The organism is Cyanobacterium sp. T60_A2020_053 (assembly GCA_015272165.1).
Taxonomy (GTDB): domain Bacteria; phylum Cyanobacteriota; class Cyanobacteriia; order Cyanobacteriales; family Cyanobacteriaceae; genus Cyanobacterium.
Genome location: JACYMF010000079.1, coordinates 1 through 41,730 on the forward strand (window position 1 = coordinate 1; position 41,730 = coordinate 41,730).

Annotated in this window: 33 protein-coding genes, 1 tRNA gene and 1 pseudogene; 16 read left to right on the forward strand and 19 right to left on the reverse strand. The window is 38.0% G+C overall.

Annotated features, from left to right (window positions below):
• Positions 1-93: 93 nt before the first annotated feature.
• The gene (locus IGQ45_10875) at positions 94-405 is read left to right on the forward strand and encodes a hypothetical protein (protein ID MBF2057693.1); all 312 of its coding nucleotides are present in this window, start codon (positions 94-96) and stop codon (positions 403-405) included.
• Between the two features lie 395 nt (positions 406-800).
• Here the strand turns inward: IGQ45_10875 and IGQ45_10880 are convergent, their stop codons facing one another.
• Positions 801-1,934 (reverse strand): M23 family metallopeptidase, encoded by a 1,134-nt coding sequence (locus IGQ45_10880; protein MBF2057694.1) that lies wholly within the window; start codon positions 1,932-1,934, stop codon positions 801-803.
• Between the two features lie 464 nt (positions 1,935-2,398).
• Between IGQ45_10880 and IGQ45_10885 the strand changes: the two genes are divergently transcribed.
• From IGQ45_10885 to IGQ45_10895, 3 genes are all read left to right on the forward strand, one after another.
• Entirely contained in the window at positions 2,399-2,767 is a 369-nt protein-coding gene (locus IGQ45_10885; GenBank protein MBF2057695.1) for a 2Fe-2S iron-sulfur cluster binding domain-containing protein, read from the forward strand.
• A gap of 336 nt (positions 2,768-3,103) precedes the next feature.
• A complete protein-coding gene (locus tag IGQ45_10890) occupies positions 3,104-3,562 on the forward strand; it encodes a thermonuclease family protein (protein ID MBF2057696.1) in 459 nt (152 codons plus the stop codon).
• Between the two features lie 517 nt (positions 3,563-4,079).
• Positions 4,080-4,271: a hypothetical protein gene (locus IGQ45_10895; protein MBF2057697.1), complete on the forward strand. Its 192-nt coding sequence runs from the start codon at positions 4,080-4,082 to the stop codon at positions 4,269-4,271.
• A 209-nt stretch (positions 4,272-4,480) separates the two neighbouring features.
• Here IGQ45_10895 and IGQ45_10900 read toward each other — a convergent pair.
• From IGQ45_10900 to carB, 4 genes and pseudogenes are all read right to left on the reverse strand, one after another.
• Positions 4,481-5,020: pseudogene (locus IGQ45_10900) on the reverse strand (class I SAM-dependent DNA methyltransferase).
• Between the two features lie 57 nt (positions 5,021-5,077).
• Positions 5,078-8,953 (reverse strand): response regulator, encoded by a 3,876-nt coding sequence (locus IGQ45_10905; GenBank protein ID MBF2057698.1) that lies wholly within the window; start codon positions 8,951-8,953, stop codon positions 5,078-5,080.
• A 545-nt stretch (positions 8,954-9,498) separates the two neighbouring features.
• Complete coding sequence (locus tag IGQ45_10910; GenBank protein ID MBF2057699.1) at positions 9,499-10,041, reverse strand: transposase; 543 nt, start codon at positions 10,039-10,041, stop codon at positions 9,499-9,501.
• Between the two features lie 148 nt (positions 10,042-10,189).
• Positions 10,190-13,438: a carbamoyl-phosphate synthase large subunit gene (gene carB, locus IGQ45_10915; protein MBF2057700.1), complete on the reverse strand. Its 3,249-nt coding sequence runs from the start codon at positions 13,436-13,438 to the stop codon at positions 10,190-10,192.
• A 182-nt stretch (positions 13,439-13,620) separates the two neighbouring features.
• On the opposite strand from carB, the gene IGQ45_10920 reads away from it, so the two are divergent.
• Positions 13,621-13,896: a hypothetical protein gene (locus IGQ45_10920; GenBank protein MBF2057701.1), complete on the forward strand. Its 276-nt coding sequence runs from the start codon at positions 13,621-13,623 to the stop codon at positions 13,894-13,896.
• A 113-nt stretch (positions 13,897-14,009) separates the two neighbouring features.
• Here IGQ45_10920 and IGQ45_10925 read toward each other — a convergent pair whose 3' ends face one another.
• Positions 14,010-14,828: a copper resistance protein NlpE N-terminal domain-containing protein gene (locus IGQ45_10925; protein MBF2057702.1), complete on the reverse strand. Its 819-nt coding sequence runs from the start codon at positions 14,826-14,828 to the stop codon at positions 14,010-14,012.
• A 235-nt stretch (positions 14,829-15,063) separates the two neighbouring features.
• Here IGQ45_10925 and rsmA point away from each other — a divergent pair, with 235 nt between their 5' ends.
• The 3 genes from rsmA (at position 15,064) to IGQ45_10940 (ending at position 19,348) form a co-directional block, all read left to right on the forward strand.
• A complete protein-coding gene (gene rsmA, locus IGQ45_10930; GenBank protein MBF2057703.1) occupies positions 15,064-15,909 on the forward strand; it encodes a 16S rRNA (adenine(1518)-N(6)/adenine(1519)-N(6))-dimethyltransferase RsmA in 846 nt (281 codons plus the stop codon).
• 114 nt (positions 15,910-16,023) lie between these two features.
• The gene (locus tag IGQ45_10935; protein ID MBF2057704.1) at positions 16,024-16,599 is read left to right on the forward strand and encodes a TerD family protein; all 576 of its coding nucleotides are present in this window, start codon (positions 16,024-16,026) and stop codon (positions 16,597-16,599) included.
• A 460-nt stretch (positions 16,600-17,059) separates the two neighbouring features.
• Entirely contained in the window at positions 17,060-19,348 is a 2,289-nt protein-coding gene (locus IGQ45_10940) for a ribonucleoside-diphosphate reductase subunit alpha (GenBank protein ID MBF2057705.1), read from the forward strand.
• A gap of 95 nt (positions 19,349-19,443) precedes the next feature.
• Here the strand turns inward: IGQ45_10940 and IGQ45_10945 are convergent, their stop codons facing one another.
• Positions 19,444-19,905 carry a DUF29 domain-containing protein gene (locus IGQ45_10945; GenBank protein MBF2057706.1) on the reverse strand — a complete coding sequence of 154 codons (462 nt, stop codon included), beginning with the start codon at positions 19,903-19,905 and terminating at the stop codon, positions 19,444-19,446.
• 665 nt (positions 19,906-20,570) lie between these two features.
• On the opposite strand from IGQ45_10945, the gene IGQ45_10950 reads away from it, so the two are divergent.
• On the forward strand, positions 20,571-20,720 hold the full coding sequence (locus IGQ45_10950; protein ID MBF2057707.1) for a hypothetical protein: 150 nt from the start codon (positions 20,571-20,573) through the stop codon (positions 20,718-20,720).
• Between the two features lie 222 nt (positions 20,721-20,942).
• Here the strand turns inward: IGQ45_10950 and IGQ45_10955 are convergent, their stop codons facing one another.
• From IGQ45_10955 to IGQ45_10965, 3 genes are all read right to left on the reverse strand, one after another.
• Positions 20,943-21,410, reverse strand: coding sequence for a DUF29 domain-containing protein (locus tag IGQ45_10955; GenBank protein MBF2057708.1), 468 nt, complete (start codon positions 21,408-21,410; stop codon positions 20,943-20,945).
• 362 nt (positions 21,411-21,772) lie between these two features.
• On the reverse strand, positions 21,773-22,318 hold the full coding sequence (locus tag IGQ45_10960) for a Uma2 family endonuclease (protein MBF2057709.1): 546 nt from the start codon (positions 22,316-22,318) through the stop codon (positions 21,773-21,775).
• 136 nt (positions 22,319-22,454) lie between these two features.
• Complete coding sequence (locus IGQ45_10965) at positions 22,455-23,894, reverse strand: sodium:glutamate symporter (protein ID MBF2057710.1); 1,440 nt, start codon at positions 23,892-23,894, stop codon at positions 22,455-22,457.
• A 203-nt stretch (positions 23,895-24,097) separates the two neighbouring features.
• Between IGQ45_10965 and dnaK the strand changes: the two genes are divergently transcribed.
• Complete coding sequence (gene dnaK, locus IGQ45_10970; protein ID MBF2057711.1) at positions 24,098-26,236, forward strand: molecular chaperone DnaK; 2,139 nt, start codon at positions 24,098-24,100, stop codon at positions 26,234-26,236.
• Here dnaK and IGQ45_10975 read toward each other — a convergent pair.
• A complete protein-coding gene (locus tag IGQ45_10975) occupies positions 26,233-26,385 on the reverse strand; it encodes a hypothetical protein (GenBank protein MBF2057712.1) in 153 nt (50 codons plus the stop codon). The genes dnaK and IGQ45_10975 overlap by 4 nt on opposite strands.
• A gap of 10 nt (positions 26,386-26,395) precedes the next feature.
• On the opposite strand from IGQ45_10975, the gene IGQ45_10980 reads away from it, so the two are divergent.
• The 3 genes from IGQ45_10980 to IGQ45_10990 all read left to right on the forward strand — a co-directional run bounded on the left by IGQ45_10980 (position 26,396) and on the right by IGQ45_10990 (position 30,032).
• Positions 26,396-28,438 (forward strand): type II/IV secretion system protein, encoded by a 2,043-nt coding sequence (locus IGQ45_10980; GenBank protein ID MBF2057713.1) that lies wholly within the window; start codon positions 26,396-26,398, stop codon positions 28,436-28,438.
• A gap of 122 nt (positions 28,439-28,560) precedes the next feature.
• On the forward strand, positions 28,561-29,142 hold the full coding sequence (locus tag IGQ45_10985; GenBank protein MBF2057714.1) for a Uma2 family endonuclease: 582 nt from the start codon (positions 28,561-28,563) through the stop codon (positions 29,140-29,142).
• 557 nt (positions 29,143-29,699) lie between these two features.
• The gene (locus IGQ45_10990) at positions 29,700-30,032 is read left to right on the forward strand and encodes a Mo-dependent nitrogenase C-terminal domain-containing protein (GenBank protein ID MBF2057715.1); all 333 of its coding nucleotides are present in this window, start codon (positions 29,700-29,702) and stop codon (positions 30,030-30,032) included.
• A gap of 205 nt (positions 30,033-30,237) precedes the next feature.
• Here the strand turns inward: IGQ45_10990 and IGQ45_10995 are convergent, their stop codons facing one another.
• From IGQ45_10995 to IGQ45_11015, 5 genes are all read right to left on the reverse strand, one after another.
• Positions 30,238-31,011 carry a transporter substrate-binding domain-containing protein gene (locus tag IGQ45_10995; GenBank protein MBF2057716.1) on the reverse strand — a complete coding sequence of 258 codons (774 nt, stop codon included), beginning with the start codon at positions 31,009-31,011 and terminating at the stop codon, positions 30,238-30,240.
• Complete coding sequence (locus tag IGQ45_11000; protein ID MBF2057717.1) at positions 31,008-31,487, reverse strand: acyl-CoA thioesterase; 480 nt, start codon at positions 31,485-31,487, stop codon at positions 31,008-31,010. Before IGQ45_11000 ends, IGQ45_10995 begins: the two co-directional genes overlap by 4 nt.
• Before the next feature lie 481 nt (positions 31,488-31,968).
• Positions 31,969-33,081, reverse strand: coding sequence for a glutamate 5-kinase (gene proB / locus IGQ45_11005; protein ID MBF2057718.1), 1,113 nt, complete (start codon positions 33,079-33,081; stop codon positions 31,969-31,971).
• A gap of 6 nt (positions 33,082-33,087) precedes the next feature.
• Positions 33,088-33,429 (reverse strand): hypothetical protein, encoded by a 342-nt coding sequence (locus IGQ45_11010; GenBank protein MBF2057719.1) that lies wholly within the window; start codon positions 33,427-33,429, stop codon positions 33,088-33,090.
• 190 nt (positions 33,430-33,619) lie between these two features.
• A complete protein-coding gene (locus tag IGQ45_11015) occupies positions 33,620-34,876 on the reverse strand; it encodes a dihydroorotase (GenBank protein MBF2057720.1) in 1,257 nt (418 codons plus the stop codon).
• A 380-nt stretch (positions 34,877-35,256) separates the two neighbouring features.
• Here IGQ45_11015 and IGQ45_11020 point away from each other — a divergent pair, with 380 nt between their 5' ends.
• Positions 35,257-35,457, forward strand: a complete 201-nt coding sequence (locus IGQ45_11020) for a hypothetical protein (GenBank protein ID MBF2057721.1) — start codon at positions 35,257-35,259, stop codon at positions 35,455-35,457.
• A gap of 101 nt (positions 35,458-35,558) precedes the next feature.
• On the opposite strand, the gene IGQ45_11025 is transcribed toward IGQ45_11020, so the two are convergent.
• Positions 35,559-35,648: transfer RNA gene (locus IGQ45_11025), tRNA-Ser, on the reverse strand.
• Between the two features lie 128 nt (positions 35,649-35,776).
• Between IGQ45_11025 and IGQ45_11030 the strand changes: the two genes are divergently transcribed.
• Positions 35,777-36,667, forward strand: coding sequence for an ABC transporter ATP-binding protein (locus tag IGQ45_11030; protein ID MBF2057722.1), 891 nt, complete (start codon positions 35,777-35,779; stop codon positions 36,665-36,667).
• A 362-nt stretch (positions 36,668-37,029) separates the two neighbouring features.
• Here IGQ45_11030 and IGQ45_11035 read toward each other — a convergent pair whose 3' ends face one another.
• Positions 37,030-38,325, reverse strand: a complete 1,296-nt coding sequence (locus tag IGQ45_11035) for an adenylosuccinate lyase (GenBank protein ID MBF2057723.1) — start codon at positions 38,323-38,325, stop codon at positions 37,030-37,032.
• Between the two features lie 101 nt (positions 38,326-38,426).
• Entirely contained in the window at positions 38,427-40,562 is a 2,136-nt protein-coding gene (locus tag IGQ45_11040; protein MBF2057724.1) for a DUF4101 domain-containing protein, read from the reverse strand.
• 136 nt (positions 40,563-40,698) lie between these two features.
• Between IGQ45_11040 and IGQ45_11045 the strand changes: the two genes are divergently transcribed.
• On the forward strand, positions 40,699-41,478 hold the full coding sequence (locus IGQ45_11045) for a photosystem II S4 domain protein (protein ID MBF2057725.1): 780 nt from the start codon (positions 40,699-40,701) through the stop codon (positions 41,476-41,478).
• Positions 41,479-41,730: the final 252 nt, after the last annotated feature.

The following is a 41,730-nucleotide window of genomic DNA, read 5'->3' on the forward strand; positions in this document are numbered from 1 at the left end:
GTGAACCAAGAATCCCCCACTATAACCCGTAGGGTTTAGTGGTGGGAGTGTCAAAGTTAAAGCTATTTAGGTGATGAAACAAAGTCAAATTTAATGGAAAATCAACAGTACGAACAAGAAAGTATCCATAATAAATTAAAACCTCTCACTGAAGAAATTTTGGCTTTAGCGGAAAATTCTCAGGATAATTGTTTAGAGTTGATCCATATTTTACGAGAAATTGAGTTTTTACATCGTAATATTGTTAATGATTTTTTAAGTGCTTCTTTACCAGAAACCCGTCATCATCTTTACATTTTATTGCGTCACATTGAGGAAGAGGGCGGATGGCCTTATATTCCCCGTTTTCGCATCAAAAATTTATGTGAAAAGTTATTGATGGAAGAAGAAACTACTAAGTTGTAATAATTAGGGGTTGCTGAAAAAGTGCAATGGTGAGGTGAAGGGCAAAGGGCAACGGGCAAAGGTTTCAATGCTTATAAATCAAAGACTTTAGCAAAGTGGTTAGTTTTCCTAAATTGCTCATTTGTGTCAATTTTTTTTGATTATAGAGATCAGAAATACAGATTTTTTTGGCTAAAAAAGATTATTTTTTGCACTTTTTTTTATGTAAATTACGCTAAAAACCCTTGTTTAACAAAGGTTTTGATTTATTCAGAAAACCCTAATTATTGTTGGGTTGCGCTAATGCTTAACCCAACCTACAGATTATTGAATAATACAGATTATTGAATAATAAAGAATTTAAAACTCCATTTTTTAAGACGTGAACAAATTTAACCTTTGCCCTTTGAAAAAGATTATCTTCGGGGGAGGAAAACCATCGGGTCTTTGGCTTTGCCGTCTCGGTGAATTTCAAAATGGAGATGAGGACCTGTACTAAATCCTGTACTACCCATGTCAGAGATGTGTTGCCCTTGTCTAACTTGTTGCCCACGGCGCACTCTCAGGCGTTGATTATGAGCATAAAGAGTAATTGAACCGTCAGGATGTTTGATTTTAACGAGGTTGCCAAAACCGCCAGAGTTCCAACCTGCGGTAATTACTTCGCCATCGGCAGCCGCCACTACGGGAGTGCCTACGGGGGCAGCTACGTCAATGCCACGGTGCATTCTACCCCAGCGCCAACCGTAACCAGAGGTAAAAGTGCCTTTAGCGGGCCAAATATAGCCATTGAAAGGTTTTTCTGCGTCAGGGAGATATTGTTCAGGGGAATTAAATTGGTTGGGAAAATCTGGGGAGGTAATTTCAATGGAGGGGGGCATACTACTGGGGTTATAAAAGTCCACTTGTATGGGTATGGAAGCCATTACTTCTTGACTGTTGCTAATATTTTTAGGGCTAATATTTTTATTGGCAACGTCAGCAGAGAAGTTTATTTCTTCCGGATTGGTAATTAATCTCGGCTCGTCTGGAGTGCTGTTGACGGGGTCATTTTCTTGAAAACTAACGGTGGTGGGCGCTGGGGAAACGGTTAAAGGAATGCTTGGCGCTGGAGAGTTTACAGGAATGGTAATACTAGGGGCTTCTCTTTCTTGATATTGGATAGGAATGGGGATGGGGGTATTATCAGCAATGGTTATGACTGGTTGAGGGGCGCTGGGGTTAATATTCGTTAAATTATGGAGTGTTTTATCGGGGATTGAGTCAAGGTTAATTAAGGATGCAAGTTGAGGTTTTTCATTGGCACTAACCAGATTGTGCAAACGGCGGTTACTGGCAATGGTTAATTCTTGCGGTGCGAGGTTGTGTAGATTGGTGCTGAGGGCTTCAACGTTTATCGCCCCTGTAGCAGACATGGGATTATCGGGGGGAATAGATAAATCAATATCTCTAACCACTGTAGCTTGGGCAGTAGTGGGATTAATAATTAAGCCGAGGGCTAAAACGCATATCCCTGCAGATAGGTTTTGATGGTTATTAAAAAGTTTCATAATTTTTGTTCCTGTTGCTAAGTTATAGTTAAATAGTCGGACAGAAAACCACAGATACAATATTTACTGTGAAATCACTATCGTCATGGTAAAAAGTAATGTTTGATAAAGTCACAACTAAATGTTAACTCAATTTATCAGTTAATGTGCATCTTTGATCACAAAAAGAGGATTAGATTGCAAGGTATTTATCTTTTCATAAGTTGCTCAATATCTTGTTAAATCTAAGATTAGAATATCCCAGCGCCCTCCCCACTATATTTGATTAAAATTTCTTATCAATCAACCGAATTACTTATAATATATCTGTCCTTCCCTTTGATTCCATTGCCATTGAAACAAATTTAACCGTTTATTTGTGCATGATTATTCTTTTCATCTTTATTGCTATTGTTACAAGGAATACTTAAATATTTTTCGATATAATTAAGAAAAAAATAAGTTATTGTTGTTGTATTTTTATCATGACTCGAACCTATCAAGTTACTATTCATAATCGGCAGGAAAACACTGTCAAAACTATTACTGTTCCTGAAAATCAATACATTTTAACTACCGCAGAGGATCAGAGTGTTAAACCGCCTTTTTCCTGTCGAAATGGTGCTTGTACTACTTGTGCAGTAAGGGTAATGGAAGGGGAGATATATCAACCAGAAGCCATGGGTTTATCTCCGGATTTGCAACGGCGTGGTTATGCTTTATTATGTGTTAGCTATCCTCGCTCTGATTTGGTGGTGGAGACTCAAGATGAAGATGAGGTTTATGAGTTGCAATTCGGGCGCTATTTTGGTAGGGGTAGAGTGCGCTTTGGTTTTCCCATCGAAGAAGACTAAGTAAAAAGGGCAAGGGGCAAAGGAAATTATTATTTCATAATTCATAATTTGGGTCTGCTGAATAAATCAAAACCCCTGTCTAATAAAGGTTTTAAGCACAATAAAACTCAAAAAAAGTGCCAAAAATAATCTTTTTTCGCCAAAAAATCTGTATTTCTGATACCCTAATCAAAAATTATTGATACAAATGAGCAATTTATGAAAAATAACTATTTGGCTTAACTCTTTAATTGATAAGCATTTCACCTGAAACCTGACACCCGACACCTGACACCTCCCCTCACTAAAATACTTTTTCAGCACCCCCTAATTTATTGTCTCCCTACGCTTTTCTTCATGAAAAAAATTATCCCTTTAATTGTGTGCCTGATGTTAACCCTCAGCGCCTGTCGCCCTAATCCTGAAGGCATAGAAGCAACCATGAGAGAAATAGTCAGCGCCCACACCCTCAGCGTTATCGTCAATAATCAAGGCTATACTTTGCGTTTAATGGGTTTAGATGTGAAAAAGGAAGAGGACACTCAAATTATTACTGACATCAAAAATTTTTTAACTAACAATGGTGAGAAATCTTTACCATCGGTTAAAGTAATTGTGGCTAGTGATTTAGGCAAAAAAGATCGTTTTGGGCGCATTTCTGGTTATGTCTGGTGTCAGCAAGGATTTCTTAACCAATTCCTATTGCAACGGGGAAGGGCGCTGGTTAATTTAGATTATACTGACGGCAAATATGACCAACAGTTACTTGATGCTCAAACCTATGCTAGAGTAATGAAAATCGGTATCTGGCAATAAGACGGAAAGAGCTAGTTTTACTAGACTTTGGATAAATAAAAAACGATCGCAGGTGAAGCAAATATACTTGATGACAGGTGATAAGAAAGATTTAATAAATCTGAAAAAATTTAACAATGTTGCTATTCTTACAGCTAAAGATGCAGTGGAAATAATTGATATTAGATTTTAGTTATTGTTAAATTCCATCGCATCTTCTCCCCCTCTACCCTATCACCAAAACCAGCGCCCTTCACCGTAGTAGAAAATATCCTATAATGTCTGTTATCTGTTCTGGTTTCTACTTTAAAATAATCATTTTAAATTAAAATATGAATAATTTATTATGGAGGCTAATTGAATTTTGTAACCGCTGAACAGGCAATTAAATCTGTGCAAATTTGCCAAAATCTTTCTGATTTTTATCAAGATATAATCTTATTTCGTTTTGATGAATTAAAAGGAGAGATTTACATTTTAGCAGGGGAAAATATTGAAATTATTATATATTCAGATGGAAATTAGGAGTTTTTGCCAAATGAAAACTAATTTTGAAATCATGACAAAAGCCGAATTGGGAGCCTATGTATTAAGCCATAAAGATGATGATGAAGCATTAAGGATTTTGATGAGTCGCTGTAGTGGTATTAAATATAAATTTGAAAATACAGAAGAAGGTAAGCAACAAATTAAAAATTTAATACAACTGAAAATAGAAGGTAAATTATAATTTGATTACATTCTCTTAACTTTTCACCACCCCACCTAAAATGATTAAAAAAGAGTTTAATTTATTAAACGGAATACTGTTAGCCGTGTAATGAATTACACGGTGGGTTATGATACCAAATCAATACTCATTAGCTTAAAACTAGCGCCCTTCACCCCACCCCAAAATCTCTTACTCCCCTCTCCTGCGGGAGAGGAGAGTTTTGTTAATCTGTCTTGGAGGATTTGGAATAACTCCCCTAATCGGCGCCCGGCTTTTTCGGTAACTTCAACTTGGTTATTATTGAAGATAGATTTAACATCCCCTGCCTTCATGAAATTGAAAGCCGAAGCGCGGGAAGCTAAATCCTCAAGATTAACAATATCAACAGGTTCATCTAATTGTAAATTAAAATCAAATATCCAAAACTGATCAAAATTACAAAGTATTACATAACGAGGACGATTAGGCACAAGTCTTGACCAATACTCGAAGGCTTGGGCATAATGTTTACTAAGGTCTTCCCCTCGTTTTTTCATCTCAATGAGTAGTTTAGGTTTCCAGACTAAATCAGCAAAACCCGTATTTTTTTTCAGACTACCTTTTTTTATCGCTTCCTCGTATGTTGCCCCAGCTTCCAGCGCCCCTCCATAACCAAAGGCTTGAAAGAATCGATCAATAAAAATTTGAGCTTCTTTTCTTTCTTGCCCTGTGATGTGTTGCTGACAAAAATTGATAAAATTTTCGAGACTATCTTGCTGATTCATCATTGAAGATTGTTTTTCACATTTCAGTAGAGACGTTGCAGACAACATCTCTAAAATAAACTAGCTTAATAATACTTGTCCCTTAATGAGTTTTTGCGCCGCTTCCAATAACTCATCTTCTAAATAGGGTTTAGTAAAATATGCCTTAGCTCCCAAATCCGCAGCAATACGGCGGTGTTTTTCAGCGCCCCTCGACGTTACCATAGCCACTGGTAATTTAGATAACTCCTCATCTTGTTGCATCCGCGCCAACAACTCCAAACCATTCATGCGAGGCATTTCAATGTCACACAAGAGCAAATCATAGGGAGAACCAGCGGAAATTTTATCCCAAGCATCCTGTCCATCCCTAGCTTGTTCCACCTCATAACCGGCTTTTTTGAAGGTCATAGACAACATTTCCCGTACCACCACCGAATCATCAATTACCAAGACGAGGGGCGCTGAACTGGTTCTTCTTTTACTTGAATTAGTTTCCTTCTCCAGATTTTCCGTTATTTTACTTACCTTCAGAGTAGGAACTCTGGTACTATTGGCCAATAACACTTCACCATTAACCATTCTCTGTGCCGAATCAATTAAATCCTTATCCACACAAGGCTTAATTAAGTAGGCGGAAGCCCCCAATTCCGCCGCAATTTTTTGATGTCTTTGTGCCCCACGGGAAGACAAAATCGCCACTGGAATCCTTGCTAACTCCTCATCTTCTTGGATATGTTGTAACAACTCCAAACCATTCATGCGAGGCATTTCAATGTCAGAGAAAATTAAATCACAAGGCAAACCAGATTTGAGCTTCTGCCACGCTTCCTGACCATCTCTCGCCTGTTCTACCCGATAACCAGATTTGGAGAAAGTCATGGATAACATCTCTCTCACCGTGATAGAGTCATCCACAATCAAGACAAAAGGCTGATTACTACTAGGTGAATCAAACATAGTCGCTTGATTACCACGATTATCAGGGAACATTTCCGACTTAACTTTATTACTGAGGTTGCCTTGGGCAATTTCGATCAACTCAATAACATCCCCAATAGCCATGACAATCCCATCACTGCGCACCGTCGCCCCGGCAATACCCTTAGGTTTCGGTAAAGGTCCAGAGATTTGTTTAATAACGATTTCTTCTTGCCCTAACACCTCATCCACCTGAATAGCTAACAGGTTGTTACCACCTCGTAAAATGACCACTGGAATAGTTTCATCATCTCCACTGCTGGTGGTATAAACAATACTACGGGTAATTTGACGATTGTAAGTCAAAAGGGAACTAAGGGAACGTAAAGGCAACAAGCCATCTTCCCAAGGAATACATTTTTCCCCTTTACTGTTAACTTTAAGATCGCTGATGGCAAAATCTTGGGTATCTTCAATTCCATCAATGGGAAAGGCGATGCGCGCATTATCATTCAAACAACAAAGCGCTTTACCGATGCTCAAAGTTAGAGGCAGACGGATGGTGAAAGTTGTACCTTGTCCGGGGGTAGAGTCGATGAATACCGATCCCCTAATTTCATTGAGAGAGTTGCGCACAATATCCAAGCCTACCCCTCTTCCTGCATGGCTATCGGCTTTATCTTTGGTGGTGAAACCAGCGTTGAACAAAAACTCGTAAACTTCTTGATCTTTCAAGTTTTGAGCTTGGGCTGGGGTAATTAATTTTTGTTGAATTGCCTTTTGTTTGACTTTGTGAGCATCAATACCTGCCCCGTCATCAGAAATGGAAATTACCGTTTGAGGTCCTTGTAAAAAGGCTCTCACCGTAATGGTTCCCATAGGGGCTTTGCCGTTAGCTTGTCTTTCTTCGGGCTGTTCGATGCCGTGAGTGACGGAGTTTTTGACGATTTGTAAAAGTGGATCCCAAAGGTGTTCAAGGATCATTTTATCGATTAATACGTCTCTTCCTTCTACTTTAAGCTGTACTTGTTTGTTGTAACTTTGAGCGATTTTGCGAATGGGTAGGGGCAAACGGTCGGCATTCTGAGCAAATGGCACCATTCTTGACTTGTTGATTTGCTCTTGTAGTTGAGTGGTAATTTGCCGTAAATTTCGCCCTAATTGATCTGTTTCATCCACTAGGAATTGAATATCTGAGGTGGATTCCCTTACCCTGACGATTAATTCGATAATTTCTTGAGAGAGGAGGTGAAATCCCGTAAAGCGATCTAATTCTAATTCGTCTAATTCAAGGGGATTAGGAGAAGTGGGTTCGTTACTGATAAAACCTGTGGTAGGCACTACGGTATTATTTTTATTTTCTGCCCTCGCCAGTTGCTCTTTAACGATGGATTGGTTACGTTTTCTACTGTCAATGAGAGCGCCTTCCAGTAAGCTCCTTTCGTACATATCTTGCATACGGGCGCCCACATCACTTAATCCTTGTACATGGGAGAGGAGATTATCAAGGAATTGTCTTAATTTATCTTGGTCTTCTTCCAGTCTATTTCTTCTTACCACCATTTCCCCAACTAAGTTATTGAGGTTATCTAGTTGTTTGACTGGTACTCTCATACTTTGTTCAAATACTTGAGCTTTGGCGGTGGAGGGCGCTGGGGTTTTGTTAAGTCGGGCTTTGGGGGCGCCACTTTTCTCGGCTTGGGCGAGAAGTCGGTCTAAATCGCTTAATTCTGCTTCCAAATTTTCACTTTCGGGATACACTGTAGCGCCCGTCATCGTCATTTTGGCATTGGCTAATAAGTTATCAGCAATCATCAGTTCTAATTCTTGCCAATTAACTTGCTCTTGTGCTAGATCATGGGTATTAACCAATTTTTCTAATTCATTGAAGTTATCATAATAGGTAATGGCTAGGCGCGATATTGGAAAATCAATGGTGAGGGTTTTATATTTATGCTCATTTTCTCCCACAATGACTTTATCCAACTCTTCAAAGTTGTTGTAAATTAGTGGTAAGGCATTTGCCACGGTGAGGGGCGCTGTGATGTCTTCCCAGTCTTCAGCAACTTCTGCTAATGGATCATCTACTATGACTGTACCTCGACTATTATTATCCGTGGGAATTTCAATGGTGCTTTCTACTCCAAAATCGATGCCTTCCCCTAAATCATCCAACAAGTCACCTAAACTGCCTGATAAATCTTCTTCCTCTACAAAACCAGCGCCCATCACCATTTCACTTTCATCGTCATCGAGGAAATCCCAATCTTCGTCTAATTCCTCCGTCTCGACTTCTGCTTTATTACTCCATTGATCTGGCTCTACTTTGCCACTCTCATCCTCATCATCTAATTCGGCAAATAAATCATCAAAATCATCCCCTGAATTGGTGCTAGTATCTTTGCTGGTAAGAAAAATAGAACTAATCATGGGGTTTTCTGAACCAAAAGAATCCTCATCTAACCAATCGTCCAGATTCGTGTTAGTTTTGTCATTAATAGTATCGAGAAAATCATCATTAAAACTATCATTGTCAGAATCTTTGCTTAATTCTTGTTCTGGATCAATTTCAGGGGTAGTAAATAAGGTTTCTCGCCATAAATCTCTTTCCAAAGTACCCCTAGAAACAGCCTGTTTTTGTTCTTCAGCCGTTTGAGGTTGAGCGTAAATGGTTTCTACATCCATAAATCTAGCTTTGGCGGAGGGCGCTAGATTGAGAAGTTGATCACTCATGGCAATGGAATTTATTTCTCCCTTAATTAAATGCTCTCCGGCTTCTTTAATCTCTTTAATAATTAATTTAGTGGTAGAACTATAGTTATGCTGTGGTTTAGCAATAGCAGCTTTCGCCGTTTCCATCAACTCCACCCAACCAAATAAATTTTGTTTTCTGCCCTCTAGGGATAAATAATCGCAGAAACTCTGAATCTTCTCCCGATTTTGTGGACTATCTCCCTGTTTTAACAGCTTCAACATTGAACCTAGACGCATCAAAGTTTGCTTATATAATTCTTGGGTTTGACTGGGGTTACTCATGATCTTCTTTTAGGTGGAAACACAGAGGGCAAGTTAAGGATAACAAACTAGGGAACAGTGTGACTAAAATCTAGTCATCTTAAACTATGATTACATATTAGCTAGATCTGATTCCCTCAAATGGAGTTGAGGTTGTACTTACTCAGCGCTACTGATTCTTAATATAACAATCTTAGGACTTTTTCTCGGTTAATGAAAAAATATTTTTGGCTCTTTTATTTTCAGTATGTAAATTGTTAGTTGAGGTAGGCAATAAGCAAAAGGGAATTATTAAATAATAGTTTATAACTTTTAACTTCTATTTTGCTATGATTACTATTCAGCAACAGTTATCAGAATTATTTTTTATTAATCTATCATACTAATTAGAGAAGAGGCATATTTTTTCTTTACCATGGTTTCAACTAAGGTGAAGGGCGCTGATCTGAAAGCAAAATTAATTGTACCTTGGAAAAGATGTTAAAAACAAAAAAACTGGTCAGTTACCTTTTTCCCACTTTAATTAGTTTAATTGCCCCTTTTTACAGTATCCAATCCAGCTACGGTCAAATAGGTGTATCACCTCTAGTCATCCAAGAAAACGCCCAGAGACCCCAATCCATATCATATATATTTTCATTTACATATCGGTGAAAACTCGAATACTGCCAATATTTTACGGCTTTGACTAATCCATGATGAACAGGATTGTAATGGATGTAATTAACATGATTAATAAAATCTTGCTCATCCCTGATCAAATGTTCCCAAAATCTTTTTTGCCATATTGCTTTTTCCTGTTTTTTCTGTCGAAATATGGAAATTTTCCCCTGATATTTTTCATCACACTTACGGCTAAAATAACCTTTGATTAATCGCCAACGAGTAGAAAAATTGGCGTCTGCTTCTGGTAATGTCCAAATACAATGAAGATGATCTGGTAAAATTACGATGGCATCAATCACAAAAGGATGTCTTTTCATGACATAAGCAAAGGCTTCTCTTAATAGTTGAATATTCTCTGGATAACATAAAATAGGGTTTCGATTGTAAGTGACTAGGGTAAAAAAATAAGTCCCTCCTTGAATTTTTGCTCTGCGATATTGCATAAAAACATAAATTTTAAAATGGGGTGTTGGGTTGCACTTCGTTTAACCCAACCTACAAATATTTTGAATTGTGAATAACATTACCATACAACTCTATTAAACCGTAGGTTGGGTTGAGGCACGAAACCCAACACCAACACAATAAGAATTAATTAAAATAATCCTGAAGCGCCCTCACCTGTAGAGGTTCAGACTGGATAGAACGAATAGCCTCCACCGTAGCCTTAGCGCCCGCAATCGTAGTAATAATCGGTAACTTATAATCTAAAGCAGAACGGCGAATTTTGCGCCCGTCAGCCTGAGCAAAATCCTCAGCGCTGGGAGTATTGATAATGAATTGGATACGATTATTTTTGATCCAATCCACCACATGAGGGCGACCTTCGTGCAGTTTTAACACCAACTCCACATCTTCCAAACCGTGTTCTAACAAGGTTTGACGAGTGCCAGAAGTAGCGACAATTTTGAACCCCAAACTAATCAAATCCTTCGCCACAGGCACAATAGCTTCTTTCTCACGGTCACTCATGGAAATAAACACCGTTCCAGAAGTATGAATAGCAACCCCAGCGCCCATCTCCGCTTTTGCAAATGCCTTACCAAAGTCCACATCAATACCCATAACTTCCCCCGTACTACGCATTTCTGGACCGAGCAAAGTATCAGTACCTACAAACTTATTAAAGGGTAATACCGCCTCTTTGACTGCCACATGACGGGGGATAATTTCCTCCGTGGCGCCCAACTCTACCAACGTTTTACCCGACATCACCAGAGAAGCAATTTTAGCTAAAGGTCTGCCAATAGCCTTCGATACATAAGGCACAGTACGAGAAGCGCGAGGATTAGCCTCAAGGATATAACAAGTATCTCCCTGTACCGCATACTGAATATTCATCAAACCGCGCACTTCCAAAGATCGAGCCAGTTTGACAGTCCAATCTCTCAAGGTAGCCAAAACCTCATCAGACAAGGAAATATAAGGGATAGAACAAGCAGAATCCCCCGAATGCACCCCAGCTTCCTCAATATGTTCCATAATACTACCGATCAAAACCTGACCCGTATGGTCACAAATGGCATCCACATCCACTTCAATGGCATTTTGTAAAAACTTATCGACTAAAATAGGGTGATCCGGTTCGATATGTACCGCATATTTCATATATTGTTCCAACTCCGTCTCGTTGTAAACAATACTCATACCCCGACCTCCCAAAACATAGGACGGGCGTACTACCACAGGATAACTGATTCTTTTTGCCACTACTAAAGATTCTTCAAAACTGCGCGCGATACCGTTGGCGGGTTGTTTAATATCCAAATCGTTGAGAATCGCCTCAAATTTTTCCCGATCTTCCGCCGTATCAATGGAATCAGGAGAAGTACCCCAAATTTTAGTGGTAACTGGTACGTTTGGACTAGCTAAATAATTTTTGAGGGGTACAGCTAATTTTAAAGGAGTTTGCCCACCAAATTGAATAATAATCCCTTCAGGGTTTTCCGCTTCGATGATATTCAAAACATCTTCTTTGGTGAGAGGTTCAAAATATAACCTATCGCTGGTGTCGTAGTCGGTGGAAACGGTTTCAGGGTTAGAGTTAACCATAATGGTTTCAAAACCTGCATCCTGCAAAGAGAAGGAAGCATGACAACAACAGTAATCAAACTCAATACCTTGCCCAATGCGATTTGGACCACCGCCCAAAATCATTACTTTGCGTCTATCGGTGGGGTTATGTTCGCTTTCCCCTGATTCGTAGGTAGAGTAATAATAAGGTGTGAAGGCTTCAAACTCGGCGGCGCAGGTATCCACCAATTTATAAACAGGTAAAACGCCCAAGCCTTTACGATATGCCCTTACTTCGTCTTCGGTGGTTTTGGTGGCGAAACCAATTTGATGATCGCTGAATCCCTGTTGTTTAATTAAGCGCATTTCAGCGGTGGTAATTTTGGTTAAGGGAGTGCGCTTGAGGAATTTTTCTACTTCCACAATTTCCGCCATTTTATCTAAAAACCAAGGATCAATGGCGCTGAGTTCGTGAATTTCTTCGGTAGTCATACCCAATCTAAAGCCGTGATAGACGCTGAAAATACGTTCAGGGGTGGGTGTACGGAGGAGGGCGCTGATTTGCGATAAAGTAGGTAAAGTTTCTTTTTTGTCACAACCGAAGCCATAGCGCCCGATCTCCAGTGATCTCAACGCTTTTTGGAAGGACTCGTTAAACGTGCGCCCGATTGCCATGGCTTCCCCAACGGATTTCATTTGGGTGGTGAGGGTAGAAGATGAGCCGGGGAATTTTTCAAAGGCAAAACGAGGAATTTTCGTCACCACATAATCGATGGTAGGCTCAAAGGATGCTGGAGTTTTCTGGGTGATGTCGTTAGAAATTTCGTCTAAACTGTAACCAACGGCTAATTTAGCGGCAAATTTAGCAATGGGAAACCCTGTGGCTTTGGATGCTAATGCAGATGAACGAGATACCCTCGGATTCATCTCAATGACGATAACATCGCCATTGGTGGGGTTAACGGAAAACTGAATATTTGATCCCCCTGTTTCCACGCCAATTTCTCGGATAATAGCTTTGGAATAATCTCTTAACCGTTGATATTCTTTATCCGTGAGGGTTTGGGCGGGCGCTACTGTGATAGAATCTCCCGTATGAACTCCCATGGGATCAATATTTTCGATAGAACAGACAATTACTACGTTATCCGCCATGTCGCGCATCACTTCCAACTCGTATTCTTTCCAACCGATGAGAGATTTTTCCACCAAGATTTGTGACATGGGAGAGGCATCAATGCCAAATTTAGCCATCTCCTCATATTCTTCTTGGTTGTAAGCGATACCGCCTCCAGTTCCCCCCATGGTAAAGGCTGGGCGGATAATTAAGGGATAAGTGCCGATTTCTTCAGCAACGGCTTTGGCTTCTTCCCAGTTACTGGCAATACCTGAAGGGCAAACGGGAACGCCGATGCGCGCCATGGCTTCTTTAAAGAGTTCCCGATCTTCTGCCATTTTGATTGCTGGTAATTTCGCGCCAATCAATTCCACACCGTATTTATTCAGCGCCCCTGACTCTGCCAGAGATACGGCGGTGTTGAGGGCAGTTTGTCCTCCCATGGTGGGTAAAAGGGCATCGGGTCTTTCTTTGGCGATGACTTTTTCTACCATTTCTGGGGTGATCGGCTCGATGTAGGTGCGCTCGGCTGTGTCGGGATCGGTCATAATGGTAGCTGGGTTGGAGTTCACCAATACGACTTGGTAACCTTCTTCTCGTAGGGCTTTACAGGCTTGTGTACCAGAGTAGTCGAACTCACAGGCTTGACCGATGACAATAGGACCTGATCCTAAAATAAGAATTTTGTTTATATCTTCACGACGTGGCATAAATCTTTACCGCCTTAACTCTTTAGTTTATCTTAATCTCAATTATTCTAATGCTTTCGGTTCTTTATTTTTGTTTTAGTTTGTCTATGTTTTCTGACATTCCCTTGGTAATATTGGATTTTTTTAGCTTTTTAGATTTATGCTAAAATTAGAATGCTATTTAAAAATAAGTTTTAAAAACCGTGAGCGACGAAGAACTTAGACAATTAATCGCCTTTAATGCTAAAGCTATTGAAGCATTGAGTCGCAGTTTCAGTAAGTCTCAAAAGGAATGGCAGAAAGATCGAGAGGAATGGCGAAAAGATCGTAAACAGATGTATGAATGGATGGCTAGATTATCGACTTCTCAGGCGAATTTTTGGGAAATTCAAGCTGATTATTACCGCCGTTTAGAGGATGTGGAAGACAGACAAGCAAAAATGTTAGAAATTCTCGATAGAGTTACCGATAAGTCTTAACTAACAATGGATAATTGACAATTAACTCTTCATCTGTCACCCATTAATTATTAATTAATTATTACTTCCTCTGCTTCCCTTTCTCCCTCTGCTTCCCTTTCTCCCTTTTGATATTATTTCACTAAATAAACAGCTTCAAAAACGGCGAGGGGCGCCATTCTAGCACGATTTAATATTAAAGTATTACCAGTCAAATTATAATTATCGACCATTCTTAAGACTTGAAAAAGTCCAGATTCTTTCTCCATATCTTCACAAGCCATTTGAGTGGATGCTATCTGCACAAAATTTAGGCGATTACCTTCTTTTAGTTCATAACTACCGATTAAGTTATTACAACCACCAAAACCCTGTACTCGCTGATTATCTTTGAGCATAATATAAATGTCTCTGGGTGCATCTTCTATTTTCTTCCCGTTTAATTCTGTTAATTTCCAATAGGTTTCCGTTAAAGTAGCGTTATTTTTTGCCATTTCCCCAGTTTCACTAACTTTCCCCAAAATATATTTATCAGCCAAATCTCCCACAATTATATTGCCTTCCATATCCAATTGAAATAGTCTATTCTCACCCACTAGATAGCGAGTTGGTTCATTTTCCAAACCTTCAAGGGTGATAATATTACCTTGGGTATTCCAAGTAAAATTACCAGTAGTTTCAAAGAAATTCTCGTTTTTGCCTAAGTATTGACGGCGTAAACGATAGGTTAAGTCAGGGTTGAGGAGAATTTCGGTTTTGATTCCGGCACAACTGCCACAAGGCAAAATACCTAAATATTCTCCATTCCAATCGAGTGCGTTTTCACTGGTGCTTCCATCGATTATGGGGGCATTTTCTTGGGCTGATGTTGCTGTCATGGGATTGAAGTTACTGATAGATAGTGTGCCGATTAACAGCAAGGATACGGACAAGGCTATAGTGTTAGTTTTCATTTATTGTATGTTGTAAGTTAGTATTAACAGTCTAACTATATATTACAGTTTTGATTTTAGGATAAACCTTACTGTTAAGATGTTCTAGTAAGCTAATTTGTTCCTTGTAGTTATTATTTGTTTTGGCGTGAGGACATGGAGAGAAAGTAAAAAGGAAGAAGTTTTCATACTCAGTTATGTAGTTATTGGTGCATCAATTATCAATTATTCATTATTTATTATTTATTATTTATCGATGGCTATTAGAGCAAAAAAACAGTTTGGGCAACATTGGTTAAAAAGCGAAACAGCTTTAAGTAATATTATTCAATCAGCCGATTTAACAACGATGAAGGGCGCTGATACAGTATTAGAAATTGGACCGGGTACAGGTGTTCTCACCTCTCGTCTTTTACCTTACGTCAAAAATTTATTAGCAATAGAAATTGATCGAGATTTATGTAAGAAATTAGTACAAAAATATAAAAATGTTGATAATTTTTTACTCTTAGAAGGAGATTTTTTAGGGTTAGATTTAGATTCTACATTAGTTAATTTTCCTCAGTTTAGAAATTTTAATAAAGTAGTTGCTAATATTCCTTATAATATTACTGGTCCGATTATTGAGAAACTTTTAGGCACGATCTCAAATCCAGCGCCCTCCACCTTAGACTCTATCGTTTTATTAGTACAAAAAGAAGTAGGAGAAAGATTAGTTGCTCAACCAAACAACAAAGTTTATGGCGCGTTAACTGTCAGAGTTCAATATTTAGCAGAATGTGAGATTGTTTGTGATGTAAGTGCTGAGGACTTTTCGCCCCGTCCGAAAGTAGATTCAGTAGTGGTAAAAATCACCCCTCGTTCGATTAGTAAACCTACTCAAAAGCCTAAATTTTTAGAAACTATAATTAGGTTAGGTTTTGCTAGTAGAAGAAAAATGCTAAAAAACAATTTAAAATCTCTTATAGAAATAGAAACTTTAAGTAAAGTTTTACAAGATTTAAACATCAACGACCAAGCCAGAGCAGAAAATCTTGCCTTAGAAGATTGGATCAACCTAAGTGATGAACTAGCGCCGATCGTCACAGAAAATCAATCTTAATACCTATAAAAACATAGCATATTTTAGCAGATAAATCAAGGAAAAAAAAAAGTTTATTTTCTCAAAATAGTCCTATGATAATAAGAGGTAGTAACGAAAAAGATGTAGAATCTCATGGCAATATCACTACAAAAAGGGCAGAGAGTGTCCCTAAATAAAGTCGCTCCCGGTTTAACCGCTGGTTTTATCGGTTTGGGGTGGGATACCAATGTAACGGATACAGGGGTTGATTTTGACCTTGATGCCTCTGTGTTTTTACTTAATGCTAAAGAAAAATTAATTTCCGATCAGCACTTTATCTTTTACAATAATCTTACCAGTCCAGACCCGGATAAGTCTGTCAGACACATGGGAGATAATCTCACGGGTGAAGGGGAAGGAGATGACGAAGTCATTATCGTTGATTTGCGAAAAGTTCCGGCTGATGTCCAAAGAATTGTTATCACTGTCACTATTCATGAAGCAGATAAAAGAGGGCAAAATTTTGGACAGGTGAGAAATGCCTTTGTGCGTCTAGTGGATGTCGCCACCAAAGAGGAAGTTTTGCGTTATGACTTAGAAGAAGATTTCTCCATCGAAACCGCTATCATCATGGCGGAGTTGTATCGCAAAGACGGAGAATGGCGTATGAATGCGGTGGGCGCTGGTTATCAGGGCGGTTTACAATCCCTTCTCAATCGCTATCAATAAATTTTCATTTCCCTCACATTAATACAAATCAATCAGAGTATTTTCTTTCTAGTTAATTTCTGGTGGAAATGTTGTCGTCAATTTTTGGCAAAATAACCAAAATATCTCTATGGGTGGAGGGCGCTGGGTTTATTCATTATCTTCCCCTTTTTTGAGCAGGGCGTTTTCAAAGTAAAAGTAAGAGGCACGAGTTAGCTATAATTTTTAGCCTATGAGTATCACAAAGTTTTTGGTTATTGACATTTTAGTTATTATTTAAAAATTTTCAGAAAATCTTTTTTCATCAAAAACAGTCAAAACTTATTACTTTTTACTTCTTACTCATTACTTTGCCCAAGCTAAAAATTTTAAAATTAAACAACTTTGCCCTTCGCCCGTCACATTTTCATCGCTATTTGTGTTTTACACTTGTAGTACATTGTAAACATTATAATTATAAATTTTAAGGTAAACCACAGCAATGCCATTCGAGACTCAGGAACAAACATTAACAATATCAGTCAATGACAAGGACAATTCTAGCCATGATGAAAAGCCTACCGTAATTAAGGTAATCAAAAGAAATGGCAGTTTAGCAGATTTAGACATCGGCAAAATTCGCAAGGTAGTAAATTGGGCTTGTAATGGTTTAGATGTCAATAGCATTGCTTTGGAAGCAGGGATGAAAACCCGTCTGCGTTACGGTATTTCCACTAGGGAAATTCAAGATAATCTAGTTAACTGCGCGCTGGAGATGTGTAGTATTGATGAACCAGATTGGCGTTATGTCGCTGGTAGATTAGCGATGTGGAGTTTATGGAAAGAAATATTAGTTAGGCGGGGTTACAATTATGGTGACTATGCGCAGACTGTTAAGGATTTCTTGGCAGAGGGTAAATATGATGAGAGATTGTCTGCTTACTCAACGGAAGAATTAGAAACAGCGAATCAATGGATTAACCCTGACTATGATTTAGAATATGATTATGCTGGTACAGTTTTACTAACTAGCCGTTATTTATTGCCTGATGAGTTGCCACAGGAAGCTTTTTTAACTTGTGCTTTATTGTTAGCAATGAATGAGAAAAAATCAGAAAGATTAGTTTATGCTAAGGCATTTTATGAAGCTATTGCCCAAAGAAAAATATCTTTAGCTACGCCTATTTTAGCTAATTTACGAGTGCCAAATGGTTCTTTAACCAGTTGTTTTATCATCGCTATGGATGATAACCTCGAAAGTATTTATCGGGAAATTACTAACACAGCAAGAATTTCTAAAAATGGCGGTGGTGTGGGTGTCAATGTCTCTCGTATTCGTGCCACTGGTAGCAGTGTGATGGGAAAAGCTAATTCATCTGGGGGAGTAATTCCTTGGATTAAATTACTCAATGATACTGCTATTGCGGTAAATCAAGGGGGGAGGCGTGCTGGTGCGGTGACTGTAGGTTTGGATATTTGGCATTTGGATGTGCCAGAATTTTTGGAAATGCAAACGGAAAATGGCGATCAAAGACGCAAGGCTTATGATGTTTTCCCTCAGTTGATTATTCCTGATGAGTTTATGCGCCGAGTGGAAGCGAAAACGGATTGGACTATTTTTGATCCTTATGAGGTGAAGGAAAAACTTGGCTATGATTTGGCTAGTTTGTGGGGCGCTGATTTTGATCAGGCATATCAACACATAGAGAATAGTCTTGATTCTGTTATTAGACTATACAAGAAAGTCAATGCTAGGGAGTTATTCAAACATATTATGCGCGCTCAGGTGGAAACGGGGATGCCTTACCTTGCGTTCAAAGATACTATTAATCGTGCGAACCCTAATAAGCATGATGGTTATATTCCTCAAACTAATCTTTGTTGTGAGTCTTATAGTAACGTTACCAGTGGTAATTATGCGCACTGTTGCAACCTTGTTTCTCTTAACCTTGCTAATCTTGAGAGAGAAGAATTTAAGGATGTTTGTAGTATTGCGGTGAGAATTTTAGATAATACTATTGATATTACTAATCCTCCTTTTGCTGATGCTAAAAACCATAATAACCGTTATCGCACTATTGGGGTGGGCGCTATGGGTTTGGCGGATTGGTTGGCTAAACACGAGTTACGCTACAGTAATTTAAAGGAAATTAGCGATTTGTTTGAGGATATGGGCTATTTTTGCACTCTGGCATCCATGGAGTTGGCAAAGACTAGGGGAAGTTTTGACGGTTATAACGGTAGTGATTGGCAAAAGGGTTTGTTGATTGGTTCTAAACCTGTACAATGGTTTAGGGATAATGCTTATGATGGTGGGCGCTGGGAAAAGTTAGCTGACGATATTCAAACTTTTGGCATCCGCAATTCACATATTACTGCTATTGCGCCTAATACTTCTTCTAGTTTGGTGCAGGGTTGCACGGCTAGTATTTTACCTGTTTATAGTCGTTTCTTTTATGATAAGTGGGCTAAAGGCACTGTGCCTATTGCACCGCCTTATATTAAGGATGGTTACTGGTATTATCAGGAAAATAAAAATCTTGACCAAAATAGTGTAGTACGAGCAGTTAGTGTAATACAACAATGGATTGATACGGGGATTTCGATGGAGTTACTTTTTAATCTTAATGAGGGGGTTTATTATCCTGATGAACCGGGAAGGGCGCTGAAAGCTAAGGATATTTTTGATACGCTGATGTTAGCTTGGCAATCTGGTTGTAAGGCTGTGTATTATATTCGTATTGTGCAGAAAGACAACTTTAAGGAAGAGTGTTTGGGGTGCGCTAATTAGTTTTGTGATGTGATTGGGGTAAATTGTGTGTGAGGGTTGAATGATATTCAACCCCTACGATTGTTTGAAGGGTGGAGGGCGCCCTTCGCCGTGAATTAAGGAAGCCAGTTTTCATCTAAAATTTGTTCTAAATTAGCGATGGGATTTTCAGGGAAGGTAATGAGAGGTAGTCCAGACTTTTGGGATGCTATTTTGCGACTATCTTCATAGCACTGACTATATATTTGTGCTAAATAAGGTTTTAAACTAGGACTATCTTCCAATTCATATTGAATTTGCTGACGAAAATTAGTTATTTCTCCTCGCCAATGCTTTTTATTTCTCTCCATTTCCCCTTCCCAATATTTAAGTTTTAATAAATGTTCGCATAATCTTTTTAGTAAATTTTGTAGTTTTCTTTTATCTCTTTTACTCAAATCTAATACCTCTTCAATTAAATTTTCCCAATCAAGGGAATCTAAATCTCTTTTTTCTAGTTTTTCAATAGTTTCTAGTACCCAAAGATGATAGTCAGTATCATATAAATTTTTCTCTTCTTTAATTAATTGTTGTACCATGTTTTTATCTCTCTATATATTTTCATTAATAAAACTATTATAGTTTTTATTATTCAGTGAAGGGCGCTGGTTTACTTCCAGCCACCAAACAAATTTTCCCAAAAATTTTCCCAAAATTGCGTCCAAGCATTTACATAAAGTTCCATACCCACCACATTCCAAAACAATCGCCAATTAGTAAAAGAATAACAAGGAAGAATAAAAATAGTCCTGTAAAGAATGTTAATTTATTGTAAATAAATTTAAATAATTTTTTATATGTTAGGGACAAAGCACCATAGAATATACCTACAAAAATCATATATTTATAACTTATATCCAATGAAATATTCCAAGGCAAAGGAGCTTTTAAGATTATGTCATTTACGTTGCTTAAGATATATTCTTGGTGATAAAACATAGCTACAAAAAGAGGAATGATATAAATTCCACAAAAAGCCAAATAGATAATATATGTTGTTCGTCTGTCTCCTTTTTTTTGAATACATGTTGCATTTTATTGAAAATTGTATAGTGCAATTCTATCAATGCTTTATACAGTTTGCAACAACTAATGAGATAATTGATTAAGTCACCGCAAAAATAAAATAAATTTTATTGTGAGATACTAATTTTAGCCCGTAATAAAGTATAGTAATTAAAAGTTTTCCAAACTAATTGATTTTATGAATTTAATAGAATTAGAAAATCAAGTATTAAAATTACCCCTACAAGAAAAATGGCACTTGGTGCAATCATTACTCAATTCTATTCAAAAAGAAACTCATTTTACCTTGTCTGAAAATGAGACTACAGGAGAAACTTTGGACTATTAGACCAACAGTTTAATCGGCGTTATTTCATGTGAAAACAGTCTGTCTCAAGAATCTTATGTTAATTATTTGGAGAAAAAATATCGTTGAAAAAAGTATTATTTGATACTGATGTAATTATTGACGTGATGACAAATCGTCAGCCTTTTGTTATTCACTCTGCACATGCTATTAACATGGTAGCAACATCTCAGCTAGAAGGTTATATTCCAAGTCATGGGGTAACTAATCTTTTTTTTGAGGATACCATTCATCGTTAATTAATTTATCTAGGGAATAAGGACAATTATTAGGAAATAGCTTTTGATTTAGTCCTGTTTTTTGAATGACAATTTTCCTTGATACATTATAAATAGTTTCTAATTCTTGAGTTAATTTATTTTTTAATGTTGTGGTTAAACTATTGTTTAAATCATCTCGGAAAGCGATAATTTCTCCGCGCCAATGACGATAATTTCTTTCATATTCTCGATCCCAATATTCTAGTAATAAAATATGAACAATAATCTGTCTTAATAGGCTTCGGACTTTATTAAAATCACTTTTACCCAAACTTTCTAACTCCTCAATTAAGTTTGCTAAATCTAATTTATCCCAATTTTTTGTTTTTAATAGTTCAACCGTTTCTATTGTCCAAAGATAATAGTCAATGTCATATAAATTAGTTTGGTTCTTGATTAATTCAGCTACCATTATAACTACCTCTAATTGTTAATTTCATTATAATTTATTGTGTTGTAGGGGGGAGGGCGCTGAGGGTTTACCCTCACCCCCAACCCCTCTCCCACAGCAGGGTGTTTTCAAAGTCAGGATCAAAATTGATTTGTTTTTGACAAGAAGACAATATAAGGATGATCCCCCCCAACCCCCCTTAAAAAGGGGGGAGATTCAGGGAGACAGGAGGATTTTTTACTATTAATTGATTTATTAGTAGTTAAAAACCTCTGAATTTCAGATTATTGGCTAGTTTGAGAAACTAACATTTTTGAGAATGAAAACGCCCTGCTCCCACAGGAGAGGGGAGTAAGAAATGGTGGAGGGCGCTTGGAGTAAAGTTACCATTTAAATAACTGATTAATGTTTAATTCTAAATCGGGGAAGGATTGAATTTTTATTACACCTTCTCTAATAACTTTTTGTGTTTGGTAATCTTCATTTTCAGGATTTAAAAATATATTGATTTGCTGGTTTTTAATATCTACTACCCAATACTCTTTGATGCCTTCTTTGGCATATACTTTTCTCTTATCATTAAGATCATAATTCAAGGTTTTATTAGAAATTTCAATTAATAAAAAAATGTCTTCTGATGATGGATGTTGATATTTATATTCGTGAGAATGTGGTTTGACTATGGCTATATCTGGTTCTGGTTCAGAGTTTGTTAGAGTGATGGGGTGCGCTTCTCTGATTACACCAGCGCCCTTCAATCTTTCTCGAAGATAGTTAGAACCAGTTACGGTAACATGAGTATGCAGTGGGCTTTCTGGAGGCATTTCGATTAATTCCCCTTCTAATAATTCAACATTTTTTCTTGCTAAGAGTCCATTGTCAATAAGGCTATGATATTCTTCGAGTGACCATTTCATTAAGGTTTTCATAATAGTTTATCTCTCCTATCTCACTGCTTTTAATTAATTATAATTTATTTGGTTTTGGGGTGAAGGGCGCTGGGTTTTATTTGCAACCCAATAATCATCAAGTAATTTCCTCATTATGTAATGTATTACTCAACTACTAAATAACTTTTTTAGCAAATAATGTAAAGCCAATTATTAACCAAAAAGTGGTTAAAATTCCTGTTAAAATTAAGACACTAATCGAGCCAAATTGGGCTATTAAGACGGGCGCTGTGGCTGTGAAAAGTCCTCCTCCTACAATAGGTTCAAAAAATAATTGTTTATAAGCAAAACTTTCAAAAGCGCCCGATTTGTTCTTAGGATCAACCATTCTTAATAATAAAATACCCGTAGCTGTTACCCCCATAGATTGACCCATATCACAAATACCACGCTCAAACCAAAAAGTAGGAATTAAGCGAGGAGCGAGATATACAAAGCCAAAAATATTCCACACAATACCCGTTATACTTAATAATAAAAATGGAATAAAATTTGTACCTAATACTTGTAATGAAATGGAAGCAAGAGCTGTTATGACCACAATATCAAGGGCTAATCCGGAAACATTTTTCATTAAACTAGGAATAATTAATTCTGGTAAATTTAGTTTTTCTAAAATAATTTGTACAATTATTCCTCCGATTAAAGCCATGGGAAAAAGAGGAATGTAGGTCATAATTTTTAACCCAGTAACTCCCCAAGTAAGAGATTCAATTAACTTTAAACCTTCCAAAATTAACCAGCCAATGCCAATGGCTAAACCGACAAAACCAAAATTAAGAGAAAGAGGATCGATCAATAAATTTTCGGTTAATTGTATTCTTTTTAGTCTTAAATTTTCTTCTTTTTCTTTGTTCACTGTAATTTCTTGGGGTGATATTCCATCATACTCATTAAAAATTTGTACTTCTTTTTGTAATGATTGAATATGACCTTTTTTTCTGCCCCAATTTGCTAAATAAGTTCCCGAAATAATACCCGAAACAATACCCACAGTGGCTAAACCAAGAGCTAAATCTTTCCCTTCAGGAAAATTCAAATCAATAAAAGTTTGTTCCATTCCTGCGGCTGTACCATGACCTCCTTCAAAGGCAATTTCGATTAAACTACCAGCAAGGGGATTCATGTCGAAAAATGGTACTAAAATTAGTAAAGTTAGGGTTATACCAACCACATATTGCCCCCACGCAAGGGTTTGCCCAAATACCACTTGAGGGGCGACGGCGCGCCAAATATCTTGAGGTTTTGGTATTGATTCTCCTAAAAACAGGGCAGCAAAGACGACGTTAATAAATACACTGGGGGATTGTTTCCAGACGTTGAGGATAGATTCATTAAATAAACCTTGACTGAGGGGCGCGTTTTCGCCAAAAATAGCAGAAATTCCAGCGCCCACCACCTCACTACCCAATATCAGGGCTAAAAATCCAGCCACAACGGATTCAGGGAGATATAATTCTTGAATCCAACGAATTTTTTGTTTAATTAATCTACCAATAAGGATCAATAAACCGACAATTACAAAAGCAAATAAAACATTTTTGAGATCAAACATAATATTTAGGGTATGTTAAAAGGGCAAAGAGCAAAGGGCAAGAGTAGATTTAGATTATAACGACAGCTTAGACTATGATTAAGATAGCTCTTCATACTTTGTAAGCATATATAATCTCAATATTCCAAATTTTGATAAAGTATTATAATAAATGCCGTTAACGGGCGCAGAAGCGATAATCACAACTGGAGCAAAAATCAACCATGGGAAGAGTCGTTGGTATAGACTTAGGTACAACCAATTCAGTAGTAGCTGTCATGGAAGGAGGTAAACCCCTTGTAATTCCTAACTCGGAAGGTAGTCGCACCACCCCCTCAGTGGTGGGTTTTAACAAAGATGGTGAGTTAGTAGTAGGGCAAATGGCACGCCGTCAAGCGGTATTAAACCCCCAAAACACCTATTATGGCATCAAACGCTTTATGGGGCGCACTTACGGTGAATTAACAGAACAATCAAAACGTGTACCTTATACCATTCGCAGAGATGAAGTTGATAATATCAAAATTCGTTGCCCTCGTATTAAGAAAGAATTTGCCCCCGAAGAAGTATCGGCAATGATTTTACGCAAATTAGCGGAAGAAGCGGAGAGATATTTAGGGGAAGAGGTGACGGGCGCCGTCATTACTGTACCTGCTTATTTTAATGATGCTCAACGTCAAGCCACCAAAAATGCCGGAAAAATCGCTGGTTTAGATGTACTAAGGATTGTTAATGAACCAACGGCGGCATCCCTTGCCTATGGCTTAGAGAAACAACGCAACCAGAAAATTTTAGTTTTTGACTTGGGAGGAGGTACTTTTGATGTATCTATTTTAGAAGTGGGTGACGGAGTTTTGGAGGTAAAATCCACCAGCGGTGATACCCAGTTGGGGGGAAATGATTTTGATAATAAAATTGTTAATTACCTTGCAGAACAATTTTTAGAAGCGGAAGGTATTGATTTAAGAAGAGATCGCACTTCTTTACAGCGTCTGTCGGAGGCTGCAGAAAAAGCTAAAATTGAGTTATCAGGGGTGAGTAATACGGAAATTAATTTACCTTTTATTACTGCCACGGAAGAAGGTCCAAAACATATTGAAACTAGCCTCAATCGTGCCAAATTTGAGGAAATTTGCGGGGAATTAGTCTCCCGTTTACGGCGCCCGATTCAACGCGCTTTAAAAGACGCTGGTTTAAGCCCGGCTCAAATTGATGAGGTAGTATTGGTGGGCGGTTCAACCCGTATTCCTATGGTACAGGAATTGGTTCGCAGTTTTATTGACATAGAACCTAATCAAAATGTAAACCCTGATGAGGTTGTGGCGGTGGGCGCTGCGGTTCAAGCAGGAATTTTGGGGGGAGAGGTCAAAGATTTATTACTGCTCGATGTGACCCCTTTAAGTATCGGTGTGGAAACCATTGGCGGTGTCACTAAAAAGTTATTACCTCGTAATACCACCATACCCGTGCGCCGTTCGGATGTTTTTTCGACTTCAGAGAATAATCAAACTTCGGTAGAAATTCATGTGGTACAAGGAGAAAGGGAAATGGCTGAGGATAATAAATCCTTGGGGCGGTTTAAGTTGACAGGGATTCCCCCAGCGCCCCGGGGCGTTCCTCAAATCCAAGTCGCCTTCGATATTGACACTAATGGTATTTTACAGGTGATGGCGAGGGATAAAAGCACAGGGAGAGAGCAAAGCGTGGTTATTCAAGGAGCTTCTACCCTTTCTCAAATGGAAGTAACACGCATGATGGCAGAAGCCAATGAATTTGCCATGGAAGACCGATCTCGGCGAGAAAAAGTGGAAAAACGCAATCAGGCAAGGGCGCTGACGGATCAAGCCCAAAGACGCTTGAGGGAAATTACCCTTGATTTTGGTAGTCAATTTACCAATCCTTATCGGCGTGATATTGAGTCTTTATGTCGTGCCATTTTAGAGAGTTTAGAAAAAAATGATGATCGTCAAATCGACCGTAATCAAGCAGATTTACAAGATGTATTGTATGAGCTAAATCGAGAGGTGAGGTTACAATATAAGGATGAAGAAGAGGGCTTTTTTGAATCTATCAAGAAAACCTTTGTGGGAGATGATGACGATGATTATAATGTGAGAGATCGTCGTAACGTTTACCGAGATAGTAGCCCTTATGGAGGTAGAGGAGGGGCGCCGAGGGAAAATCAAGGGAGTTATAGTGGTAGTAGTGTGAGGAATTACCAAGAAGGAGGAGGATTATCTTCCCCCCAGCGCCCGTCACCCCGTCGCAATTATGATAACTACCCAGAAGAACGAGGTTATAATGCAGGTAAAAAGCGTAATATACCCTCTCAGAATGATTGGGATGATGATGATTGGTTTTAAATTAATGAATCAAAAGGGCAAGGGGCAAAGGGCAAAGGGCAAAGGTAGAATGAATTATTAATTATAATCTCCCCTTCTCCCTCTGCTTCCCCTTCTCCCTCTGCTTCCCCTTCTCCCTCTGCTTCCCTTTCCACCCTTAATACTGCCATAGATAGAAAGATGACACAAACTCCCCTCTCCAGCCAACAAAGAAAAGAGAAACTAAACACTGCCCTAGTTAGTCCAGACTACTTCAACCCCTTCGGCAATAAGTTAATTCAATCAGGGTATATCGACAAAGAGCAGTTAAAAAATGCTCTAGTGGAAGTGCGCAAAACTAAACAGCCCTTGGTTAAAGTATTAGAAGGTATTACCAGTAGAGCTTTATCCCCTGAGTTAGTTCGGCAGTATAAAAAACATCATCTTTTTGAACTAAAAATTCTTTATGGGGTGGATTGTGTCGATCCTGAATCAGAGGAAATTGCCTCTGAACAAATGACCGAATTAATCGAGTCAATTATCCCCATTACTGTTTGTCGTCGTCTCAAATTATTACCTTTACGTCGTTTAAATCAAGACCCCCCAGTCTTGGTGATCGCCATGGTTGATCCTGATGATTTGAGGGCGCTGGATGAAGTGAAAAAATTAGTGCGCACAAAAGGTTTAGAGCTACAAAGAATCGTTATTACCGAAGAAGATTACGAAAAATTATTAGTAATTTACTATAAAGAAGAGCAAGAAAGGCAAAAACAACGGGAGGCAAAGAAAAAACAGAAAGAAATGGAGAAGATGGCAGACATGGGAGATGTCATCGATGATTTAGATGCGGACTTAGATGAAGCTGATGATGAGGGTGATGACGCTGATTTAGGATCAAATGAAGCAAACCAAGCCCCGATTATCAAATTAGTGAATAAAATTCTTATTAAAGGACTACAAGAGAGTGTTTCTGATATTCACGTTGAACCCCAAGAGAAAATGCTGCGGGTGAGAATGCGTAAAGATGGAGTATTACAAGAGTTTTTCCGCTTACCAAAACATATCACCCCTGCTGTGGTGGCAAGATTTAAAATTATGTCAGAGTTAGACATTTCCGAACGCCGTTTACCTCAAGATGGCAAAATCAGAAGGGTATTTCAAGGGCGCAATGTGGATTTTCGGGTTAATAGTCTGCCCAGTCGTTATGGGGAAAAGGTCTGTTTAAGGATTCTCGATAACTCTGCCACTCAATTAGGTTTAGACTTTTTGATTAGTGATGAAGAAACCCTTTTAAAGGTCAGGGATATTGCCAGTCGTCCTTTTGGTCTAATTTTAGTAACAGGACCTACTGGATCAGGTAAATCCACAACTTTATACTCCGTGTTAGCGGAAAGAAACGAACCGGGCGTTAACATTAACACAGCGGAAGACCCTATTGAATATGCCTTAGAAGGGATTACGCAAGTACAGGTAATCAGGGAAAAGGGTATGAACTTTGCTTCTATTCTACGCGCTTTTATGCGTCAAGACCCTGATGTTATTCTGGTAGGGGAAACTAGAGATGCTGAAACGGCAAAAACAGCTATTGAGGCTGCTTTGACAGGTCACTTAGTTTTAACTACTCTACATACTAATGATGCTCCCGGTGCTATTGCCCGTTTGGATGAGATGGGGGTAGAACCTTTTATGATTTCAGGGGCTTTGTTGGGGGTGTTGGCACAAAGGCTGATGCGCCGAGTTTGTTCGGAATGTAGAGAAGCCTATACACCCACGAAAGAACAATTAAATCGTTTTGGCATGATGGCTTCTAACGAGCAGTCAGTCACTTTTTACAAGGCTCGAACTTTAAAAGGGGAAGATTTACAACAGGCTGTTAGTCATGGTACGATATGCCCTAAATGTGGGGGTAGTGGGTATAAAGGACGTGCTGGGGTTTATGAATTCATGATTATTACCGAAAGGCTACAAAAATTAATTAACGAAGGAGCTACTACTGACAGGATTAAGGAGGCGGCAGTAGAGGAAGGCATGACCACAATTTTAGCGTATAGTTTAAATCTCGTGCGCCAAGGGGTGACAACTCTGGAGGAAGTGGAAAGGGTGACTTTTACCGATTCTGGCTTAGAGTCGGAGTTAAAGGCGAAGCGTAAAAGTTCTTTGACTTGCCATAATTGTGAGGCGGAATTGCAACAAGATTGGCTGGATTGTCCTTATTGTATGACTCCTCGTTTTGCTGATAATTAGGTTAGAGTTAAACAAGGAATTGTAAAAATTGTTTTTTAGTAAGGGCTAAAGCCCTTAAAATCTGAAATATATTAACACTCAAGTCCTAATTCGAGAAAAATATTTGTAAAAAGAGGTTAAATATGGTAACCACGATTGCTAAACCTATCACAGTTTCAGAGTATCTCGCACAAGAGGAAACAAGTCAGGAAAAACATGAATTTATCGAGAGGGAGATTGTTAAGGTGGCGGGCGCTAGTGCTAATCATAATCGTTTGGCTGTTAATTTCAGCCGTCTATTACCTTTAGAAATGAATGATCAAAGTTATGAGATTTTTATTAGTGATATGAGGTTATCTTTACCTGATTCTGATAATTACTTTTATCCTGATGTAATGGTAGTTAAAGGTGTGCCTTGTTTTACCAATGAGAAAGAAACCGCAGTGACAAATCCTTGCTTAATTGCTGAAATTTTATCTGCTTCTACAGAGGGATTTGACAAGAACCAAAAATTTGCTTTTTATCGTACTATTCCAGAATTACAAGAGTATATTTTGATTGATCAAGAAGATTATCGAGTGGAGTTGTATCGCAAAGTTGGTAATCGTCAATGGTTGTTAACAGAGTTAGTCAGTCAAGAAGATGTGTTAATTTTAGAATCAGTTAAGGTAGAAATTAGTTTAACCGATTTGTATAAACGGGTTAAATGTACAAAATTAGGATAGTAAGACTTGATAACTGTCAATTAAGTTCTCGTCCAAAATTAATTGTATATAGGCAAGGGGTAATATCAAGTTCGGATAATTAGTTATAAATAGGGTCTGCTGAATAAGTCAAAACCCTTTTAAAACAAAGGTTTTAAGTACAATAAAATCTTAAGAAAGTGCCAAAAACAGCCTTTTTTCTCACAAAATGCCCTCTTTTCTCTACCCTAATCAAAAACGATTGTTGCAAAATAGCAATTTATGAAAACTAACCAAGTTGCTAAAGTCTTTGGTCTATAATATCAAGTTCGGATAATCACTTATAAAACAAAGTCTGTATTTTGAGTCTTCAGCAGATATTTAATTGTAACTGTTTAAGCGAACCTGATATAAGTATTTGAGACTTTTCCCTCTCCCCTCTTCTCTTTTCCCTACCTCAATGACACCACTTTTTCAGCAACCCCTATTTATTTTTCTTATCTTTCATAAAGATAATTAATATTGAATACATCTTGTCATCTGCTTAACTTATAGTTAAACTTGATACAGTTAAGCAAAATAAATAAGTGGTGAATACTATGATAACTACAAATTATATTAATCCAGCGATAAAAATAGCTTCAGCGCCCTTCACCATAATCAAAAAAGGATTGAATAAATCTTTAATAGGAATGAAAGAAAAATTAAATAATTGGGAAATTAGAGAGAAACAAATTGCCAAAAGAATAGTTAATTTGATACCCAGTCAATGTCCTTTTGCTAGAGATATTTATATCTTTAATCAACACTTATTAACCATTCCTCCTCTGTGCAAAATCAATCCTTTTTATGAAGATTTGATGATGTTGCGTTTTCGTGCTTTATGCTTTCTGAGCGATATTGGCGAAGATATTACCCCTTATTGTCAATAATTTAGACTCTGCTGAGTTATGAATTATGAGTTATGAATTATGAGTTATGAATTATGAGTTATCGGTGGGTAAATACTAAATTATCCATTATTAATTATCGAAGAATAAAGAGTTTAAAACCTCGTTTTTAAACTGTGAGCAAAGAAACACGATAGTCCAAGCTATCTTTAAATTTACCTTTGCCCTTTGCCCTTTGCCCTTTTTATCAATTATCTATTAATTGCCATTTTTGTGCTTGATTCTCCAACCATTTTTCATCTTCTAGCTGTCGAATAATACGATTCACCTCATCTCTGAGGGATTGATATTTTAAACCCTTCGGCATTACTATTGCTAAAGGATAAACACCGTAATTTGAATCTAATAACCGATATGGGGGGTTTTCTTTCAGCCATCCCGTTAAAATTGTATTATCCCCAGCAAAACCTTGTACTTTCTTTTGTTGCAATAACTGCAAACCCTCTTGATAGGAAGCAACACCCACTAAACGATTATTTGGTAAATGGTAACGGAGATGAGGAATTGCCCTTGATCCTTGTATCACCGCTAAACTATCATTATCTTTTAAAGTGCCGTGATTTTGGTGAGTAATAATGGCGGTGTGCGCTAAATAATAAGGTAAACTAAAATTAACCACTCTTAAACGAGAAGGAGTGATGGTAACTCCTGCAATGGCTAAATCAACCTTATCATCAATCACCCCTTGCAAGCGCCCTTCATTGCTCAATTCCACAAATTGCACACCCAGCGCCCCTCCTCTCATTTCTGCCACTAATCTTTTGATTATCTCTATTTCTAAACCTTGTAACTCTCCCGTATTATCTCTGAAAGTTAACGGACGCTGGTGAGGATTAACACCAACGATAACATAACCTCGTTTTTCGATGTCGGGGAGGGGGAGGGCGCTGGATTCTGAGTTAGTTAATCCTGAGATTAAAAAGATTAGCGCCCCTAACACAGGCATTTTCCATGTCATCATAATTTAATTAAAGCATCTTGCAACACAGGTGGAAGAGAGCGCATAATTTTGCCTTTACTACTATCAATAGCCACCAAAGTAACTCTACCACTTACACACAGTTTGTGACAGGAAAGGCTAACAATTTCATAATCCCAATGTATCCTTACCCCCTTTGTTTTACACATTTTCACCCTCACAAAAGCACTTTCTCCCATCTGCAAAGATTGATGGTAACGTAAATTTAACTCCACCACCGGCAACTCACAACCAGCTTTCACCAAGTCAATATAATCAATACCAATAGTGTTTAAATATTCGATTCTCGCCTCTTCCATCCATTGGATATAGTTACCATGCCAGACAATTCCAGCATAATCGGTATGATGAGGATGAACTTTAATGGCATACTCAAACCATTTCTCAGTAGTTGCCCTTAAACTAGGATCAATTTCTATATCCGTTACTGGAGGTAGATTTTTTTGCTCTCTTGACATAGCCCATTTGTTGCTATAGCAATCCTATATGAATTGTGAGAATAACACTATATTACCAGAAAATAGGTCAAAAGGACAAAGGATAAGGAACGAAACCTGTATTTCGTTATATCATTATTTACATAGAAAAAAGTGCAAAAAATAGCATTTCTTCTCCAAGAATACTGTATTTTCTTGTTACAATTCAACAATCATTGATAAAAACTTGGAGTTTTTAAGAAGCTATGATTATGCTAAAACCTTTGATTTATAAACCTTTTTACTAACCACTCCCTTCACGACGCCACTTTTTCCGCAAACCCAAATTAGATGCTGATGTAGCTAAAATATTTTCTTCATCTGAATCTGTGAATTAAGCCTTGAGATTTTTAATAAAAATTACGATAGAAAATCAACTCAGATAAAAACCAGCGCCCTCCACCACATAAAGATGATGATAATATTATTTTTTCTTTTAAAAATTTAACGTTTATCTTAGAAATTAAGAATTTTGTATTACTAAATTATCTCGATGGATAACAGTTTCAGCGCCCTCCTTCCCTAAAATTTGATTAATTTCTCGAGACTTTTTACCCTTGATCAAGTTCAACTCATAACTACTATAATTAACAATACCGTGACCAAATTTGTCACCATTTTGACTGTATAAATCCACCGCTACCGCTGAATTAAACTCCCCTTCCACCGCAATAATTCCAGCTGACAAAAGAGACTTATTTTGTTCACACAGCGCCCTCCGCGCCCCATCATCGAGGATAATTTTACCTTCTGTAATTAAACCATGGGTTAACCAACGTTTACGGGCATTTTCTGGACGTGGTTGGGGTTGAAAACGAGTGCCGATAGATTCCCCTGCTAAAATTTCTTTGATATTTTGCGGTTTTTCCCCATTGGTAATAACAGTAGTAACACCAGCTTTGGTAGCAATACGCGCCGCACTAATCTTAGTAATCATACCACCTGTACCCCACCCAGAAGCGCTATCACTGACACTAACATCAAGTTGGGCTAATTCTTCGCTTTCGACTAAATCAATGGGAGTGGCAGAAGGTTCTAAACGAGGATCGGCAGAGTATAATTTATCTACATCAGTGAGTAAAAATAACCAATCAGCGCCCACCAAACTAGCCACCATTGCCGATAGAGTGTCATTATCTCCGAATTTTAACTCCTCCGTGGCCACAGTATCATTTTCATTGACAATGGGAATTACCCCAAAATCCAATAAGGCTTGAAATGTATTACTAGCATTGACATAACTACTACGTTCTCCTAAATCATGACGGGTGAGCAAAATTTGGGCGATGGGTTGCCCAAAATGATTAAATAAATCATCATAAATACGAATCAAGCGCCCTTGCCCCACCGCCGCTACCGCCTGTTTTTGATGCAACAGGGAAGGGCGCACGGGCAATTTTAAACGCCCACAACCTACTCCTACTGCTCCAGAAGATACTAAAATAACGTTATAACCTTCATTTCTTAAATTGGTCAAAGTTTCGACTAAAGTGGCAATAGTAGAAAGTGCTAGACTACCATTTTCGGCATTGGTGAGGCTAGATGTGCCAATTTTTACAACTATAGTTTGATTCATAAATATTTAGAGTATAAAAGGTTTTTCTTGCCAATCAACTTGCCAATTTTGCTCATTAAGATATTTTAATAATGGCATGGTTGAACCTAAATCTCGACAAAACCAATACTCTTTTTGCTCATTTTCTCCTGTCATAATAATTTGATATTGATAGGCATGGCTAAGAGTTTTTAGTAAGCCGGGATATTTTTTAATTTCCCTTTGAATGTCTCTTTGGGAATAAGTAATAATACTATTTTTCAGGAAATGGCGTGGTATTCTAACTGGTTTTATTGGTCTTTGCGGTGGTGGTTTCAGGGTGACGGGTATAGATTCTTTTTTGGGAAATTTTGGTCGAAAGGAAAACATAATTTAATTAAGAGTTAATAATGAATAATTTTAATATGCGGTGAAGAGCGCTGGTTTATTTATTATATGAATAGCTTATCATTAGCCCTCTTTTCAAGATTAAATAAATTTGACCTTAACGATATATACAATAACAGTTCTAAGTTAACCTGATTCATGGGAGGATTTGTTTGATTTTTGTCAATTTCGATCAAACCTTAACTATTCGCCCTTGAATTTTTTGATTTAGCCCGTAAGTGTTATAAGATTTTGATTGTAGTTGAGAGGGAATAACTTGCCATTCTTTTAATGGATCAAAAATGATAAATTCTGCTTTTTTGCCTTCCTGAATAGGTATAAAATTCTGCCTAAGAAATTCCAGAGGTTTCAAACTAAGCGCCCTCCACAACTGCACTGGAGATAACTGCTTTGTCATAATTAAATTGTGCCACAATAAAGGTAAAATCAGTTCGTAACCAATCGCACCGGAGGGCGCTTCGGCAAAAGCTACAGTTTTTTCCTCGTAGGTATAAGGAGTATGATCCACTGCAATCATATCAATAACTCCCGTTTTTATACCCTCCACTAAGGCTAAACGATCCATTTCCGAACCTAAAGGAGGCTCTAACCTCAAATTAGGATTATAACTTGCCACTGCCTGACTATTTAAAATGAGATGATGCCAATTCACACTGGCGGTAATGGCTAACCCTTCCTCTTTTGCTTTTTTGATCAACTCTACACCCCTAGCGGTGGAAATCCTCATTAAATGGATGGGAGTTTGAGTCAGCGCCCCTAACTCCATTAAAGAGGCAATGGCGATGGTTTCACTAATGGCAGGATTACCTTCTAAGCCCAAAGCGAGGGAATTTTGATCCTCTCTAATTACTCCTTCCCCCCGTAACTGCAAATTACTCGGCACTAAAGCCACAGGTAAATTAAAGGGGCGCGCATATTCCAACAAACGGCGCAATAATAATAGATTGTCCCATGCACGATTATCGGTGAAACCCACCACTCCTGCGGATACCAGCGCCCCCAACTCCGCCATTATCTTGCCTTGCCTACCTTGAGTTAAAGCACCCCAACAGTGAAATTGAGTGGGAAAATCAGCACTGCGAGAACGAATTAACGCCACCACTGCTGGATTATCCATGACAGGATCAGTATTAGGAAGGAGGGCGCTATGGTTGAAACCTCCTGCCTGTGCCGTTTTGTTCAAACTTTCTAGGGTTTCTCTTTCCTCGTAACCCGGTTCACCACTACGGCTATAAATATCTGCTAAACTGGGCGCTAAAATTAAACCCTCCCCCGATAATATCTCGCTATGATGAGGGGCGCTGATACTGGGGTTTATCTCCTTAATGACATCATCTTCCACCCATACATCCGTTATGGTATCTGTGGCGCTAATCGGATCAATTACTCTAACTTGTCGATAAATTTTAGATTTTGCTTGTGCCATCATTCATCCTTAAACTGATGAGAAAAAATGGTTTTCTTCTTTCTCTTTCCGAATTACCATTTTACGCTCATTTTTACCTACTGCAAATGTTATTTTTTGTTAACAAAACAACAAAATGTATTATTTTATACAGAATATTTGTTTAAATATAGGTAAGGAAGGATTAATAAAGAATGGTGTCGTGATGGTAATGGATAATTGACAATTATAAAGTTTTATTATTCCCGTGTAATATATCTAATCCTGTATTTTAACGGCACTTAATAAAAAAAAGCGTGATTTTGCACATTTTTTGATGCTTGTATTAGGTTTTAATCCTTGTGAATCAACATTTCTGAATTATTCATCAAACCCTTAGTAGAAAAAAGTTAGGAGAAAAAATTATGGATACTAAAGCACAAGCCCGTATTTTGATGATGAGTCATCATCATGCCATCAAAAACCGTCAACAATCCATGTTAGGCAGAGTTGCCCAAGAAATCGGCATGGATATTCATTCTTCTGATCATTGGAATGAAATTCAAGGCAAACCAAGTTATAGAGCTCGTAAGAATTATGATCGCTCCAATGCTACTCTAAGCTAGTTAGGTAATGGGTAATGATAAGGCTTTATCATCTCACCATAGTATTCATTATTTTGTTTTTTTTAAAACTCCTATGAGGGGTTAAGAAGTATTGGCAAATACGGAGAGAGAGGGATTCGAACCCTCGGTGGAGCTATAAACCCCACAACTTCTTAGCAGGAAGCCGCTTTCAACCGCTCAGCCATCTCTCCAATCGTACTAAACAATTATAGCAAAGTTATCTTTTTTTTGGCAAGACTAATTACTTTTTTTTTGGCTTTTCTCTTTTCTGATAATATTATGATTAAAGCCCATAAAGGATTGTGATAGTATTTTCAAAATGTTAGAGATCAAAAATTTAGTTAAATTTTACGGTAGTAATCGAGTTTTAGATAACCTAAATTTAACAGTCAAAGAAGGTGAAATTTATGGTCTTTTAGGTGCTAATGGCGCAGGGAAAACTACCACTATTAATATTATTTGTGGTTTGTTAAATTATGATGATGGTATTGTTAAAATAAATCAAGAAAATCTATCTCTTAAATCAAAATATTGGTTAGGGGTAGCACCTCAAGAAAATTTACTTTATTCTCAGTTAAGTTGTCTGGAAAATCTGAGCTTTTTTGGTAAAATCTATGGTCTTAAAGGCACTCAATTAAAAAGTGCTATTCATGCTAGTTTAGAAGGGGTTAATCTCTCGGCGAGGGGCGCTGATGCCGTAGAAAATCTCAGTGGTGGAATGCAGAGGAGAATTAATATTGCTGTGGCATTGGTTCATTCCCCTAAATTGCTAATATTAGATGAGCCTACTACAGGCTTAGACATTGAGGCTCGTTATGAAATTTGGCAGTTAATTCTTCATCTCAAAAGTCAAGGTATGACAATTTTATTAACCACTCACTTACTAGATGAAGCCCAAAAATTGTGTGACCGTATTGGTATTCTTAAACAAGGTAAAATTGTAGCGGAAGGGGCGCTGGATCAGTTACGTCAATTAGTTCCAGCCCAAGAAATAATTTTGGTAAAAACTGATGATGAAGAAAAGGCAATTATGATGGCTAAAAAACATGGTTTTGGTCATCGTTTTTATGCTGGTGAGTTAGCATTTTTGTTACCTGAATCCATGAGTTTAGAAAATATTATTCGCTGTTTTGATGGGCTTACCCTAACCTCAGTTACCAAACAAGTTGTCAACCTTGACCATATTTACTTAGAGGTTACTAAAAATTAGGGCGCTATTTCTACCACATTCGGGCTAGAAGCCCAATATACTGATTATACTTCGCCCCACACCCACCGTGTAATGAATTACACGGCTAATGAGTTTACGTTCAATAAATTGAACTAAGGTTATTTTAGCGTTGCTGATTTAAGCTATGAAAATAAAAATCTCATAATCTCAAATATTGGTTATTTAATCATTTACTGATCGGTATTAAATACAAATTATCTTTGAAATCAGCAACGCCGTTATTTTTAATTGATTTATAATTAATCCAGCGAACTTGATATTAAATATGTATTGGCTTATAGATACGACACATTAAGATAAAACCTCATAATTGTCCATTATCCATTGTCCATTATCAATTCCTAAATACCTAGTCTTTCAAAAACTTGATCTAAATTCTTCAGATGCTGATTAGGATCAAAACAAGTATTTATTTCCGATGGTGATAGATTTTCTTTGATGTCCTTGTGATTTTCAATCAACTGTCGGAAGTTACCTTCGGTGGTATTCCATGCTTGATGGGCGCACTCCTGCACAATACGATACGCTTCCTCTCGACTCATACCCTTTGCCACCAATGCTAATAATACTTTTTGAGAAAAAATAACTCCTCCGTAAACATTCATGTTACGAAGCATATTTTCAGGATAAACCAGTAAATTTTGAATCAAATTAGTGGTTTCTTTGAGCATAAAATGAATCAAAATGCAAGTATCAGGTAAAATCACCCTTTCTACTGAACTATGAGAAATATCTCTTTCATGCCATAGGGCAACATTTTCCAGCGCTGCCACTGCATTACCTCGAATGATGCGCGCCATACCCGTAATTCTTTCACTACGAATGGGATTACGTTTGTGAGGCATAGCAGATGAGCCTTTTTGACCTTTAGAAAAATATTCTTCCACTTCTAATACATCCGTGCGCTGAAGGTTGCGGATTTCTACAGCAAATCGTTCTAAAGAAGCGCCCACCAACGCAATCTGTTGCACAAACTCGGCATGACGATCTCTGGAAATTACCTGCGTGGAAGCGGTATCAGGTTCTAAGCCTAAAATTTGACAAGCGATGGCTTCAATGCGAGGATCGATATTGGCATAAGTACCCACAGCGCCCGAAATCTGCCCTACAGCGACATCCTGACGTAATCTCACCAAACGCTCTCGGTTACGGCGCATTTCTGCCAACCATCCTGCCAATTTAAAACCGAAGGTAATGGGCTCACCATGGATACCGTGAGAACGACCCACCATGATAGTATAACGGTGTTGTTGTGCTTGGTAGCGAATCGCTTGGATAGTTTCTTCCACCGCTTCGAGAATGAGATTTAAACTAGCGACCATTTGCAAAGCGAGGGCAGTATCTAGCATATCCGAGCTAGTCATGCCTAAGTGAATATAGCGCCCGGCATCTCCCACATATTCGTTAACATTGGTCAAAAAAGCGATGACATCGTGGCGCACTTCCGCTTCAATTTCTAAGACTCGGTTAACATCAAAATTGGCTTTAGCTTTAATTTCTTCTACGGCTTCGGGGGGGATATTTCCTAATTGGGCTTGGGCTTCACATACGGCAATTTCTACCTGTAACCATGTTTTTAAGCGGTAGTTATCAGTCCAAATTTCACCCATTTCTGGGAGGGTATAGCGTTCAATCACTGCGATTTTTCGTTTTTGCAAATACAACCTAACGATTATATCAGAAAAAATGAGCTACGGTGGAGGGCGCCGGTTGGGGGTTTTTAATTTATTCAGCAACCCTAATTATTAACAATTTCTGTGTTTCGAATTAACCACTTATTATTAACTTTTACTAACTCATATTTTACCAAAATTTCTTCATCGTAAGAACGAATATTATCCAATCTACCGTTACTAAAAAACTCTGATTTTTCCCTTACTCTGGCAATAATATTACCTTGATTTAGGTTTTGAGGATTGACGTTAACCCCTTCAATGGTAACGTTATGTTGGTAACGGCGGTAAGCATTTTGATTTTTGAGGGCGCTGATATTGTTACGCCAAATTGACAGCAGGGGATCGACTAGGATGCTTTCTAAAGCTGATATGTTGTATTCAGCGCCCGTCGCTTGTGATTTTGCCTCTAGCCATTGATTGATGATGATAACAGCGCCCTCCGCCGTTAGCGGATTATCAGCGCCTATAGCCTCTTCCGCCACAATTTCTTCGGGTAACTGAATGAGAGGTTCTGTTAATGATAGCTCAAGATTGTTGTCTCGGCGCCCGATATTAACAAGGGAAGCAAAGTTATTGAGAATGACATTAACTAAAACAGCCAAGATAATCAAAACTAAAATTGACAGGGAAACATTAACAATTAACCCCGATTTTTCTTTCTTGTCTTCGACTTCTATTTCATCATCATCGTTATTAACCACATCAGGGATAATAGTTTTTTCTGCTTCGAGATTTTCTGACAAAAAGGAGTTGAAATTAACTAACTCAGAGTCATCATTAGTGGGAATCGTTGTTTCCTCAACGGGGTTTTCTGTTTCACGAAGGGCGCTGGGATACTCCACATTAACAGGAATATCATCCAAACTATCAGGAAGGGCTTGAGAAGCTATTTTTTTTAAAGTAATATCATCCCCATCAGAATCTCTTTCGGGGGGGGCAATTTTTTCTAAATAATTTTGTACACGTTCATCCTCAAAGTATAATTGTACGGAAAAAGACTCTTTATCTAAGTTTTTAAATTGTTCAGAAAGCTCCTCTTGAAACCATTTCTCAGTATAAAGAAGTAAACCCGGTACTAAATCTAAAGAATTGGCAGATTTTTCTAAAACAAAATTAAGTTTTTCTGCTTCTCTACTCTGTTTGACAAATACTTGTGCTTGGGCAATTTCCCCTAATAAAAACGCACAAATTGACTGCTCAATACAAACATCTTGATGATGATTTAATTGAATTAAGAGTTTTTTGGCTTCAAGGATATATTCTGGTTTTCTTTCCGTAAAACCCATTACCATTAAAGCATTAATAGATAAATATTTAGCTATGTTTGAAGGGCGCTGGGCTTCGGTGGCAAAAAATTCTTGTTGCTCTCGGGCGCTAAGATATGATCTAATTTGTTGAATAAAACGCAAAAAATCATCAGTATTTAAGCCCGATTGATCATCATTTTTGCCCTCAATGCCACCCCTAGCGTCAAGCATTTGTGACAATAAATCCAGCGCCCTCCGCCGATGTTGAAATTCACTGGTATCTTGAGTAAGTAGTTGCAGAATGAGATAAGGGCGTAATTTACAGCGATTGTCATTGATTTCCCGCCTTAATGATGGTAAACAATCTTCTTCCTCTAACAAAGAATAAGCCTTAACCAAATAAATGTCAGCATCATCATATTCCTGCTGTTGCCACTTTTCTCGTGCCAATTCCCAATTACTATTGACTACCGTCAAAATTAAATCTTGCCAAATTTTCGGTAATACTTCCGTTTGTTGAGTAATTTCTGTTAGTTTTTCTTTTCCTTCTACATAAGGTTGTGCCAAAGTTGACACCAACTCATATTCTCCCAATTCCTGTAACATCATCAAAGCGCCGATAAATTCATCCTTTTCCACATCAATGGTAGGATTAATCGTTTCACCATCGAGAAGACTCACCGCTTCACTGATACTCACTTCACTATCACTATCCCACAATGATTCTGTGGTAGTAGGAAATACTTTATCGTCATAATCTTGACGGCTTTTCTCGTTTTTGAGAATGTTATAAGCATGGGTAATTAAATTTTGACGAGATTTAATGCCGTACTCACTGTATTCACCATGGGGTATTTGCGTGATACGATCTTCGTATGCAGAAACAATCAAATCTGATTCAGCTTGGAGGGGAATACCTAATATACGGTAGTAGTCTAAAGGAATTTGCACAGCTAACCTAGAGAAATAGTGAGATTTTACTTTAACAGTTAGCAAAATTTTAGCTTACATTGCACTAATATTGAATAATTGATAATTGAAAATGGACAATGGACAATTCATAATTCATAAACCGTAATTCGTAAATATGTTACCAAGAGAAGAAATTTTAAAAAGAGTTGAAAATCGAGAAGAAATTGCTAAGGTATTAGATAAAGCGGATCAGGCTATCAAAACATGGGAATTAGTAGTAACTGACTTTTTATCCCCTCCTGTATTAGTAGAAGTACAACAAATTTTTGCCCAACTGACAGAAGTAAAAATAATTTGTTGGGGCGGTTTTCCCCAAGCGGAAAGGCAAAGGGTGGGAATCCACCGAGAAGAAATCCCCTGCGAGGTGTCAGAGATGCCGGTGAGGGCGCTGGATATTGCTGGTAACTTCTTATTCGATACGGCTACCCATCGAGATTTTTTAGGCGCGATTTTGGGCGCTGGAATTGTTCGTGAAAAAATAGGTGATATTCTTGTACTAGGGGAGAGGGGCGCTCAAGTGGTAGTAACTCCAGAAATGGTTGATTTCCTGACGGTTTCCCTTGGGCAAGTGCGCTCAGTGCCTGTTAAAACAAGGTTAATCGCATTATCCGAATTGAAGGTTAGAGAGCCGAAAAAGAAGGAAATGACTACCGTTGAGGCTTCTTTACGACTAGATGCGGTGGCATCTTTTGGTTTTGGTTTATCTCGCTCAAAAATGGTCGATGCCATCAATAATGGTGATGTGAGAGTAAATTGGAAGGAAATTACTCAATCTAGCCATAACTTGAAAAGTGGTGATTTGGTTTCTTTTCGGGGTAAAGGTAGGTTAGAAATTGGTGAAATTAATGTTACTAAAAAAGAGCGTTATCGCATTAGTTTAGTTCGTTTTGTTTAAGCACTAAAAACATATTATTCACTTACTATTGTTTGAGGGTTTTTTCATTGTCGGCATTCAAACGCTTTGCCCTCACCCCCAACCCCTCTCCCACAGGAGAGGGGAGTAAATAAAACCTCATCATTATCAATTATCAATTGTCCATTGCCCTTTTTATCTTGAAATGTGAGTGAAAGACCCCCGTTGAATTTCTCAACAAAAAAATACCCACTGAAATCAACGGGGGATGTAAACGAACCAACAAAAAAATCG

Coding starts and splice junctions, on each gene's coding strand:
- IGQ45_10875 (MBF2057693.1), top strand. CDS start 94: ATGGAAAATCAACAGTACGAACAAGAAAGTATCCATAATAAATTAAAA.
- IGQ45_10880 (MBF2057694.1), bottom strand. CDS start 1,934: ATGAAACTTTTTAATAACCATCAAAACCTATCTGCAGGGATATGCGTT.
- IGQ45_10885 (MBF2057695.1), top strand. CDS start 2,399: ATGACTCGAACCTATCAAGTTACTATTCATAATCGGCAGGAAAACACT.
- IGQ45_10890 (MBF2057696.1), top strand. CDS start 3,104: ATGAAAAAAATTATCCCTTTAATTGTGTGCCTGATGTTAACCCTCAGC.
- IGQ45_10895 (MBF2057697.1), top strand. CDS start 4,080: ATGAAAACTAATTTTGAAATCATGACAAAAGCCGAATTGGGAGCCTAT.
- IGQ45_10905 (MBF2057698.1), bottom strand. CDS start 8,953: ATGAGTAACCCCAGTCAAACCCAAGAATTATATAAGCAAACTTTGATG.
- IGQ45_10910 (MBF2057699.1), bottom strand. CDS start 10,041: ATGCAATATCGCAGAGCAAAAATTCAAGGAGGGACTTATTTTTTTACC.
- carB (MBF2057700.1), bottom strand. CDS start 13,438: ATGCCACGTCGTGAAGATATAAACAAAATTCTTATTTTAGGATCAGGT.
- IGQ45_10925 (MBF2057702.1), bottom strand. CDS start 14,828: ATGAAAACTAACACTATAGCCTTGTCCGTATCCTTGCTGTTAATCGGC.
- rsmA (MBF2057703.1), top strand. CDS start 15,064: ATGGCTATTAGAGCAAAAAAACAGTTTGGGCAACATTGGTTAAAAAGC.
- IGQ45_10935 (MBF2057704.1), top strand. CDS start 16,024: ATGGCAATATCACTACAAAAAGGGCAGAGAGTGTCCCTAAATAAAGTC.
- IGQ45_10940 (MBF2057705.1), top strand. CDS start 17,060: ATGCCATTCGAGACTCAGGAACAAACATTAACAATATCAGTCAATGAC.
- IGQ45_10945 (MBF2057706.1), bottom strand. CDS start 19,905: ATGGTACAACAATTAATTAAAGAAGAGAAAAATTTATATGATACTGAC.
- IGQ45_10950 (MBF2057707.1), top strand. CDS start 20,571: ATGAATTTAATAGAATTAGAAAATCAAGTATTAAAATTACCCCTACAA.
- IGQ45_10955 (MBF2057708.1), bottom strand. CDS start 21,410: ATGGTAGCTGAATTAATCAAGAACCAAACTAATTTATATGACATTGAC.
- IGQ45_10960 (MBF2057709.1), bottom strand. CDS start 22,318: ATGAAAACCTTAATGAAATGGTCACTCGAAGAATATCATAGCCTTATT.
- IGQ45_10965 (MBF2057710.1), bottom strand. CDS start 23,894: ATGTTTGATCTCAAAAATGTTTTATTTGCTTTTGTAATTGTCGGTTTA.
- dnaK (MBF2057711.1), top strand. CDS start 24,098: ATGGGAAGAGTCGTTGGTATAGACTTAGGTACAACCAATTCAGTAGTA.
- IGQ45_10975 (MBF2057712.1), bottom strand. CDS start 26,385: ATGGCAGTATTAAGGGTGGAAAGGGAAGCAGAGGGAGAAGGGGAAGCA.
- IGQ45_10980 (MBF2057713.1), top strand. CDS start 26,396: ATGACACAAACTCCCCTCTCCAGCCAACAAAGAAAAGAGAAACTAAAC.
- IGQ45_10985 (MBF2057714.1), top strand. CDS start 28,561: ATGGTAACCACGATTGCTAAACCTATCACAGTTTCAGAGTATCTCGCA.
- IGQ45_10990 (MBF2057715.1), top strand. CDS start 29,700: ATGATAACTACAAATTATATTAATCCAGCGATAAAAATAGCTTCAGCG.
- IGQ45_10995 (MBF2057716.1), bottom strand. CDS start 31,011: ATGATGACATGGAAAATGCCTGTGTTAGGGGCGCTAATCTTTTTAATC.
- IGQ45_11000 (MBF2057717.1), bottom strand. CDS start 31,487: ATGTCAAGAGAGCAAAAAAATCTACCTCCAGTAACGGATATAGAAATT.
- proB (MBF2057718.1), bottom strand. CDS start 33,081: ATGAATCAAACTATAGTTGTAAAAATTGGCACATCTAGCCTCACCAAT.
- IGQ45_11010 (MBF2057719.1), bottom strand. CDS start 33,429: ATGTTTTCCTTTCGACCAAAATTTCCCAAAAAAGAATCTATACCCGTC.
- IGQ45_11015 (MBF2057720.1), bottom strand. CDS start 34,876: ATGATGGCACAAGCAAAATCTAAAATTTATCGACAAGTTAGAGTAATT.
- IGQ45_11020 (MBF2057721.1), top strand. CDS start 35,257: ATGGATACTAAAGCACAAGCCCGTATTTTGATGATGAGTCATCATCAT.
- IGQ45_11030 (MBF2057722.1), top strand. CDS start 35,777: ATGTTAGAGATCAAAAATTTAGTTAAATTTTACGGTAGTAATCGAGTT.
- IGQ45_11045 (MBF2057725.1), top strand. CDS start 40,699: ATGTTACCAAGAGAAGAAATTTTAAAAAGAGTTGAAAATCGAGAAGAA.